Origin of the sequence: Rhodococcus maanshanensis NBRC 100610 (assembly GCF_001894865.1) — a bacterium.
Classification (GTDB): Bacteria; Actinomycetota; Actinomycetes; order Mycobacteriales; family Mycobacteriaceae; genus Rhodococcus_G; species Rhodococcus_G maanshanensis.
Genome location: NZ_BCXA01000039.1, coordinates 1 through 57,671, shown reverse-complemented (window position 1 = coordinate 57,671; position 57,671 = coordinate 1). Strand labels below are relative to the sequence as shown.

Below are 57,671 nucleotides of genomic sequence, written 5' to 3'. Positions count from 1 at the left end.
GATCACCGTGAACCGCAGGCGATAGGCCATCCGTCCCCACGTGGCGAACACCGTCTCCGCTCCCCCCTGGTGGTGCAGGCACCAAGCCCACCAAATGCCAAGCCCGATAGGCCCTGCGCATGACGAGGCAACTGTCCCCACCCGCCCTCGGCATGCTCAGTACTGCGAAGCTCACGGTACGCAAGGTCGCTGGTTATGGGGGCGGACAAGTGCTGATCGAGCGAGGTCGGCGAACTCACCTGTCGGCGGAAGTCATAGGGCGAAGGGTGAATTCCCTGGTGGTCGGGTGTCCACATGCGAGTCTCGCGTCCTCTAAGAAGGTTATGAGAATCTCGGGGCAGAGGCCCAGATCATCCGGCTGCGCTTGTCCCCACGGATATCACGACGTTGCCGCGCTTGTGCCCGGTGTCGACATACCGGTGTGCTTCGACAATCTGGTCAAGGGGATAACGGCGGTCGATGACGATCCGCAGTTGATTCGCCTCGATCAGCTTCGTGATCTCCGCCAGCGCGTCGTGCTTGCGGACGGACATCCCCGTGACGACCTTCCTGCCGCCCCGGAGCGACGTCCAGAGTGAGAGCACGATGTTGTTCAGCCCGGATGTGGTCACATAGCAGCCGTTCTCGGTGAGCGAGCCCTTGCACCGAGCGAACGAGCTCCTGCCCACAGTGTCGAAGACGATGTCGTACGCCCCGACGGCGTCGGTGAAGTCCTCCCCGGAGTAGTCGATCACCTCGTCGGCGCCAAGGGATCGCACCATCTCCAGGTTGTGCGGACCGCACACGCCGGTGACCTCTGCGCCCATGGACTTGGCCAGCTGCACCGCGTACGTGCCGATGCTGCCGGAGGCGCCGTTGACGAGGACCCTCTGCCCAGGGCGCACCTTCGCCTTGTCCCGGAGGAAGAACAGTGCGGTGGTGGCACCGTCGACGGCGGCAGCGGCCTGCTCGTAGGTCGTGTTCACCGGCTTGGGCGCGAGCGAGGCGGTTTCGGGCAGGCACTTGTACTCGGCGTAGGCGCCGATGTCGAAGCCGGTGAACCCGAACACCCGGTCACCCGGCCGGAACCGCTGCACGTCCCTGCCGACCGCCTCGATCTCTCCGGCGAGCTCCGTGCCCAGAGTCCGCAGTTTCCTTCGCGGCCTTCGCAACCCGAGAATGACCCGGCCCCAGAGCGGCTCGCCCCGGCGCATCTTGCACTCGGCCGTCGTCACCGTCGTCGCGTGGACCCTCACCAGGACTTCCCTGTCCCCGGGCGTCGGCTTTCGGACCTGCTCGAGCCTGAGCACTTCGGGCCCGCCGAACCGGGTGTGGACGATCGCCTTCATCGCGGCCTCCCTTTACGACGATCCCGGTGTCCACGGTAAGCCCACGCCGCCGAAACTCGAACTGCCGTGCGCCGTATCTCAGATCAGGCGCGAGGCGCGTTCGGCCATCATCACGCAGCCCAGGTAGGTGTTGCCCGCAGGAAGCACCGGCATGGCGGACGCATCCACGACCCGCAGGCCCGCCACCCCTCGCACGCGGCACTGGGCATCCAGGACGGCGTTCGGTTCGCCGTCCGGGCCCATCGCGCACGTGCCGCCCAGGTGTGCGTAGCTGATCACGCCGCCATCGACCAGGCCGGCTGCGGCGCCCTCGGCGGCCAGGTCGGCCGCCGGTTGGACGCGCGAGGCGCCGAGTTCGGCGAACGGCCCGGTCGACTCCAGCGCGGCGATGCGACCCAGCACCCAGTCGAGGCGCTCGAGGTCGTGCGCGGACAGCGCAGGCATCACCACATCCGGTTCGGCCTCGGGATCGGCGGAGGCGATCCGTACCGTTCCTCGGCCGGTGGCATCGAGCAGGTACGGGACGACCGAGAAGTACGCGCCGGCGGCGGTCGGTTCGCCGATCGGCAGGTTCAGCACGTGGAAATCGATCGTGTCCGACTGCGGGGTGCGGCCCACCCACACCGGCTGGACCGGGCCGCCGCGCAGCGGATCCCCGCCCGGGTGGTGGTAGACGAGGGGAAAGCCGAGGTGGTCCTGCAGGTTTGCCCCGACCCCGGGGAGGTCCGCGACGACGGGGATGTCAAGGCCGTCGAGCAGATCCCTCGGGCCGATGCCCGACCGCTGCAGCAGTGCGGGTGAACCGGTGGCGCCGCAACTGACGATGATCTCGCCCGCGGACAGTTCCCGGCCGCCGGCGGTGATGACACGTGTCGCCCGCCCGCCCTCGACGACGACCCTGTCCACCGTGACACCGGTCTCGACGGTCAGGTTCGGTCGCGACCGGACTTCCGCGGTCAGATAGGCCCGGCTCACGGTCAGCCGCTCGCCGCCGTCCTCGGACACCGTGAGCGGGAAGATCCCGACCCCGGGGAGCTGCCGAGGGTCGTTGACGTCGTCGACCCAGGGCACGTCGATCTCCCGCAGTCCGGCGAGGAACGCGCGGTGGGATTCGGTCTGTTGGTCGGGCGTGGACCGGCGGACGACGAGCGGGCCCTCGGTGCCGTGCAGCTCCGATGCGCCGCAGTCCAGGTCGTTCTCCATGGCCCGGAACGTCGCGAGGATGTCCGGCCAGCTCCACCCGTCGAGCCCCCGTGCGGCCCACCCGTCGTAGTCGGTCGGCTGGCCGCGCATCGTGGCGAGGTAGTTGACGGCGGAGGTACCGCCCAGGACGCGCCCGCGCATCATCTGGACCGTGCCGTCTCCCGCGCCCCGCATCGAGAACGCCTGTGCGAACGGGGTTCCGGCCCACACGTCCCCCGCGGAGGCGGGCCGCAGGACGGTGTCGTCGTATGCCGCATCGTCGGGCCCCTGCTCGAGCAGCAGCACGCGCCGCCCAGGGTCCTCAGACAGCCGTGCGGCCAGTACCGCACCGCTGGTACCGCCGCCCACGACGATCACATCCGCGTCCATCGTCACCCCTGTCCCGACCGCTCGCTCGGAGCTCCACATTGCTCGACCCGGTCACACTACGAGCAGGCCTGTGTCGGGGTCGCCGAACCCGCGGATCCGCCACGCTGCGCCGACACGGTTCGCGCCGGGCGTGACGCCCGAGTTGTGGCCTGCGGCAGCCGACGTCATGGGTGACGGGGCGCAGGTGGTGCGTAGGTGAGGGGTGGTTATCGCCACCCCTCGGGGGACTATCCGCAGGCCGGGCACTCGACGGACGCTGGATCTCGGAAAAACCGACCACTCGTTGTGAGAGGCACCTCGATCGAAAGGAACCCGTCGCCATGCCCCGCATCCTCGGAACCACCGTCCCCGACGTGCACGAACACGGGCCGCCGGGCGCTGCCCTGCCCGCCGTCGAATCCGTCCGGCAGGCGGTCCGTCACCACTGGGCCATCGTCCGGATAGGCATGTATCTGCTGCTCGCGTCCCTGCCGCTGCTTGCGATCTCCGCGCAGGTGTTCGGCCTCGTGCCGATGAGTGCCACCGGGGCGCTGGTGATCATTCCGCTCGCCGCCACGCTCGTCGTGCTGTGCGTGTTCGCGCCGCATCCGATCGACCGCATCGTCCTCCATGGCCTCGGCTGGGGAATGTTCGCGTGTCTTGTCTACGACGTCTTCCGCCTCGACACCGTGTACATGCTCGGCCTCTGGGGCGACTTCATCCCGAAGATGGGTACGTGGCTGCACTCGGGAACCGACACCCGGACCGGCGCGATCGTCGGTTACCTGTGGCGCTACCTCGGCGACGGCGGCGGAATCGGAATCGCCTTCTTCCTCATCGCCCTCGCCGTCGGGCTCCAACATCGGTCACGCCGCACCGTCCTCCTCGCGTTCGTCGCCTTTGCGGTGTTCCCGGTGTGGTCGGGGCTCATGGGAACGGTTGCCCTGTCGCCGAACGGTCAGCACGACATGTTTCCGCTCACGCCGACGACGATCACGCTGTCGCTGATCGGGCACCTGATCTTCGGGCTCGTGCTCGGCCTCGGCTTCCTGCGCGCGCGGGGCCGCCTCGGCCAGCACTGGCCGTGGCCGCCGCTGTTCCCGGTGCGGTCGCAGGCTGGTGCGGAGCAGCCGCGAATCGAGGCGCTGTCGCCCGCGTGTGGTGAATGCGGCGCGACTGCTGATCAGACCGTGCGGTAGCGCCCCTCCTCCGGTGGCGGCAAGGCGTGCCCGCGCACGCCTTGCCGCTCACCTGTGTCCGGCCCTTCACGAGGGCGCTGAGCGCGGACCGACAGAAATCGACCATGGATCGTCGTGGTTGGCCGACACTGATGGCGTACCGGCCCGCGCCCGGACCCCTGGCCCGCCGGCAGGTGGAGTCGATGAGAGGGTGGTTCCGTGAGCTTTGAGCGACTTCGGATGTCCGAACTGGGGTCGGATTCGGTCTCGGTGCTGCGGATCATCTCGTACTTCGACGAGCTGGGTGAGTCGGCGGCGAATGCAGACACGGTGGTCCGGTCTGCGGCGTTGCTCGCCGAGTGTCCCGTCGGAGCCAGGTGGGAGTCGGGAACCGTCATCAGGTACGGCGCACTGGGGGATCCGCTCGATGACGATCGCCCCGAGACGCCGGCTCGGCAGGATCTCGAGGTGTGGCTCGAACGCGCGGGCGGGGAGCATCCGCTGGACTCGGTCCTGATGGACCGATTGCGGCACACGCTGCGGGTGGCCGCGGTGCGGCCGGGCGCGGCGGCCGGGCCGCGGATGGGGGATCCGGCACTGCTCGAGGTGGTGCTCTCCGGGAAGGAGCGGCGGGAGGACCGCATTCGCGCGGTGGGGCTGCTGGGATTGGACCCCGCTCAGTACGTTCGCGTGCTCGCGGTGTCCGCGACCGCCAACAGTGCTGCGGCGGAACTGATCTCACGGTCGTGTCCCGGACGGATCGTGAGGTCGGTCGCGGTCGGGAACCTGACCGCGATGCTGGTACAGGAGGATCTCGACAGCAGGCGGCTCGCGGACGGCCTGCACGAGGCGATCGTCGCCGCGTACCCGTCCGTGCCTGGGACAGGCCGCGACCGCGGTCCGTGGGTGGGGATCGGTGAGCGCACGAGCATCTACGCGGCACCGGCGTCGTGGGACCAGGCGCGGCGTGCGTTGCGCTTCGCCTCCTCGACCGTGTTCGGTCGGCGGGCGGTGGCATTCGGGTTGCTCGGCTCGCTCGAACTCCTGGCCGAGATCCCGCTCGAGCGCCTGCTCAACGACCGGGACGTGGCGCGGCTCAACGCCTTTGCGGCCTCCGAGGCCGGTTCGCAGGACGTGACGACGCTGGAGGCGTTCTGCGTGTTCGGCTCGCTCCGGCGGACCGCGACGGAACTGCACGTCCACCACAGCACGGTTGCCTCCAGACTGGCGCACATCGAGAAGGAGATGGGCTGGGACCTCGAGCGCTCGACGGACCGGTTCATGGCGACCCTGGCGCTGATGCTCCGCAGAATGTCGTTGTCCTCGGCGGAACTGGCGGCGTCCGAGGTGTTTCTGCACCCCTGACGGCCTATCCGACGGGAGTCGGGTCCGGTCTCCCGATCTGCCGACGGGCGTCGGATGACACCCGGGTGTGGCGTGGATCACGATGTGTGACGAAGCGTGATCCACGACCGAGAGGAACATCCGATGGCCGTCATCGATTCGAACCGCACCTGGGAGCTGCTCGAGGAGCGTCTCGCCGTCACCACCAACGAGCGGCACCGCGTGGTCCTGAGCGTCGTTCTCGAGCACATGTATGCCGAGGCGGTGCCGGACCTCGACCGGCTGATGGCGACGCTGTGCCCCACCCCGGACTACCACTTCTGGAACAACGGCCAGGACGTCGGCCCGAAAACCACCGAGGGGGTGCGGGCCTACTACGCCGCCTTCGTCGAATCCCGCAGCAACATCCTCGAGTACGCGCTCGACCGGTTGATCGTCGACGATCACTGCCTGGTCACCGAGGGCTACCTGAAGCAGATCTACCCCGGCTCGTACGCCGCGCAGCTCGGATTCCCGGTCGACGACGAGTCCGCGGACTACCTCATCGTGTTCCGGCAGCTGCTCCTGTGGCCGGTGGACGAGAACGGCAAGATCGAGGGTGAGGACTCGTACGCGTCCGGACCGGTGAGCATCACCAAGCTGTCCTTCGACGAGCTTCCCCAGGAGTACATCGATCTGGTCCACGCGCCCGCGTCCTAGCGCCCGCCGGGTGGCCGAGTGCATGTCCGTGTATGGGGAAGTGAGGGTGCAGTGAGCGGGATCGCAACGAGCAGTCCGGAGCCCAGCTACTCGTCGGGGGTGTGGGACGCCCCGATGCTGGGTGACACCATCGGCGACAACCTGGATCGGACGGTGGCCGCGCACCCGGACCGGGAGGCGCTGGTGGACTGCCCGTCGGGCCGTCGCTGGACCTATCGGGAGTTCGCTGCGGCGGTGGACGGTCTCGCGGCCGGGCTGCTGGCGCGGGGGATCGGCAAGGGCGATCGGGTGGGTATCTGGGCGCCGAACTGTCCGGAGTGGACGATGATCCAGTACGCCACCGCCAAGGTCGGGGCGATCCTGGTGAACATCAACCCGGCCTATCGTTCGCACGAGTTGCAGTACGTGCTCGAGCAGGCCGGGATCCGGATATTGGTGTCGGCGGCGAGCTTCAAGACCTCCGACTACGCCGGGATGATCGAGACGGCGCGGCGGCGATGTCGGGATCTGGAGTCGGTGATCCTGCTCGGTGGCGAGGACTGGGAGCGGTTGGTCGACGATGGTGCGGACGCGTTGGCGGCGGATCCGGCCGCGCTCGCCACCGTTCAGGCGGCGCTGTCGGCCGACGATCCGATCAACATCCAGTACACCTCGGGGACAACGGGATTCCCGAAGGGGGCGACGCTCAGTCACCACAACATCCTCAACAACGGGTACTTCGTCGGGGAGTTGTGTCACTACACGGAGGCGGACCGGGTGTGTATTCCGGTGCCGTTCTATCACTGCTTCGGGATGGTGATGGGCAACCTGGCGTGCACCACCCACGGCGCGACGATGGTGATCCCGGGTCCGGCGTTCGATCCGAAGGCCACCCTTGAGGCCGTGCAGGCGGAGCGGTGCACGTCGTTGTACGGGGTGCCGACGATGTTCATCGCCGAGCTGGCGGATCCGGATTTCGACAGTTTCGATCTGTCGAGTCTGCGGACGGGGATCATGGCCGGTTCGCCGTGCCCGGTGGAGGTGATGAAGCAGGTCATCGAGCGGATGGGGATGGCGGAGGTGTCGATCTGTTACGGGATGACCGAGACGTCGCCGGTGTCGTTGCAGACCCGCTCGGACGACAGCATCGAGCAGCGGGTGTCCACGGTGGGGCGGGTGGGGCCGCATCTGGAGGTGAAGATCGTCGATCCGGCGACGGGGCTGACGTTGCCGCGCGGGGAGGCGGGTGAGCTGTGCACGCGTGGGTATTCGGTGATGCTCGGCTATTGGGAGAACACCCCGGAGAAGCCTGCCGGAGCGGAGCCCGCGGAGCGACCGTACAAACTGGGGCCGATCGATGCGGCGCGGTGGATGCACACCGGTGACATCGGGGTGATGGACACCGACGGGTATGTGGCGATCACGGGCCGGATCAAGGACATGGTGATCCGGGGCGGCGAGAACATCTACCCGCGGGAGATCGAGGAGTTCCTCTACACCCATCCCGACATTCTCGATGCCCAGGTGATCGGTGTCCCCGACGAGAAGTATGGGGAGGAGCTGATGGTGTGGATCCGGTTGCGGGAGGGGGCTCTCGAACTCGATGCCGAGTCGTTGCGCGCGTTCTGTACTGGGAAGTTGGCGCACTACAAGATCCCGAAGTACGTCCACGTGGTGGACGAGTTCCCGATGACGGTGACCGGCAAGATCCGCAAGATCGAGATGCGTGAGCAGTCCCTCGACCTGATCGGCCGGGGCTGACGCCGGCGTCGACGTAGCCCCGCCCGAAGCCCAGGGGCCAGCGCCCCGATGGATGACGAAAGAAGATGACGTGCCCGCTGAATCTGTTGCCGGACCTGAGGTTCCCCGGCTCACCCCCGCCGAGGTCGCCGAGCGGCGTCTGACCTTCGCCGACCTGTTGCTCACGCGCTCGGAGGACGACCATCCCGGACTGTTGTTCGAGGACTCCCGCTGGACCTGGCGGGAGGTGGTGCGTGAATGCGCCGCCCGTGCCTCGATGCTGTCCGCGCTGCGGCGGCCCGGCCGGCCCTTCCACGTCGGTGTGTTGCTGGAGAACGTGCCCGAGTACATCTTCCTGATCGGGGCTTCCGCGCTGTCGGGCGCCACCCTGATCGGGATCAACCCGACCCGCCGTGGTGCCGAACTCGCAGCGGACATCCGTGGGGTCGATTGCGACCTCATCCTCACCGATCAGGCCGGGCTCGCCCTGCTCGAGGGCCTGTACACGGCGGTCGACGCCGACCGGGTACTTCTCGTGGACGGCAGTGCCTGGCTGGACAGGGTCGAATCCGCTGCGGTGCAACCGCTCACGGTCGCCCCAGAAGCAGGCGACCCCTCGACTCGTTTGCTTCTGACCTTCACCTCCGGCTCCACCGGCGCCCCGAAGGCGGTGATCTGCACGACGGGCCGCCTCGCGGCGCTGGGTGCGATCAACTACTGCTCGCTGACCCGCGCGGACGTGACGTACAACGCGATGCCGCTCTTCCACGGCAACGCGATCATGGCGTGCTGGGCACCGTCGGTGTTCAGCGGCGCCACCTTCACGATGCGGCGCAAGTTCTCGGTCTCGGGATTCCTGCCCGACGTCCGGCGCTACGGGGTGACCTTCTTCAACTACGTCGGCCGGTCCCTGGCCTATCTCCTCACCGCGCCCGAGTCGCCCCTCGAGCGGGACACGAACCTGCGGGTGGTCTTCGGCACCGAGGCGGCGCCGCGCGACCGGGACGAGTTCGAACGGCGCTTCGGGGTCCGTCCGATCGAGAGCTACGGCTCGAGCGAGGGTGCGGTGGTGATCGGCCTGACCCCGGACTCGCCGCCGCACTCGCTGGGCAGAGCCCCGGAGGGGATGGGTGTCGAGATCCACGACGAGAACGGAAGGCAGTGCCCCCGTGCCGTGTTCGACGACCAGGGTGCACTGCTCAACGCGGGCGAGGCGATCGGCGAGATCGTGAACACGGCGGGCGCCGCCATGTTCGAGGGGTACTACCGCAACGATTCGGCGACCGCAGAGCGGATAGACGGCGGCACCTACCGATCGGGCGACCTCGGGTACCGCGACGCGGAGGGCTTCTTCTACTTCGCCGGCCGGTCCGGCGACCGCATCCGCGTCGACAGCGAGAACTTCTCCGCGGCGCCGGTCGAGCGGATCCTGGCCCGCTTCCCCGGTGTCCGGTTGGTGGCGGTCTATCCGGTGCCGGACCCGCGCACCGGTGACCGGGTGATGGCCACGATCCAGATGGATGACGACGCGGGCTTCGATCCGGAGGCGTTCGGGCGTTTCGTGGCGGCGCAGCCCGATCTCGGGACCAAGTGGGCCCCGCGGATCGTCCGGATCGCCACGTCCATCCCGGTGACGGCCACGCGGAAGATCAACAAGCCGGTGCTGCGCACCGAGTCGTGGCTCGTCGAGGACCCGCTCTACCTCGGCGACGGCGCGTGCCACTACGTGCTCGCGTCTCCGGACGCGCTCGCCGACCTGAGGTCGGAGTACGAGCTGTACGGCCGCGCACCGAGCTGAGCGCCCCGTTGGCCGTGGCCGGTTCCGGCGCCCCGGGGCCGGGCCCGGGGCGCCGGCGGTCAGGCCCGTTGCAGGTCGGCGAACCGTTCGTCCACCTCGGACTCGGTGAGCCCGAAGTCGGCCAGGGCGTACTTGTGCGCGGGGCGTCGATCACCGGAAAGGCTCTGGCGGTGCATGTCCTGCATCGCCAGCCGCGCCTCATCGGAGAACGGGAGGGAGAAGCGGGAGTAGATGCTCTCCGCGGTGCCAAGAGGATCGGCGACGAAGTCGTGGTAGTCGATGTCGATGAACTGCTCGGGGTTGTATCGCGCCCGGGACTCCTCGAAACGCTCCAGCCCACGGGCCCAGAGGTCCAGCTGTGTGCGGCCGATGGTCTTGTTGTCGAAGGCCTCGGACCAGCCGCGGCTGGCGTGCTCGTTGACGCTGCAGATCGAGGCCATCACGGTGCGCGGTGAGCGGTGCGTCTGAATGATCAGTGCATCCGGGTACACGTTCATGATCTCGTCCACCGCGACGATGTGGCTGGGATTCTTGAGCACCCATCGTCTGCCCGCGTCGCCCAGCCCGATGAGTTGCAGGTTCTGCTTGTGCCGGGCATACGCGGCGGTCCAGTCCTGGTCGGCGAGCCACCTCGAGTACGAGGGCACGTGGAAGATGCATTCGAATGACACGGAGAGCATCGACTGCTGCAGCAGACGCCAGCATTCCTCGACGACGAGGGCGTCCATGTAGTGCAGGCCCGCCATGTCGGGGTTCGCCTCGTGCTGGGCGGCGTACACGGCCTGGACTTGTCGGAAGTCCGGGTTGTCCGGCCAGGTCTCGCGCGGCGGGCGGGGCTGCGGTCGTTCGGCGAGCCACATCTCGAGACCCTGATGGGCCGGGTCGGCGGTCAACAGGCGATGCAGGGCGGTGGTCCCGGTGCGGGGGAGACCGGTGACGAAGATCGGGCGTTCGATCGCGACGCCGGCGTGCTCGGGGTGCCGGGCGAATCCGGCCTCGCTCAGTGCCCGGGCCGCCAGCGCGCCGCGCACGGTCTCGCGGGCGACCACCTGCCCGAGCGGGGTCAGGTGCGCCTCGCGGGCAAACGAGTCGAGCAGCACGCGCAGTCCCTCGAGATGGTCGTCGTTGCCGAAGTCGCGCAGGCCGGTGGACTCGGTCGCGAGGGCGTGCAGCTCCTCGACCGTCCCTATGCCAAGGTGGTTCTCACTCATTCGTCTCTCCGATCTCAGTGGTGGTATTCGCCGCAGTTGACGTCGAGGCACTGGCCGGTGATGGCGGCGGCCATGTCCGAGGCAAGGAAGGCGACGGCGTCGGCGATCTGGTCGGGCTCGGGCAGGCGGCGCAGGTCCATGTTGGCGGCGGTCTGCTCGTACACCTGCTCCACGGTGCATCCCTGCTCGGCGGCCACGCCCTCGAAGTACTCCTTCACCGCCTCGGCCCAGATATATCCCGGTGCAATGGAATTGACGCGGATTCCGCGAGGGCCGAGCTCGCTCGCCAGGCTCTGCGACATCGAGAGCAACGCGGCCTTGCTCAGCTTGTAGCTGCCGTAGATCGGGTCGGAGTGCCTGAGCACCATCGAGTTGATCATCACGATCGACCCCTTGGATTCCGCCAGGGCGGGCGTGAACAGCTGGCTCATCCGCAGCGAGCCGATCACCGAGAGCTCGACGCTCTCGCGGATGTGCTCGTGGTCGGTGTGCGCGAGGTCGACCATGGACGGGAGCTTGTAGGCGTTGTTGACGAGCACGTCGACGCGGCCGTAGGCCTCCATCGACCGCCGAACGAGGTTCTCGGCAGAGGCCTGATCGGTGATGTCGGTCGGAACCGTGATCGCACGCCGACCATTGGCGATGACCTCCTTCGCCACGTCTTCGAGGGTGGATTCGGTGCGGGCCGCCAGCACGAGGTCCGCGCCCGCCGCCGCGCTGCGCAGGGCGATCGACCGGCCGAGTCCCGCTCCGACGCCGGAGATCACGACCACCTTGTCCGTCAGGATTCCGTTCATCGTGCTCACCCCAGCATCCGGTTGGTGACGGCGCGCTGGCGTGCCGCGATGCGGGCGGCGAATTCCTCGGCCGTGATCGTGTTCAGTTCGTAGTAAGGGAGTTTCGCGGCGACGTCACCGAGCTTCACGATCTCGACGGTCGGCCCGTCGGCAGCGGTCAACTCGCGGGAGAGGCGCTGCCACCGGAACTGGAGGTAGCCGCGCGCGTGTCCCACCGTCTCGATCCAGTTGGTGACCTGCGGGTTCCCCTCGCTGACGACGAGGCGGATCTTGCCGTCCGGGTCGATCTGCGACTGGGCCGAATTCAGGGAGGTCTGCCGGTTGATGTAGTCCAGGGACAGGTACCACATGCTGCCGAGCTGGAAGCCCTGGTACGGAGCCTCGGAGGCAGGGACGGTGATGATCATCGCCTCGTCCTCACCGAGCTCGTAATGACCGACGGAGGAGTACTGGGTTGCCAAACCGCCAGGCGTGAGACGTGGTTCGGTCAAGGTGTTGACCGGAAGGTTGAGGTAGAACCACTCGGGGAACTGCAGCCAGGTGCGGATCCGGGTCACCAACGCCTTCCCGGCGTCGGCGAAGTGCCGCTCGGCCGCCTCCCTCGTCAGCGGGGCGATCGGATGGCCCGCGGTGTCCACGCGCTCGATGGTGATCGTGCCGCGCTCCGCACCCCAGTCGCTGTACACCTCCCGGACGAGCAGCTGCGAGGAACCGGGGGCCAGGGTTACGTAGTTCCGCCTGCCGCCTGCGGGCTCGGGGCCGAAGCGGACCTCGAAGGAGCCGTCCGGTTCGATGTGCAGCTCGCGGTCGTCGAAGGCCGCCACACTGTCGGGCACGTTCGTGTCGGTGTACTCGCCCGCGAGTACCTGGAAGCTGAGATCGGCTGTGGTGCCTCGCTTTCCGGTCACGACAAACTCGGCGTCGTCGCTGATCTGCGCGCCGAAGTACAGCGTGTCCGGATTGTCGAGGCCCTGCTTGGTGAACGGCCCTGCGCCCGAGATGAACATCGGTTGTGCCAGTTCGGGGGCCCAGGCGTGGTGGACCGTGGCGAGGACGCTGGCGGCGAGGTACTGGTAGCCCTCGAGCAGGTCCTGCTCGGTCCGCACGTGAGGCGCCGTCTCGATCAGTTTCTCGGCCTCGGCCAGGTCTACCGCGAGTGAATCGGTCAGCATGTGTGGTCCTTCCGAAGGATCGGACGCGTTCGAAATATGGAACGTGCCGGTAGGATTGTGATCTGGACGACACTAGATCACGGTTGGGTGTGTCGGTCAATGGTCTGTGCGCGATCGGCGGGAGTTGCCGCGGCTGTTCGAAGATGTTGTGGCCAAAAGACATTGGCGCCACGGGTCGGCGAGGCCTCCGCGGCCGGCCGGCGGCGCCACGGAGGGGCCGTGGGCGTGCGCACGGGGCCGCGGTGGCCGTGTGGACCCTCGGTCCGGCGGGCCGAACGCGTTCGAAATATGGAATGCGGTGGTAGATTGCTTCCTCCATGACGCTAGGTCACGGCGAGAGGATTGGTCAATGGGTGATTCACAGTCGGCGGGCGCGCGCGACGGGCTGGAGCGCACGTCTCCTCCGACCGCGCGGGTCATGCGGTTGCTCGACTTCCTGGTGGCCCATCCGGAGGAGCGTTTCGGGCTGGCTGAGCTGTCCCGGCGATGTGAGGTCAGCAAGCCCACCTGCCTCGGGATCGTCACCGAGCTGGTGGCCGGCGGCTACCTGACCCGTGAGCCCAAGGGCAAGACCTATGGCCTCGGGCCGACGTTGATCCCGGCCGGCCGTGCTGCGCAGCGCGCGCTCTCGGCGGGTCCGATGGTGCGTGCGCACCTCGAGGAGCTCAGTGGGCGGTTCCATGCCATCTGCACGGCATCGGCGGTGGTCGGCGACAAGATCGTGGTGATCGAGATCGTGGCCCCTCCGGGGATGCGCGCACCGGCGAAGGTGGGGCAGGTCTACCCGTTCGCCCCTCCGGTGGGCCTGATGTACCTGCTGTGGGAGCCGGATGAGGAACTCGATCGCTGGCTCGCGAGGGAGCCGGTGCTGCCCGTCGATCTCGATCGCGACCATCTGCGTCGGGTGGCTGCAGACTGCCGGGCCAGTGGCTACCTCGTCGAGGGCATGAGCCCGGAAATGATGCGGCTGCACACGATGATGGCAGGCGCCGTCGCCCGCGATCTGCCCGCCGACGTGCGCTACCTCCTCGGAGAAATGGTGTCCAGCCTGGGTGAACGCATGTACTACGGCGAGACGCTTCGCGACTCCGCGGAGTCGCACCGGGTCAGCCTCATCGCGGCGCCCGCGTTCGATGCGGACGCTCGTCAATCGCTCGTGCTCAACATGTACGTCGACCGTGAGGTCACCAATGCCGAGATCGCGACCCTCGGTTCCGCGCTCAGCGGGGTTGCGGAACGGATCACCGCGGAAGCCGGCGGGCGCGACCCGTTTGTCTCACTGAGAGGGAAATGAGCGTTGACCCGATGGTGACGTAGCTCATACGGTCCCCTCCATTCCCCAAATTGAAACGAGCTGTTCCATATCTGGAACGCGCTTGATTGGGTTGAAGAGGAGGAGACCTCAGTGAAATCCCAAACCCTTCCGGCCTACGAGTTGTCGCATCTGCGCGCGCTCGAGGCCGAAGCCGTGCACATATTCCGGGAAGTGGCAGCGACTTTCGAGCGTCCCGTCCTGTTGTTCTCGGGCGGCAAGGACTCGGTGGTGATGCTGCACCTGGCGATGAAGGCGTTCTGGCCTGCCCCACTGCCGCTGCCGGTGATGCACGTCGACACCGGTCACAACTTCGACGAGGTGATCGAGTTCCGGGACCGGATGGTCGCCGAGTACGGGCTGCGCCTGGTGGTGGCCAGCGTGCAGGACGAGATCGACGCAGGCCGTGTCGTCGAGGAGACGGGACCGCGGGCCAGCCGCAACCGGCTGCAGACCGCAGCGCTGTTGCGGGGCATCGGGCAGGGCGGGTTCGACGCGGCGTTCGGTGGCGCCCGCCGGGACGAGGAGAAGGCGCGGGCGAAGGAGCGGATCTTCAGCTTCCGCGACGAGTTCGGCCAGTGGGATCCGAAGAACCAGCGGCCCGAGCTGTGGAATCTGTACAACGGCCGCCACCGGCGGGGTGAACACATCCGTGTGTTCCCGCTGTCGAACTGGACCGAGCTCGACATCTGGCAGTACATCGCCGAGGAGCGAATCGAGCTGCCGGAGATCTACTACGCGCACCGCAGGCCGGTGGTGCCGCGGGACGGAATGCTGCTGGCGCACACCAGATTCCTGACTCTTCTCCCGGGGGAGGAGCCGTTTGAGGAGTTGGTGCGATTCCGGACCGTCGGGGATGCGACGTGCACCGGGTGTGTGGAGTCCGCCGCGACAACGGTGGACGAGGTGATCGCCGAGGTGGCGGCCACCCGGGTCACCGAGCGCGGCGCGACGCGCGCCGACGACCGAATCTCCGAGGCAGGCATGGAAGATCGCAAGAAGGAAGGGTATTTCTGATGTCCCAGCTACTTCGGCTCGCCACCGCGGGCAGCGTGGACGATGGCAAGTCGACCCTCATCGGTCGGTTGCTCTACGACTCGAAGGCGATCTTCGAGGACCAGCTCGAGGCGGTCGAACGCACCAGCGCGGACCGCGGCGACGAGCACGCCAACCTCGCCCTGCTCACCGACGGGCTGCGCGCCGAGCGCGAGCAGGGCATCACCATCGACGTGGCGCACCGCTACTTCGCGACCCCCAAGCGCAAGTTCATCATCGCCGACACCCCCGGCCACGCCCAGTACACCCGCAACATGGTGACCGGGTCATCGACGGCGGACCTGGCGCTCATCCTGGTCGACGCCCGCAAGGGCATGCTCGAGCAGACCCGCAGGCACGCGTTCATCGCCAGCCTGCTCGGCATCCCGCACCTGGTGGTCTGCGTGAACAAGATGGACCTGGTCGGCTGGTCCAAGCAGCGCTTCGACGAGATCCGTGAGGAGTTCCGTCAGTTCGCCATGAAGCTGAACGTCGGGGACCTGACCTTCATCCCGGTCTCGGCGCTGCTCGGCGACAACATCGTCGAACGCACCACCAACATGCCGTGGTACGAGGGCACCTCGCTGCTGCACCACCTCGAGCAGGTCCATGTGGCCTCCGACCAGAATCTCATCGACGCCCGGCTGCCCGTGCAGTACGTGATCCGGCCGCAGCGTCAGCGCGACGACGCGTTCCACGATCACCGCAGCTACGCCGGCACGGTCGCCAGCGGGGTGTTCAAGCCTGGCGACGACGTGGTGGTCCTGCCGTCGGGGTTCACCAGCACGGTCAAGGCGCTCTGGGGTCCGGGCGGCCGAACGGTCGACGAGGCATTCGCCTCGTGCGCCGTGTCGGTCGAGCTCGCCGACGACATCGACATCAGCCGCGGAGACCTGTTGTGCCGTCCCAACAATCGCCCGCATGTCGGGCACGAGCTGGATGCGATGGTGTGCTGGTTCACGGACCAGTCCACCCTCGCCGAGGGCTCGCGCTACGTCATCCGGCAGGCCACCCGGGAGTCGAAGGTGGTGGTCGGGTCGCTGGACTACCGGCTCGATGTCAACACCCTGCACCGCGACGACGTGGCGGACTCGCTCGGGCTGAACGAGATCGGGCGGGTGCAACTGCGCACGCAGCAACCGCTGCTGTTCGATCCGTACCGGCTGAACCGGACCACCGGCAGCTTCATCCTCGTCGACGAGGTCACCAACAACACGGTGGCCGCAGGCATGATCACCGGCCCGACCCAGAAGGCGCCGAACGTCATCTGGCACGAGGCGACGGTACGGCGCCAGGACCGCGGCGCCGACGGGCAGACCGTCTGGCTGACCGGACTGTCGGGATCCGGAAAATCCACGGTCGCTGTCGAACTCGAGCGCCGCCTGGTCGCGTCGGGGGTGCCGGCCTATCTGCTCGACGGGGACAACCTGCGTCATGGGCTCAACGCCGACCTCGGGTTCAGCGCGGAGGACCGAGCCGAGAACGTGCGCCGCGTCGGCGAGGTCGCCCGGCTGCTGGCCGACGCCGGCATCGTCGCGGTGGTGTCACTGATCAGCCCCTACCAGACCGAACGCGAGCAGGTCAGGGAACTGCACCGGATGGCTGGGCTGCCGTTCACCGAGGTCTTTGTCGACACCCCCCTCGAGGTGTGCGAGTCCCGCGACCCGAAACAGCTGTACGCCAAGGCCAGGGCAGGCGAGATCACCGGATTCACCGGAATCGACGACCCCTACGAGCGGCCCACCCATCCGGACCTGGTGTTGCGGCCAGAGGACGGAGAGCCGGCATCGCTGGCCCAGACAATCCTCGACCACCTGCAGGGTGAGCGATGAACTCGGATGCACAGCTGGCAGCAGAGCTCGCCGAGACTGCTGGGGCCCTACTGCTCGGACTACGCGCCCGCGCGGCTGGATCGTGCGAGCCGAAGGAATTGGGCCGCCGCGGAGACGCTGATTCGAACGACTACCTGCTCGCACGCCTCGCCACCGAGCGCCCGGCCGATGCCGTGCTGTCCGAGGAATCGGCGGACAGCACGGCCCGGCTGGGCGCGCAGCGGGTCTGGATCATCGACCCACTCGACGGAACAAGGGAATTCGGACTTGCGGGGAGAACCGACTGGGCCGTGCACGTGGCGCTATGGGAGGCGGGCCGCGGTATCTCTGCGGCCGCGGTGGCCCAACCAGCGCTCGGGGCCGTCTACATGAGCGGTGGCACCACCGCCGGTCCCGGGCCGGAGCGTGATCGCCGTCGAATCTTGGTCAGCGACTCGCGGCCGCCGGCCTTCGCAACCGCACTCGCGGAGTCGGTCGGCGCGGACCTGGTGCCGATGGGCTCGGCGGGGGCAAAGGCGATGGCCGTGGTGCGCGGCGACGCCGACGCGTACGTCCACGCCGGCGGTCAGTGGGAATGGGACTCCGCCGCGCCCGTCGGTGTCGCACTCGCGGCAGGCCTGCACGCCACCCGGATCGACGGGTCACCACTGACCTACAACGCACCCCATCCGTACCTGCCCGACCTGCTGATCTGTCGCCCCGAACTCGCAGATCTGCTGCTAGCCGAGATCAACGGGGCGACCACCCCAACACACTGAGGAGTACACAGGTGAACGACACCGACAGCACACGAGTCGCGGCCGCGCGGGCCTACCTCGAGTCCCTGATCACTCACGACGTCAGCGACGTTCGGCTCGTGCCGGATGCGGTGCGGTTCGAGAACGGAGAGGCCTGCGGCTCCTCGGGTGCCGAGATCCTCCGCGAGCTGGCCACCGGGGAGCAGTACAAGCCGCTCCAGAAGATCCGGGATCTGGAATTCCGAGAGTGGGACTCGAATGTCCTCGCGCGATACCTGCTCGATCTGGAAACTGCGGAGGCAGCCACCGCGACCGTTCGGATCACCGAGCACTTCGTGATCGAGAACGACCAGATCGGGGCCATCACCGCCATCTTCGAACCGGCGGACTAGGTCGGATAGGTCAGCTCGCCCCGACCCACGTGGCCCGAGAACACCTCGGGCCACGTGGCCGGATCGAAAACAAACTCACTCATGGAGGTAGGGATATGACATCCAGCCGTCGATTCGAGGGCAAAGTCGCATTCATCACGGGCGCGGCACGGGGTCAGGGTCGGGCCGAGGCCGTCCGATTCGCGGAAGAGGGCGCGAACATCATCGCGATCGACGCCTGCACCCAATTCACGAGCACGCCGTACCCGGGGGCGACCGATGACGATCTGACCGAGACCGTCCGCCTGGTGGAGTCGACGGGTCAGAAGATCGTGGCCCGCAAGGTCGACGTGCGCGACTTCGAGGGTCTGTCAGCGGCCCTCGGCGACGGCATCGCCCAGTTGGGCCGGCTCGATGTGGTGGTCGCCAACGCCGGGATCTGTTCGGCGGCACTGTCGTGGGAGGTCACCCATGAGCAGTGGCAGGAGACCGTCGACGTGAATCTGACCGGCACCTTCCACACCGCGAAGGCGTCGATCCCGCACCTGATCGAGCAGGGCACGGGTGGCGCAATGGTGTTCACCAGCTCGATGTCGGGCCTCAAGGGCACCCCGTTCACCAGTCACTACGTCGCCACCAAACACGGCATCACCGGGCTCGCCAAGGCTATGGCAAATGAGCTCGGCGAGTACGACATCCGCGTCAACACGGTTCATCCCGCAGGCGTGGACACCGGCATGGACATGAGTTCGATGCTGCCGATGCTGGAGAAGTATGCGACGACGCTGGCCCCGATCTACATGAACACCCTCCCGCACCCGATCACGCAGCCTGAGGACATTGCGTCGGCCGTGGCCTGGGTGTGCTCGGACGAGGCCAGGTACATCACGGGCGCCCAGATTCCGGTGGATCTGGGCAATCTCAACCGGTGAGGGTGTGAACCGGACGCCCGTGTCTGTGAGCGAGGCGGCTTGGGGTCAGTGGGCGGTTGGCGCGCCCGCGACCCGTCGTTCACCGCCGTTGGCGTCCTGCCAGAGGCGGTAGACGTCGACTGCCTCCTCGAGGGGTTCGTGGCGCATGGGGAGGCGCCGCTGGTCCCAGGGCTTGGCGAACTCGGCATAGAAGGTGCCCAGTTCGAAGTACTTGCGGTCGTCGACGTAGTGCGGTTCGTAGGCGTCGCGGGTGGTGAGGAAGACGACCTCGTCGGGTGAGCAGTAGTAGAGCGCGCCAAGGCACATCGGGCAGGGCAGGGCGAGGATGTAGATGGTGGCGCCGGTCAGGTGTTCGGTTCCGAGCTTCGTGCAGGCCTCGCGGATGGCGAGGATCTCCGCGTGCGCGGTCGGGTCGTTGGTCTGGGCGACCTTGTTCGGGCTCTCGGCCAGGATCTGGCCGTCCTTGACGATGACGGTCGCGAAGGGACGCCCGCCCTCGGCGACGTTGCGGCGTGCGATGTCGATGGTGTGCCGTGCGAAATCCATTGGTCTTCCTATGTGTTCGTGCCACCGGTTCTCGGTGGTAGGTGTTTGGTGTTCTCAGAACGGCTTTGTGGGCAGGTACTTGCCGTCCAGGGTGATGACGGCGCGCTCGCCGCCCTCGGGGTCGGCGACCTTCTTCACGTCGAGCTTGAAGTTGATCGCGCTGATGATGCCGTCGCCGAACTGCTCGTGGACCAGGGCCTTGAGGGTGGTGCCATAGACCTGCAGCATCTCGTAGAAGCGGTAGATCGTCGGATCGGTCGGGACCCCGCCGGGGATCGATCCGCGGGTCGGGATGGTCTGCAGCAGCATCGCCGCGTCGTCGTCAAGTCCGAGCAGGTCGGCGACCGCCGCGGCGCTCTGCTCAGGAAGGGCGTGCTGGCCGAGGACTGCGGCGGTGACGAATGCCACCGACAGGCCTGCGGCGTCCGCGATCTGCTGCCAGGAGAGGTCCTTCCTGGTCTTGGCGTCCACCGCTGCGATGGCCAGTGCCTGGCGGGCGGTGGGGTCGAACTGTGCGTGCACCATGAGGTGTGGTTCCTTTCGGGTCTGACGCCGTCCCGACAGGGGGTGGGAGGTACGGCGCCGGGGTGGTGGGGTCCCGGACGGCTGTACGGGGACCGAGATCGGACGATCAGGCTGCGAGTACGCGTTCCGACCCGGAGGCGTCGATCGAGGTGATCGCGCCGGTACCGATGTCGAACACCCAGCCCTCGACGGTTGCGGTGCCTGCGGCGAGGGCGCGGGCAACCGAGGGGTGGCTGGCCAGGTTCGCCAGCTGCGCAACGACATTCGCTCGTACGAGCGTCGGGACGGCGTCGTCCTCTCCGGTGGCGGCGACCCGGGCGGCGGAGGCGTCCGCGTGTCGCAGCCACTCGGCGAGCATCGGTGTTCCGCTCAGGTCGTGGCGTTCGGCTAGGGCGGTCATCGCGCCGCAGCCGGAATGGCCGCACACCACGATGCGGGAGACGCCCAGGGCGGCGACGGCGAACTCGATGCTGGCCGCCACGCCGTCGGCTCCTGGCGTGTAGGCGGGCACGAGATTGCCCGCGGTGCGGATCACGAAGAGCTCGCCCGGCTCGCTGTTGGTGATCAGCTCCGGGACCACGCGGGCGTCGGAGCAGCTGATGAACAGCGTCTCGGGACGGTGGGTCGTCGTGAGGTGGGCGAACAGATCTGCCTTGGTGGGGAAGACATCGCGTTGGAATTGTGTGACGCCGGCGGCTAGGTCGTGCATGGATCGCTCCCTTCGGTGGGTGCTTGACCGGCTGGTCCTGACGAAATCCACCCTGCATCACCTGTGGCTATAGCGTCCAATACGCAGATGCCATGATTGCCATTGCTCAGACCAATAGCTGGATCGGGCCGGCCTCCAGCGCGGGGTCTGGAGCAGGGTCTCGGTGGATGTGTCCGCGCAATCAGGTTGGGTAGCTTGCCAATTCAGGTCATGCGGCGGGCGTGCTCGGCTTCACGGTCAGCTCGACCGCGCGAGGGTCTGGGCGATCGTGGCGAAGGCGCGGGAGGCGGCCGAGTGGTAGGCGGTGCCGCGACGCAGGATCTCCACCGTCCGGGTGGGCAACGCGGGGGTCAGCGCGATGGGCAGCAGCTCGGGATGGTCACGCGTGATGGCGTCGGGAAGGACAGTGGCGAGCCGGCCCCGTCGAACGAACTCCACCAGCGCGCCGATGGAGTTGGCTTCGACCCCGATGCTCGGCGCGATCGCGCATGCGTCGAAGTACCCGTCGATGTGGGTCCTGGTGGCAAAGTCGCGACTGAGCAACGCCAGCGGATGGGCGGCGAGCTCCCGGGCAGGCAGCGGCTCCGATCGTCCGGCGAGAGGGTGGGCCGATCCGACCACCAGGCTGAGGTTCTCGGAGAACAGCTCGGCGTTGTCGATGCCGGCGGCGTGGGTACCGGTGAAGGCGATGCCGAGGTCGATCCGGTCGGCGAGCAGGTCTGCCTCGATCCGGTCCTGGGTGGTCTCCACGACGGTCAGGGTCACCCCCGGGTGTGCGGCGTGGAACTGGTGCACGAGCGGACCGATGAGGTAGGCGGTGATCGTCGGTGTCATCGCCACCCGCAGGTGCCCTCTGGAGAGGTCCTGCACGTCATGGACCGCGCGCTCACCGGCGTCGAGGTCGCGCAGTGCGAGTCGCGCATGATGCGCGTATGCCTCGCCGGCTTCGGTGAGACGTACGGTACGGCCGGACCGGTCGAGCAGCTGCACGCCCAGTGCGCGCTCGAGTTGCCTGACCTGCTGCGACAAGGTGGGCTGCGAGACGTGCAAGGACTCGGCCGCACGAGTGAAGTTGCCATGATCGGCCACCGCCAACAGATACCGGATATGGCGCAGCTCCATGACCAAGACTATAGATGCGCACTATTGCGCTGATGGAAAGTAAGTCTTGGACTCTATGGGGTTCGGTCGGCATCGTGGAGCTCGCACCGCGTGAGCGAAAGGAACGACCATGATCAAGGGTGAGGAAACCCATCTGCGGCGGGCGATCTCGCTCGCCGAGCACGCCGGTCGCGATGGCAACCGCCCGTTCGGCGCCGTCATCGTCGACGCCGGCGGCGCCACGATCGCAGAGGGCCGCAACGAGGTCACCAGTACCGGCGTCGTCACCGCCCATGCCGAGCTCGTCGCGATCACGGCCGCGATCGACGTCGGCAACGGCGCAGAGCTGACCGGCGCCGCGATCTACGCCAGCGGTGAACCGTGTCCCATGTGCAGCGCCGCCATCGTCTGGGCCGGGATCACCCGCGTCGTCTTCGGCGCCGCCGAGCCGGATTTCACCGCCATCATCGGCGGTCACCCGCGATTCACCCTGCGCTGCACCGAGGTCCTGCGGTCCAGCGACGCGTCGATCACCGTCTCCGGCCCCAACCTCGACGACGAGGCACTCGCGCCGTTCCGGCGGCACGCCGTTCAGATACGCCGCAGCTGATTCTCAGACCGCCTGTTCCGCGTTCCTTGCGACGACCCACGCCGCGATCTGAGCGCGGGTGGTGAAACCCAGCTTCGCGCGGACCTTCTCCACGTGCCCCTCGGCCGTGCGCTGAGAGATCACCAATTGCTGCGCGATCGCCTTGTTGCTCAGGCCCTGCGCCACCAGCGTGGCGACCTCTCGTTCTCTGCGGGTGAGGCGTGAATCCGGTCCGCTCGCTTTCGGCTCGGCGCGCGAGGTGACGCGGAGGGCATAGGCGATCGCCTCCTCGACGTCGAGCTCTCGCCCGCGTCCGAAGGCGGCCTCGAACGCTTGCTTGCCCAGCATCCGGGTGGACTGCCGAACAAGCCGATCATGGTGGCCGAAGAGGTCGCGGACCACGATCGTGGGGCTCCCCGCGGCCTCGCCCACCGACACCGAGGCGCCCATCAACACCGCGGCCCGCTCCGCGTCGTTCGCCTCGGCCGCGAGCCACCCCAGGATCTCCAGGCACATGGCGGAGCCGAGCGGATCGTCCACGAGACGGGTCAGCCGCATCGACTCCTCGATCAGCCGGGTCGCGCGCCCGGCGTCGCCCTGTTCCCAGACCGCCAACGCGAGCATGCTCAACGAGTAGGACCGGTACATCGATTCGCCGTGCGACTCGGTGAGTGCGACCACCTCCTCGTGGCAGGCGACCGCCCGGAGCGTGTCCCCGCCCAAACCGCACACCATGGCGAGCCCGACCAGGGCGCCGACGCGGGGCAGCAGTTCGCCGCCGGTCCCGAGCATGCCCAGGCATGTCTCGAAGCATCCGACTGCGCGCGGGAAGTCGCCGGAGAAGGTGGCGAGATACCCGGTCGCGGAGGCCGCCAGTGCGGACGCCGTGTCGTCGCCCGTTGCCTCGGCGAGGTCGCGCGCGGCATCAGTGAGTTCCTTGGCCGCCGGGAGGTCGCCCCGCATTGCGGCCAGCACACCGCCGGCACACATCGCGGCCACCCTGGCTGCGGACGGCGGCCCGTCGTCGGCGGCCAGCGCACGGTCGACCCAGTATCTTCCCTCGCTGAACAGCGCTCGTGACACCCAGTAGGGGTAGATCGCGGCGACCATGCGCAGCGCGGCGCCGGCCTCACCCGGCTCCGTGGTGCTGAACTCCAGCGCGGCGCGCAAATCCGCCCGCGCGCGGTCGAGGCGGGCGATCCATTCCAACTGCCCTGACCCGATCCATTCCGCCCCTGCGCGCACCGCCAGCCGCTCGTGGAAGTCTCGGTGCCGCCGCAGGAACGTCGCCGACTCGTCGGCCTCCGCCAGCTTCTCCAACCCGTACTCGCGCAGTGTCTCGAGCATCCGGTACCGGACGACCTGACCCTCCTCCATGGTCAGGATCGACTTGTCGACAAGGGAGGTGACGACCTCGAAGACCTGTTCCTGCTCCATGTCTGCAGCACAGACCCCGGCCACCGCATCCAGTTCGACGTTGCCGGCGAACACCGCGAGCCGACGCCACAATTGTTGTTCCTGGGGCGTGCACAGTTCGTAGCTCCAGTCGACGCACCACCGCAAGGTCTGGTGCCGCGCTGGTACCCCGCGGCGCCCGACCGTCAGCAACCTGAACCGGTTGGTCAGCCGCTCCAGGACCTGCTCCGGGGACAGCGCGCGCAACCTGGCCGCGGCGAGCTCGATCGGCAACGGCAGACCCTCGAGTTGCCTGCAGATCTGCGTGACCGCGAGCTGGTTGTCCTCGGTGAGCCTGAACTCGGGGAGGTAGGCGCGGGCACGTTCGGTGAACAGGGTGATCGCTTCGGACCGGGGCTGGGCGCTCGTCGACGCCTGGCTGTCCGAATCGGGGACCGTCAGCGGCGGCAGACGGAAGGTGGCTTCGCCGATGACCCCCAACGGCTCTCTGCTGGTCGCCAGGATTCGCACCTCGGGGCATGCGCGCAGCAGCGACGTCGCGAACTCGGCGACCGTGTCCACCAGGTGTTCGCAGTTGTCCAGCACGAGCAGCGCTCGCCGGTCGGCCAGGAAGTCGGTGAGCAGGACCATGGGTGGGTGAGCCAACCGTTCCCGCAGCCCGAGCGTCGCTGCGACCGTCTCCGCCAACAGGTGGGGTTCGCGCAGCTCGCCGAGCTCGACCAGCCACACCCCGTGCGGGTACGACCGCTGCGCGCCCTCGCCCACCCGCAGCGCCAGCCTGGTCTTACCGACGCCCCCGATACCGGCCACCGTGACCAGGCGTGCGTTACCCAGCAGTCGTCGGACCTCCGCGACCTCGCGGCGACGGCCGACGAAACTGGTGAGCGCGTGGGGGAGGTTCCCAACCCGTTCGGGTGTCGCGGGCGCCATCGGCGACGTCCCTTCGTAGTCGCGGCTTCCCTGCCGCTATGCGGCACAAGACGACGTAAGGGTATCGCTCGCCACGTTCCAGGGGCGCGAATCGCGCCGTCGGTGGGGTATACCGCGGCCGGGACGTGGGACCTCGGCCGACTCGATGTGACGGGTCGGACTACACGGCGTTGTCGTTGCGCGGACGCCCTATACCCGTGCCCGGCACGCGGTCTCGCTCGCCTCGGCGATCGCGAGCGCCTCCTCGCGGCAGGAGGTGGACCGCCGCTCGTCACCGAGCAGACCGTGGACCAATGCCGACCCGACAAGGGTGGAGATCGGGGGCGCGGTCCCGCAGGCACGGAATGCGGTAAGTGAGTCCTCGAAGCAATACACGGCGCTGGGCAGGTCACCGTCGAATACGGCCAGGTAGCCGGAGGCCTCGGCCACCGCCGCGAGCAGGGTTCGGTCATCGAGTATCGCCGCCGCGTGTCCGGCCTCGTCCACCAGCGCCTCCGCGGCTGCGACGTCCCCTTCGTATCCGGCCAGCACACTGTCGATGCACAGCGCGGTCACCCGGTCGGCGATCGGCCGGTGGTCGAGGGCGCCGTGCAGCCCCGCACCCGGCGGCAGCCCCCGCACCATCCTGGACAGGAACAGCGCGCTCGTCATCCTCAGGGACGCCGCTTCATGCCCCGGTTCCGTCGAGCAGCAGTCCAACGTCGCGCGAAGGGTCGGCTCCCGCGGTACCAGCCGCTCTTCCCATTCCAGTTGGTTGGACCATCCGGTCTCGGCTGGGTTCACCACTGCCATGTGGTCGACGCGGCGGAGGTCGGTCACGGTTTCACGCATCAGTAACCTCGGTGTCGGGGGTTTCGGACAGCTATCAGCGTCCATGTGGGGTGCGGCGCCGGGCCAGAGGAGAAATACCTGTTTTCGGGGTCCGGAACCCACCCGGGCGTGGTCCCGGCGACCCGGACCGAGGGTCTTGACACACCGTCGGTCACGGCGTTTGACTGGTGCGCAACCTTGTGTGACCTCGCCCGATGGTGTTCTGGGAGGTTGACGTATGCGCGGCACAGCGTTACTCGGTCCGGGGCACCGACGCGGAGCGACCCACCACCGCAGGACCATCTCGGTACTGGCACTGGCCGGAGCGTGCATATTCTCCCTGGCCGTTACCCAGACAGCCGGCGGCAAAGCAGCGGCAGACACCGTCGACACCGGGTTCGCGATCCCCTTCGCGGGGGCACCCGGCTACGAGCACCTGGCACCGACGCAGATGACCAGTCCGGATCAGCTCAACCAGCCACTCGGTCAGCAAGCGGCGGACGAGATCGCCGGCGAGGTGGGGCTCAACAGGAATGACGCACTGTCCGAGGAGCAGTATCGCGACCTCATCACCGGCGGCGGAGTCGGGGGCAGCCGCGAGGCCGCCGAGGTGATCGACGAATGCGCCCGGATCCTCACCAATACGAACGGCCGTCCCCTCTACTCCGACGTCGACGGACGGCCCACCCCGTCTGTCCTGGCCAGCTACGGGCTCTACGTGAATCCCGGCGGACTGCTGGAGAGTCCGGCCAACGCGGACGCGCCGACGAGGCAGGTGAACTCCCTGATCGCTCCCGGCGGCTTCGTGGGCACATGGTTGAGGAACAACGGTGCGACGCAAACCCTGATAGCGCTCTATCGGTCGGCATACACCGTGCAGGCGGTCTATGGCTTCGCAGCGCAACAGATTTCGGGCGCAGCTCAACTGGTGACCAACACCAAGGCGGGAGTGAATTCGGAGGTGGGCATGTCGATGGCGCCGCCGCTCTGGATAGTGAACTTCGCGCTGCTCTACATACTGAAGCCCGCCCTGGCGGCCGCCATGCCTGCCCACTGGGCTCCCATTCCTCCTGCGGTTGCCGATGCCATAAAGTCGAGCCCCACCGGACAGGTTCCGTTCAGCGCCTATGCGTCCTACTTCCGGTGAACACCGCACTCAACTAATTCCGTTGCTGCCCATCGCGCCGTTCCGTACGCTCCGTCGCATGCATTGCCTCTGCTTCATCCGCATCCGCCATGGCCGGGCTCTGGCCCGCTAGCGGACCCAAGGTCGCGCCGGCGCGCCCAGGGCCCTTCGAGACCTTCTTCCATCTCGAAGACCCGAAAGGGCACCAGTGGCAAAGTCATTCGCACACGGAAACTACTCACACACGCAGACGAAGGCTCGAGTCAAGGGCGGGCACACGCCGAGAGACCGAGCCAGACGGGAGCTCTCGCAGAACTTCCTGACCGACGGGAACGCCGTCGACCAGGTGGTCGAGGCGGCCAGACCGGCCGGCCTCGTCCTGGAACCCGGATCCGGCAAGGGCGCGCTCACCGTCGCCCTGGCCAGAACCGGCGCCGAGGTCGTCGGCTACGAGATAGACCCGCTGCTGGCCGTCAAGCTCAAGGCCAGAACGGGGCTCAAGATCATCAAGGGCGACTTCACGGCCGCGCGGCCGCCGCGTGAGCCGTTCGCGGTGGTCGGCAACATCCCCTTCTCGATCACGTCGAAGATCGTCGACTGGTGCCTGAGCGCCCCGACGCTGACATCGGCGACACTGGTCACGCAATGGGAGTATGCGCGTAAACGGTCCGGCGACTTCGGTCGCTGGAGCCTGGTCACGGTGGAGAGCTGGCCGTGGTTCACCTGGGAACTGCTCGGATGGATCGGCCGGGAGAGCTTCAGACCGGTGCCATCGGTGGACTCGGCGATCCTGCGGATCGAGCGGCGGCTCGAACCGCTGGTGGCCAGAGGACCGGACTACCAGGACATGGTGGAGCTGGGTTTCTCGGGCGTCGGCGGGTCGTTGCACGCGTCGCTGTCCACGCGGTACGGCGGGGTGGACGACGCCTGCGCGGAAGCGGGGATCGCCCGCGACACCGTGGTGGCGTTCGTCCATCCGGATCAGTGGATCACGTTGGCCGGACGGTTGCTTCGCTGAGTGCGCTTGTCCTGTGGTTCCGACCTGTAGGAATGCGAGCCGGGGGAGGGGCAGGTATGAATGTGGCGTCACGCAGTCGTGCAACGTATTTCGCTGCACCCTGGTGCGACAACCCACCCCTCGACTAAGGAGTACATCCATGGGTTCTTCGGACGAACAGCTCGGCCAGATCGGCACCATCGCAGGGACCGGCGCAGTCGGTCTCCTCGCGATCTGGGCCGGTGCCGGCCTCGTCTCGATGTCGTAGCGCTCGAGCGAGTCCGCTGACACGAGGTCCAGCCCGTCCCAGATCGGAGGCGGGCTGGACCGCCCGCAATCCTCATGCCGGCGCCGGGATCTCGTGCGAATATTGCCGCCATGCCCAGTTTTGTCACACCCCGGCGGAGCGCCCCGGCCGCCACCACCCCGGCTCCGAACGCCCCGACCCTGCCCCGCGTGTGCGTGATCGGTGCGGGATCGTCGGGCATCGCCGCGGCCAAGGCGCTTCACGTCGCCGGGATCCCGTTCGACTGCTTCGAGCAGGGAAGCGTGATCGGCGGCAACTGGGTCTACGACAACCCGAACGGGGTGTCCGCCTGCTACGAAACATTGGAGATCAACACCTCCTGCCCGCGGATGGCGTTCTCGGACTTCCCGATGCCCGCCGACTATACGCCCTACGCGCGGCACGACCAGGTCCGAGCCTACTTCGAGTCCTACGTAGAGCATTTCGGGTTCCGGCACACCATCACCTTCGGCACCACCGTGGAGCAGGTCGAGGAAGCCCCGGACGGTAAGTGGTCGGTACGCACGACCGGCCCCGTAGGCGAGCGCGTGGAGAGCTACGACGCCGTGCTGGTTGCAAATGGGCACCACTGGGACGCCCGCTGGCCGGACCCGGTTCCCGGGAGCTTCACCGGCGAGCAGATCCACTCCCACGACTACCGCAGCGCCGACCAGCTCGCCGGCCGCGACGTGGTGGTCGTCGGCATGGGGAACTCGGGTCTGGACATCGCGGTCGAGGCGTCCAAGGTCGCGCGCAGCGCCACGCTGTCGGTGCGGCGCAGCCACTGGGTGATGCGCAAGATGCTGCTCGGCAAGCCTGCCGACCGGTTCGTGATGCCGGGCTGGCTGCCTGGCTGGGTGATCTCTGCCGGGCTCCGCGTCAGCGCCCTCACGGCCGGAGACCTGACCCGCTACGGGCTCCCGCGGCCGACACATCGGCCCGGTCAGGCACACCCGGTGCAGTCCGAGCAGATCCGCACGCAACTGCGGGCCGGCGCGATCAGCCCACGCCCGCAGATCGACCGGTTCGAGGGCGACACAGTCGTTTTCGTGGACGGGACCCGGTCCCGGGCCGATCTGATCGTGTGGGCCACCGGCTACCGGGTGAGCTTTCCGTTCTTCGACCCGGAGCTCGTCGCCGCCCCCGAGAACGACCTGCCGCTGTGGAAGCGAACTGTGCACCCCGACCTTCCCGGCCTGTACTTCGTCGGGCTCCTGCAGCCGCTCGGCGCGGTGATGCCGCTCGCCGAGGCCCAGAGCGCGTGGATCGCGGAGACCCTCTCGGGCCGGTACCTGCCTCCGCCCGACGCCGAGATCCGGTCGCAGATGACCGCCGAGCACGATCGCGCCAAGCGGCGGTTCTACAACTCGCCACGGCACACCATGGAGGTCGACTTCGAGCACTACCTCTGGAGTCTCGGGCGGGAGCGCGGGCGCGGTGCCCGCCGCGCCCGCGCCGCGCGCTGACCGCGTTCCGCGCGACACCTACCCAACGGCGCCCGGGTGCGGGCGAGAAGGCCGTTGTATGGCTCAGATCTGTGCGGATTCGGACAGGTCCTCGACGCGTGCCGGTTCACTGCCGGCGAAGGCGACGGCAACGCCATACGGTTCGCAGATCGGCAGCAGGCCCTGTGCGAAACGCATCAGCCATTCGGTGTCGGCCTCGGCGTAGAAGTTGAGTTGCGGCATGTCGACCGGAAATGCCGTCGGGTCGAATGGCTGGAGTTTCGCCGCGTCGGTCGGGTCGAGTCCGAAGGTCTCCGGGTCGGCCGTCAGCGCGCTGTGCAGAAAATGCAGGCCGGTCAACAGAAAGCTGTCCACATCGCCGAGCACCTCGGCGATCAGGTCCAGATCGGCGGACTGCCCGTCCGCGAGCAGCACGTTCACCTCGACTGGCGCCGCGAAAAGGGCACTGAACACCGACTTCTGCGGAGACCAGGCCGACTGGCCGTCGGGGCCGGGCTCGGCTGTGAACAATCCAACGCCGGTTACGAACACGCTCGTGATGTTAGGACACCGAGGCAGGGAACCGTCGATTCACCAACCCTTGACCGCAGTACCGTCCCACCGTGGATCGGCGAGCAGTTCCGGTGCCGGACCGACGAAGGCGCGCGCGGCATCGGTGTCGCCGTTGAGGGTGAAGCGCAGCCACGCCGTGAGGTACCCGCGGAATCCGCCTCCGTCGGTCGGCCAGTTGTGTCCCACTCCCAGCAGGCGGCCGCGGGCCGCGGGGCCCGGGCTCTGGGCGTGATACGCGGCCTGCGGAAGGGCCGTCGAGACCGGATCCTCGGACCCGGTCAGGAAGAACACCGGACCTGTCAGTCGAGCCACGTCGATCACGTCGACGGGCCGACTGGCCCACCAGGGGTCGGGCAGGTCGAGCACCGCGGTCGAGGTGATGAGTCCGTCGGAGTCGGTGCTGGCATTGATCGATCCCCCGGCGCCCTGCGAATGCCCGACGGCGGCGACGTGGGCGACGTCGATGCGATCGTGAAAGACGCTCTCCTGGTTGTCGTTCTGCGCCAGGATGTAGCGCGCTGCCGCCAGGATCTCGGTTCCGTCGCCGGTGACGCTGCTGTCGGCGACCACCACGACGAAGCCCCAGGAGGCCAGATGGCGGAGCAACGCCTCGTACTGCTCGTAGGTCGCGTAGCTTCCGTTACCGAAGGTGACCACCGGATGGCGGTCGCGGCTGGTGGCGATGTCGGCGGGGTGGAACACCTGGTATCCGGGCACCGCAAGCGAGGTGACGGCGTGGCTGCCGGTGGCCGCGTAACGCTCGCTGACGGATTGCCGTTCCTGAGCAGCGGGGGCCGCCGGCGCCGTCGGAGCTGCGGCGGGAACCGACGCGAGGGCCGGTGCGGTGAATCCGGACGCCATCGGCATCGCGATGATCGCGGCGAGGAGCAGCGTCCGGGTGTGTCGGGTGGCGGGCAGCAGAGGGCGTCGTAACGGCACGAGCCCCACCCTACCCAGCGTCACGTCGCCTGCGGCACTGCCTGGATCTCCGTCCCGCCTGGGCCAGCCCGTCGATCGGCGGAACGTCGGCGCTGTCTGGTTCGATATCGCCAGAATCGGACACAGTGAGGGTGGGGACAGCATGGGGACTTGGGGCAGCGGCAATTTCGATGACGACACCGCAGCTGATCATCTCTCGGACCTGACCGGCCGGCTCGTCGACGAGGTCGCCAAGGCGATGTCCGGCGACCCGGTCGAGATCGAGCCGGACGAGTACTGGGGCGTCGCGGTGCCCTGCAACCTGGAGTTGCTCCATCTGATCGCGCAGCAGCCCTACGTCGGGGTCCACCTGCCCGACCCGGGGATCATCGCCGCCTGGAAGGACCGGTTCCTGGCCGTCTGGGACGGGGCGATCGACGGGCTGGAGCCCAAGGCGGACCACAAGGAGCGGCGACGAGAGGTCCTCGTGCGAACCTTCGACCAACTGGCTGAGGCGGCGGCGAGGAACGAGGGATGACCGATCATCTCGATGCCGGTTTGAGGGATGCCGATGGGCAGCTGGCTCCCCGGTCCCTCGTGATCGCGCATGACGACGCCCCGTGGGACGACGGAGACTATGACACCTAGCCCGGTGGGCATGATGCCGGAGGAGCACGCTGCCCGCATCCGCTCGCCACCTATCTCGACTTCGCGACCGCCGTCCGCAGGGTGCTCAGTGACCTTTGGGAACTGGATGTGGACGACGACGACCGCAACGCCGTCGCCGAGCTACTGCTGCCGACCGAGCAGGTCGAGGCAGCCCTCGAACCGTTCGAGCGCTGATACGACGCGACTGGATTGACCAGGCCCAATCGCGCTACGGCTCGATCGGGGCGTACCAGTCGGCGTTCTTGAGCAGCACCCGCGTGCCCAGGTCGCGGTTCCACTCCGGCTCGATGCCGTGCCGCCGGAAGACGGGAAACATCACGTCGTCGAGCAGGCGCGTCACGTCAGCCGCGTAGAGGCTCTCTTTCGCGTCGTCGCCGAGCGCGTCGTAGGCGGCCTCATCGAAGTCCTCGGACGGGAAAGCGCCGTAGCCGATGTAGGTTTCGCCGTCCTCGACGATTCGGTCGGTGTCCTGCTGGTGGAAGTACGCGTAGCCCTTCCAATGGCGGCTGTCGTCACGCTCGTCCCAGATCTCACCGGACGCGCAGGTGCCGCAGCAGGAGAAGTCAACGCGGGCGACCACGCCGTTGGCATTGAGCTCCTCGAACGCGGCGATCGTGCGGGAGGTGTACGCGCCGATCTCCGTCTGCTGGCGTAGCCGGGCGGTGCGGAGCGCGGCGAACGCCGCCCCGAGCTGCTCCTCGGTGAGGTCGTAGTCCTCGCCGTAGATGTCGATGAAATCGTCGACATCGTCTCGGCCGGTGATCAGCTGATCCCAGATCTGCCGGGTCAGCTCAGCGCTGTCGTCCTCGTCGATGGGCAGGTCGGGCAGGGCGGCGTAGGGCGGGATCGTGTTCGGGTTCGGGTTCGACAACGCGCTCACAGCGCGACCTCCGGATATCGAGCGGAACCGGGCAAATCGTCCGGCAGCGACGATGGTAACTTCCGTCGATCCACTAATCGGTACGCAGGCCAAGACACGAAATGCGGTGCTGTGGCCGCTCAGGCGCGTCGTTCCGGTCGGAGCGCCCGGTGTGCCATCTGGACGATGAGCGACTTCGGGGGCCGCCAGACGTCGCGGTCCTCGAATGGCCAGGCGTAGGTCAGGGCTCCGTCGCGGATACAGTCCAGCAGACCCGGCGCTGCGAGCTCGTGAGATGACCACTCATACAGTTGCTGCACCCTTGGGATGATCACCCCGTAATCCAGCAGTCGGCCGAATCCGAGCTCGGCATCGAGGTAGGACCGCACCCCCTCGCCGAGCGGGTACTCGTCCGGCAGCACGCGGGACAGCTGCAGGAAGATCCCGGTCATGCCCAGTCTCGGGTCGCCGAGGAACGGGGCGAGAGGGCGCAGCCATCCGAGCGAGATTCGGGGGGCCGCGACGAGGGCGTGGCTGTACAGCACACGGCAGAGCACGACGTTCATGAAGAAGCGCTCGGCCTCGTTCTCGGCGGCTGCCTGGTCGCGGTGCTCGAGGTAGGCGGCGACCACGCTCCCGTTGTGCGCCCGATACCAGGCCCGAGCGGTCGGGTAGTCGGCGAAGGACATCCAGAAGTCGACCGTCCGCGAGGAGGTCGGCCCGGTGAAGCCCCCGCTCAGGGCCACCGCCTCACACCCGTCACGAAGGATGCACTCGTTCACCGCACGCCACCATGGACTACCGGGATGGTCGCTGGACAGTGGCTGCAGCAAACCTCGCCGGAGTTGCCATCGCATGAACGACATCGCCGCCCGTCGGAACGGCAGATGCCGCGGGGCCTTGCCGTACGGGCCGTAATAGCAGCGCTGCATGAGCGCGATCCGGCCTGCCGGATCGTCGCGCACAGAAGCGATCTGCTGCTCGGCCCAGGCCGCGGCAGTAGCCCCAGCACTCACATCAACATGATCGCACGCGCACACTCGTCGGGGACCATTCCAGGGCCGCTACTCGGAGATCCTCGTGGACGAAAAGGACACCATCTGTGCAGGTTTCCGGCCCGCACGATCGACTACTGCGATGATCGCGTGATGCGTTTCTCCCGATTGTTGCCCGTACTCGCCGCCGCAACCGTCCTCCTGGCGGGGTGCGCGGACGACCCATCCCCATCGCCGGTGATGGTGTCCTTCGACGACGGGTGGGGCCAGGTCTTCGTAGCGAACGTCGACGGCAGCGGTCTGCGACAGGTCACCCCGACCGTGGCTGACGACATGTCCGATGGGCGATACGGCAACTACCCCGCGCTGTCACCGGACGGCGCGCTGTTGGCGTACACCCGCGGGGGTAGGTTCATCGAGGTCGTGGATCTCGAATCGGGTGAAGTGCGGACCGTTCACGAGGGCGGTTATCACCCCGTCTTCTCGCCGGACGGGTCGTCCATAGCGTTCACGGGTGGCGGCGGCATCAGCATCATGAACACCGACGGTTCCGATGTGCGCGTCATCGCTCGCGAGGAGTCCGCGGCCGGGGCGACGTTCTCGCCGGACGGGTCGCGGGTGGCCTTCAACGTCGGCGGGTACATCGTCGAGGCGCCGACGACGGGTGGAGAATCGAAGGTGCTTCTGCGGGACCAGTTCTGGAATGCGGATCCCGAGTACTCGCCGGACGGCGCCACTCTGGTCTTCTCGAGCAACCGTGGCGGCAACAACGGCTCGGAGATCTACTCGATGCCCGCCGGTGGCGGAGAGATCACCCGGCTGACCGAAACGTTCGCGGTTGGTCCGGCGTTCACCCCCGACGGCTCACGCATCTTTTACACCAGGGCGACGACGCAGTCGGGGGAGCCGGTGACCGACACTTCGGCCTCGACCCGACCGGAGCTCGCCTCGATGAATCCCGACGGCTCCGACCAGAAGCGGTTCACGCCCCGTTCGATCACCGCCCAGGGTCCGAGCATCGGCGGGGGACAGTGACATTGCCTGTCGACGGATCATGCTGGGTTACATGCGGATTGGCTGGGCTGCGCCGTCATGTCGGGGGCGTGAACACGGGATCCAGATAGGTCTGCAGGTAGCTCATCAGCGCAGCACGGTCGTCCACGTCGACGGCCGTACCGGGGGTACCCACCAGGGAGACGAGCATCCGGATCAGCCACTCCGCCGCTTCGGCCAGGTCCAGGTCCTCGCGGACGAGTCCCCGCTCCCGGGCGTCGCGCATCCGGTCCATCCAGAAGTCGGACAGTTGCGCGACCACGTCCTGGGCGTAGGTCCCCATGATCTCGGCGTACTCGTGTGGTTCCCGGGTGGACAGGTCAACCGCCAGGGGGCCGAGCGGTTCCTGTCGGGACAGCACGACGGCCTCGGTCAGCATGGCGGCCACGCTGTCCTGACGTTCGACCCGATGGGCGGCGTCCGCCCAGAAGTCCGCGCCCCGGCGGATCAGCGCCGCCGACAGCAGTGCCGGCTTGTCGGGGAAGAACCGGTACAGGTAGGCGCGGCTGACGCCCGCCTCCTGAGCCACGGCGCGCACGGTGGTGCGGCGGATTCCGTCGCGTGCCAGGCACGCCTCGGCGGCGTCGAGGATGCGGTCGCGCACGGTGTTGGAGTGGGGGGTCATCTCCGCCCGATCGTAGGACACGTCCGAGAACGGAATCGCAGCTTAGTCCGGCGGGGCCGGGTGGTCAGGGCGATGAAAATGTTCTTGTAGGCACTTGTGGAGAAGTGTCTACAAAGCCTATCTTCGGCGGTCAGGACCGGCCACCCATAGGCCCGGTCGCCAACCGGACCGGCATGCGCCGTTCGGTCAATGGTTCGGAGGACGCATGGGATTCCTGCAACCGGTGGAACCGGACGTCGACGCTGACGAGTTGCGCCGCGGCGACCGGCCCGTCCAGATGCGCATCCTGTCCGAGAATTTCCTCTCCCAGGGCTTCGGGACGCCCGACGTGGTGTACGTGGGCTATCTCGTCAAGATCGCCCTGTTCGTCCTCGGCGGCGCGCTGTTCGCGATGAGCACGCCAGGAGTGGACGGACTCCTCGACGTGGGGCAGTGGTGGGCGCTGCCGGTGGTCTGGCAGAAGGTCGTGCTGTGGTGCATCCTCTTCGAGGTCACCGGGCTGGGTTGCGGTTTCGGCCCGTTGAACCTGCGGTTCCTGCCGCCCCTGGGCTCCTTCCTCTACTGGTTGCGACCCGGAACCATCCGGTTGCCTCCGTGGTCGGGGCGGGTTCCGTTCACCTCCGGTAGCAGGCGCGGCATCGTCGACGTCGTGCTGTACGTCGCCCTGCTCGTCTCGTTGGTGGTGGCTCTGCTCTCGCCGACCGCGCCCGGCACCGGACAGCTGCCTTGGCAGAAGATCGCGGCCGTGCTGGTGGTGCTCGGTCTCGTCGGGCTGCGCGACCAGACGATCTTCCTGGCCGCCCGCGCGGAGGTCTACGGGGCGATCGCCGTGACCTTCCTGCTCCCGTTCCCCGACTCCATGGTCGTCGCCAAGTTCGTGCTGCTGTGCATCTGGTGGGGAGCGGCGATCTCGAAGGTCAACGTGCACTTCCCGTCGGTCGTGCAGGCCATGGAGGCGAACAGCCCGTTGTGGCGCACCAAGCGCGTCAAGCACCTGTTCACCCGTTCGTATCCCGAGGACCTGCGTCCGTCCGCGCTCTCGAAGGTGCTCGCCCACGGCGGCACCGTGATCGAGTTCTTCGTACCCCTGGTGCTGATCTGCTCGGGCGGCGGCACCGTCACGACCGTCGCCGCCATCGTGATGATCCTGTTCCACCTGCACATCATCGTGACGATCCCGATGGGGACGCCGCTGGAGTGGAATGTATTCATGATCTTCGCGGTCCTGGTGCTGTTCGTGAACCATGCCGACCTGGGTGTGAGCGACCTTGCTCATCCCGTCGTCCTGCTGATCCCCGCCGTCAGCTTCCTTTTCGTGATCCTGGGCAATCTCTTCCCGCGGCGGATCTCCTTCCTGTTCGGCATGCGCTACTACGCAGGCAACTGGGACACGTCCGTGTGGTGCCTCTCGCCCACCGGCGAGCAGAAGTTGACCGACAACACGATCCGCGCGGCGATGCTGCCGCACCGTCAGTTGGAGAAGATCTACGGCGGCGAGGACCAGGCCCGGGTCACCCGGCTCACCGGCTTCGCGTTCCGCGCGATCCACACCCACGGTCGGGCACACGCTGCCCTGCTGCCCCGACTCATCGGGGATCGGCCCGGGGTGAACTATGTGGAACTCGACGGGGAGACAGCGGCCGGAGTCCTGCTCGGTTGGAACTTCGGCGACGGCCACCTGCATTCCGAGCAACTGGTCGCGGCGCTGCAGGACCGATGCAACTTCGAACCGGATGACCTGCGAGTGCTCGTCCTGGATGCCCAGCCGATCCACCGGCAGTCCCAGGCGTACCGCCTGTTGGACGCCGCCACAGGGGAATTCGAGCGGGGCACCGTGCGGGTCGCGGACATGGTCAACCGCCAACCCTGGGCCGCAGACATGCCGGTGCAGGTCGCCTGCGGCGGTCGGGATCGCTGACATGACGCGCGCGAGGACTGCCGTCGTGGTCGGATCCGGACCCAATGGGTTGGCGGCTGCCGTCCGACTGGCCGGGCACGGACTGAAGGTGCGGGTGCTGGAGGCCGCCGACACGCCGGGCGGTGGGGCCCGCACGAGTGAGCTGACGGTGCCGGGCCTGCTGCACGACGTCTGTTCGGCGGTGCACCCCTTCGGCGTCGCCTCGCCGTATCTGGCGTCCCTTCCGCTCGTGGAGCACGGATTGCGGTGGCGGTGGCCCGAGGTGGACCTCGTGCATCCCCTCGACGACGGTTCGGCCGGCGTGCTGGTGGGCGACGTGGACCGCACCGCAGCCGGGATGGGGGTCGACCGGAACGCCTGGCGACGGGTGTTCGGACCGATTGTGACGCGTTTCGACGACCTCGCCCCCGACGTGCTCGGTCCGCTGTTGCGGGTGCCCTCGCACCCGTTGGCGCTGGCGAGGTTCGGCCTGCGGGCGGGGCTCCCCGCGACCGTGCTCGCGAAGGCGTTCCGCACGCCCCAGGCGCGGGCGCTGCTCATGGGGTGCGCGGCGCACCTGTTCCAGCCGCTGAACCGGCCGCTGTCGGCCTCCGTGGGCGTGATGCTGGTGGCCGCGGGTCATCGGCACGGGTGGCCGGTGGCCGAGGGCGGGTCGCAGGCGATCACGTCGGCGCTCGCATCGGTGCTGGCCGAGCGTGGCGGGACGATCGAGTGCAACGCACCCGTCACCTCGCTCGCGGATCTGCCCGGGGCCGACGTGACGCTGTTCGACACGACCCCGCAAGCGGTCGCCGAGATCCTCGGCGACCGGCTCGGCGGGCGACGCGCGCGCCGGTACCGCTCGTTCGCGTTCGGTCCGGCCGCCTTCAAGGTGGATATTGCCGTGCGCCAGGGGATCCCGTGGACCAACGAGTCCGCGCGCAGGGCAGGCACCGTGCACCTGGGCGGCGGCGCCGGCGAGGTCGCGGCCGCTGAGGCCGCCGTGGTGGCCGGCCGGATGCCGCAGCGGCCGTTCGTGCTGGTCGGACAGCAGTACCTGGCCGATCCGACCAGATCGGTCGACGGAGTGCATCCGATCTGGGCCTACGCGCACGTTCCCGCCGGGTACGAGGGGGACGCCACCGCGGTCGTGCTCGACCGGATCGAGTCCTACGCACCCGGCTTCCGCAGCCGGATCGTCGCCGCGCACTCCACGAGTGCGACCGGGTACGAGAGCTACAACCCCAACTATGTCGGCGGCGACATCGGGGGAGGTGCCAACACGCCGCTGCAGATGATCGGTCGCCCCCTGTTCGCCGCCGACCCGTACGCGACCGGCGTGGACGGGATGTACCTGTGCTCGGCCTCCACCCCACCGGGCGCCGGCGTGCACGGCATGTGCGGGGCCGGCGCCGCGGCGAGCGCGCTACGCGGCCTGGGCATTTCGGTGACCTCGCTCGGGGGGCAGGGTCAGGCCGCGCGGACGCGGCGGATGTGGCGGGCGTAGCGGGGGCGACCGATGACGTGCCAGACGGCGCGTACCGGTGCGGGGAGGGCGCCGAGGAGCGTGACGCGCTCGGCAGGGTTCGCGTCCTCCAGGACGAGGCCGAAGAGCGTGAGCAAGGTGAGCTTGGGCGTGTTCGCCACCAGATGCTCACCCAGGGAAGCCCATTCCTTCTCGGTGATGTGCTCGGCCGCGAGCGGAAGAAGGGTGGCCTCCTCGTCTTCGAGGTGTTCGAGCAGGACCGCCCGGTGATCGGCCAGGGCCGCCACCAGGGTGTCGCGCTCGTCGGCTCCTGCGGCGGCCTCCCACGCCGGGACCGCGGCGTCCAGCCTCGCCAGCGTGGCTTCGACGCGCTCGTGCTGGGCCTGCATGCGCAGGACGATGTCCGCCTCCAGATCGACCCGGGACAGCAGCGGCGGCCACAGCAGCTCGTCTTCGCCCTCGTGGTGGTTTTTCAGTCCCAGCCGGTAATCGCGGAAGTGGTCGGCGATCACCGTGGCGCGGGCGGTGTCACCGGGGGCGACCGCCGCGACGAGCTCCTTCAGCAACCGCGACTCGCGGCGGAAGGCGCGGTGGACGATCTCCATGTCCTGGGTGTTGACGCTCATCTGTTCCTGCCCTTCAACGGTTTTGTTCGATGTGCTCGAGACTGCTCCCGGGGGTTTGGAAGGCACTAGGAGTCGACTTGGAACGCTTGACGACGCCGCGCCGTACGATGTGCCACGTCATGGTCTTGATCCGGGTATTGGGCTCATTCGCGGCTGAGGCCGGCGGCGAACCCGTTCCGCTCGGCGGACCGCGACAGCGCGGCGTGCTGGCCCTGCTGGTGGCCGCTCGCGGCCAGGTCGTGCCGGTCGACCGGATGGTCGAGGACCTGTGGCGCGGCGAAGCGCCGTCGCGCGCTCTGGCGTCGTTGCAGGCGTACGTGTCCAACCTGCGCCGCCTGCTGGAACCCGCCCGCCCGCCGCGGACCCCGGCCCGCCTGCTGGTGAGCGCGTCGCCCGGCTACGCGTTGCGGCTGCCGCAGGAGGCGGTGGACGCATGGCGCTTCGAGCAGCTGCTCGACGAGGCCCGCACGCTCGCCGATCCCCGTGACGCTCGCGTCCGGCTGGACGAGGCGCTGGCGCTGTGGCGGGGACCTGCGTTCGCCGAGGTCGCCGACGAGCCGTGGGCCGTCGCCGAGACCGCCCGGCTGGGCGAGCTGCGCCTGGTCGCCCGCGAACTCCACATCGCGGCGGGACTGCGGCTCGGCCACCCCGCGACGGTGGTCCCCGAGTCGGAGCGCCTCACTCGCGACGATCCCCTGCGCGAGGAGGGCTGGCGCTTGCACGCCCTCGCGCTGTGGGGCAGCGGCCGCCAGGCCTACGCCCTGACCGCGCTCCGCCGCGCCCGCGCCACCTTCGCCGACGAGCTGGGCCTCGACCCCGGCCCGGATCTGGTGGCGCTGGAAGAGGCGATACTCACCCAGCGCACGGACGTCCTCCGTGCGGCCGTCCCGTCGCCCCCGGCAGATCCGCCCCGGCGCCGGGCCACGGTCTCGTCGCCTTCGGCGGATCCGGCCTTGGCCAGGGACGCCGTGCTGCCGTTGCCGGAAAACCAGACCGGTGCAACAACATTCGTGGGACGGGCGGGCGAGCTTTCGGAGCTGCTGGCGGCCGCAGGGCAGGCCGTCGCGCAGGGGGCACGCGTCGCGCTCGTCACCGGGGAGGCGGGGCTCGGCAAGTCGACGCTGTTGGAGCAGCTCGGTGCCCGGCTCCGGCAGGAGGGGTGGCTCGTGGCCGCCGGGCGCTGTCCCGACATGGACAGCGCGCCGCCCGCGTGGGCGTGGGTCGAGGCCCTGCGGCAGGTGGCCGGGACCGTTCCGCCAGGGGAGTTCGCCGCCGACCTGGCACCGTTGCTCTCCGACTCGGCGGCGGTGAACGGCGACGCGGCGGCCGGGCGGTTCCGGCTGCGGCGGGCCGTGTGGGCTTGGCTCTCGGCGGCCGCCGCCGACCGTCCGGTCGCGGTCGTCCTGGACGACCTGCACTGGGCGGACGCCGCCACACTGGAGTTGCTCGGCGGCGTCGACGTGCGCGCCCCGATCCTGGTCGTCGCGGCGTACCGCGCGGACGAGAGTGAGCGCCTCACCGAATCGCTGGGGTCCCTCGCCCGCACCGCGCCTCTGCGGCTGGATCTGCCCGGATTGAATGGCACGGCCGTCGCCGAGCTCGTCCGCGCCGAGTGTGAGGCCGACGACGCGACCGTGGCCAGGATCGCCGAGCGGACCGGCGGCAATCCCTTCTATGTACGGGAGAGCGCGCGGCTGCTGAACGGCGAGGGCGCGCTGATCGCGCTCTCCGAGGTCCCCGAAGGCGTACGGGATGTGCTGCGGCGCAGGTTCGCCCGGCTGCCCGAGAGCGGCGTGTCCGTCTTGCGGCTGGCGGCCGTGGCCGGCCGGGAGAGCTCGGTGGACGTGCTCGTGCGGGCGGCCGACACAGACGAGGACGGCGTGCTGGACGCGCTGGACGCGGGCGTCATCGCCGGGTTGCTCGACGAGCCCGGGCCCGGGCGCGTCCGGTTCGTGCACGCGCTGGTCCGGGACACGCTGATCACCGATGTCAGCCGGGTGCGAATCACCAGGATGCACTCGCGGATCGCCGCGGCCTTGGAGGGCACCGGCGACCTCGCGGCCCTCGCCCATCACCATGCGCGGGCGGGATCACCGAAGGCCGTCGACTATTGCGTGCGGGCCGCCGAGCTGGCAGAGGCACGCTACGCCAACGACGTGGCGGCCGCGCTCCTCACCGACGCCGTCACCAACTCCAGTGACCCGGACGAGCGCGTCGGTCTGCTCGGCAGGTTGCTGCGCGCACAGGTCAGGGCCGGGTCCTTCGCCGCGGCCAGGGCTACGCGCGAGCAGGCCGTGGCGTACGCCGAGTCGCTCGGGCGCGACGACCTGATGATCGCCGCGTTCACCGCCTGGACCGAGCCCACCCCCTGGCAGGCCCGCACCTACGGCACGGTCGACCGTCCCATCGTCGATCGCCTCAACCGCCTGCTCGAGCGGACCGACCTCGCCCCCGACGTGCGGTCCCACCTCCTCATCGCCTACGCCCACGAGCTGGTGGGCGAGGACGATCCGACGGTCATGGTGGCGGGGCGGGAAGCGCTCCACCTCGCCACCGATCACCGCCTCCGGGCGGCGGCGCTGCTGGTCCTGGCCCGTGGTACCGGGCGGGAAGAGTACTCCCGCGAGCTGGTGCAAACCGGCGTCGAGCACGATCTGCCCGTCTATCGCGTGACCGGATTGCTCAGCCAGGCCGCGAACGCGGCCGCGGCCAATGACCCGGCGACCATGCGCAGCGTGACGGGGGAGGCACTCGATCTCGCCCGCGCCTACCGAATGCCGGAGGCGATCGGGGCCGCCGAGATCGCGTTGGCGACACTGGTTCTCATCGAGGGTCGGTACGCCGACGCCGAGCCCCGCTACGCCGAGGCCACCGAACGCATGGAACGCGCCGGATCGGCGCACGCCGCGGGCTTCCTCCGCCTCGCGCAGGCGGCGATCTGGATCAATGACGGCACGCTCGGCGACCACTTGGACGACGTGCGATCTCATCATGAGGCGCTCGGCCCGATGGTCGCCGACCTGCTCACGCTCGCCCTCCACGCCGCCGGGCGCGGCGACGAGGCGCATCGGGCCCGCACGTCACCGACCCCGATCCGGCCCGACTTCTTCTTCACCTTCCTGACCAGCCTGCGCGCGATGGCGATCATCGCCTCGGACGACCGCGACGCTGCCGAGCAGATCTACGCAGACCTGCTTCCCCACCGAGACGGTCCCCCGGCGGGCGCAGAGAGCCTGTCGCTGGCGCTGCGCCCGGTCGCCCACACGCTCGGTGAACTCGCCCTCCTCCTCGGCCGCGACGACGAGGCCGCCGCACACTTCGCCGAGGCCGCCATCATCGCCGACCGGTGGAACGCCCCCCACTGGTCCGCCGATGCCCGAGCGCACGCCGATCGTGCTCTCGGCGTTCATGTTTCGCCTCCACAGACCCGCTGAAAGCGCGATCGACGGCGGAGCGCCTCGGCCCGCCGCTTCGAGCGTTCCAAGTCGGCTCCAAGTGCCTTCCAAAACCCGGGAGCAGTCTCGACCTCATCAGAACAGAACTGAATGAGGAGCGAAACATGAGCACACCCACCTTCCGGGCCGCCGTCGTCCGCACGCCGAGCGGACCCGACTCGATCGAGATCATCGATGTCCCCCTCGCCGAGCCCGGCCCCGGCGAGGTCCGGGTCGCGGTGGCGGCCGCGCCGGTCAACCCCACCGACCTCGGGGTCGTGGGCGGTTTCTTCCACGAGCTGGGCATGATCGATCAGCCCGACCACACCGGCCTGGGCTGGGACTTCGCCGGCACCGTCCTCGCCGCCGGTCCGGGCGTGGACCTGGCTGTCGGGACTCGAGTTGCCGGTGTCGTCCTCGGTTTCGACCGCGATTTCGGCACCTATGCCGAACAGCTCGTGGTGCCCACCGCCGATCTCGCCGTGGTGCCCGACGGGCTCGACCTGCGCGCGGCATCGACGGTGCCGCTCAACGGCTTGGGTGCGGCGCAGATCGTCGACCTGCTCGGCGACGCGCCCACCGACGGCAATCGGTTGCTGGTGACCGGTGCGGCCGGCGCGATCGGGGCCAACGTGGCCTCGATCGCGCCCGACCGGGGCTGGCAGGTGACCGGTCTGGCCCGAGCCGCGGACGAGCAGTTCGTACGGGGTCTCGGCGCCGACTTCGTCACGGACGCCGGGCCGGGCTGGGACGCGGTCGTCGACACCACGTCCCAGCAGGTGTGGGGCCTGACCCCGGTTCGCGACGGCGGAGCCTTCGTCGGCGTCCGGCCCAACCTGGTGCCCGCGGCCGAGCGGGGGATCACCGTGAACGTACTGGTGACGCAGTCGGACGGCCCTCGGTTGGGGCAGCTGCTGGCACGCGTCGCGTCCGGCCGGTTGCCGACCAGAGTTCATGCGGTCCTGCCGTTGGCCCAGGCCGCCGACGCCCACCGGGCCATGGCCAAGGGCGGGACGCGCGGTCGCTACGTGCTCGAGCCCTGACCTACCCGGCCACCGTGAACCCGCCGTCGTTCCGGACGGCAGGACCTGGTCGAGGCTGCGGCGGTGCCGCTCAACGCCACCGCCGCAGCCCAGCTCGTCGACCTCCTCGGTGAGGCCTGCACGAGATCCGCGACAACCACTTCGTCACAAAGACTCCCTCAAGGGACAGGACCGCTGATGCTCACCACCATTGCCACTGTTCTCGCCGGCCTGCTCGGCGCGGCCCTCATCTTCATGGGAGGGAATGCCTTCATGAGGCCGCAGGCCGCCGTCGGTTTCGGTATTCCCGATACACCGGCCGACGACCCCGCCTTCCAACACTGGCTGCGCGTGAAAGGTTTGCGCGAGATCGCGTTCGGGGTCTCGATCTTCGTTCTGATGCTCGTCGCGACGACGTCGGTGCTGGGTTGGTACGTGATGGTGCTCGCCGCGATACCCGCAGGGGATGCGGTGGTCGTGCTGCGCAGCGGTGGGCCGAAGGCCACCGCGTACGGCGTCCACGTCGCAACGGCGGTGGTCATGCTGGCGACCGGCATCGGCCTCCTGGTCTGAGTGGGGGACGCCCGGGACCGATGAGTTACGGCCGCGGAACTGGTCTCTTCTTGCGAGAGATGCAACCGCAGAGGAGTCGACATGCCGGTTCATGTTGAACGATCGCCCGAGCACCTGGTCACCGTCGGTGACGTCGACCTGTGTGTGACCACATTCGGGGACCGGCGGCAGCCGCCGGTGCTGCTGCCGTGCACGTCGAGACTGTTCTGGGAAGACCGGTTCTGCGACCGGCTTGCCGTCGCCGGCCGGTTCGTCCTGCGGTATGACATCCGCGATACCGGCCGGTCGACCGCCTATGCGACGGGCTCTCCCGGCTACAGCCTCCGTGACTTGGTCTCGGACATCATCGGACTCATGGATGTCTTCGAACTTCCGCGAGCTCAGCTGGTGGGTTTCTCCGTGGCCGGATGGATCTGTCAGCTTGCCGCGCTCGACCACCCCGATCGTGTGTCGGCACTGACACTGATCAACACCCGTCCGACGTCCCCGGGCCCGGCGGACTCGGATCTGCCCGAACACTCGGAACGGGTCATGGAGTTCTTTGCCGAGGCACGCGACCCGGACTGGTCCGACCGGGCGGCGGTGATCGACTACGGCGTCGAACTGGCCCGGATACGAGCGGGTGCACACGGATTCGACGAACAGGAGTCGCGGCAGCAGACGACCCGCATGGTCGACCGCACCACCAACATGGCCTCCAGCATGCGCAACCTGGCGTCTGTCGATGCGGGCGACCGCTGGCGGGAGCGTCTGGGCGACATCGCCGTGCCGACCCTCGTCGTCCACGGCACCGATGACCCGTTCTTTCCGTACGGCAACGGACAGGCCATGGCTCGAGAGATCCCCGGCGCCGACCTGCTTTCCCTGAACGGCATCGGCCACGAGCTTCCGGCCACCGCCTGGGAGCAACTGCTCCCCGCCATGCTGGTGCTCCAGCCGGAATCCATGATCGACGAAGGTATTGGACGGCAGGCCGGAGGTGGCGCGGCCACCGCGTGATCATGTTGTGTTTGTGTGTGGCACAAATGAATTGGCGGTGGCCGCGGGTCGCGGCTCAGCAAGAACACGCGGTAGGTCGTCAGCCTCACGACCCACCCATGGGGTCACAAATCGTTTGGAATACAGGCTAGTAGCGGCTCGCCGGTGAGCAGCCTGCACAGCAGGTCAAACGGAGCCAGGGCCACACTGTTCGCGAGGTCGGTGGATCCGGAGTTCTGGCCGTCGTGCGGGTAGAAGAAGTCGCTGCTGCCGGAACTGCTGCCGGCCCAGGGGGCAGGGAGGCCCGGATCTTCGACGGGCGCGGCCGATGCCGAAGCCACGGTGCCGAGGGTGATGGTTGCGCTGGCCAACGCAACGATGATTGAACGCTTCACGATGATCCCCCTGTGCTAGTGCTGTTTCGACGCCGAGCGACGCCGTGGAGAACCATATAGATCGCTCGTCCAGTCGGTGGCTGATTCGGCCACGTCGGCTGCATCGGGAAACCCGTTGCGCGACGCCCCTCGAACGTGGTGGGCCCGTGTCGAACCGGCGCTGATCCGGCCGAGATCACGTGGTGACGAAACCCGATTCGTAGGCCAGGATGACGGCTGGGGTCCGGTCGCGTACTTCGAGCTTGGTCAGTACCGCGCTGACGTGTGATTTGACGGATTCGGCGCCGACGAACATCTGCGCGGCGATCTGGGCATTCGACAGGCCGCGATTTGCTGATCGGGCCCGATCTAGGCTTTTTGCCAGGCGGTGTGCCAGTAGGTCGGGGATGAGGCCATCGCGTTCGGTTGCGGTTGGGCAGAGCCACATCACTGACGGGATGCCCGTAGTTCTGCTCGTCTCGAACATTGGGAGAGGGTTTGGCTGACGATATTGGTTACGGCGACGGTCCGGACGTCGACTGGTTCTGGGACGTCGTCGAGGCGTCCTCGACGAGCCGCGATCGCCTTCGCGAAATCCTTGGACGACTGCCGAAGGACGCGGTCTACAAGTTCCAAGATCTGTTCTTGGACTTCGCCGCCGAGCTGCAGGACGAGCCGTATCGTTCCCATCTCGGGCCCGACGAGTCTGAGGATGGCCTGGAAGATGCAGCGCAGTGGGTCGTCAGCCAGGGCCGCGTGAGATACGAAGCGGTTCTCTCAGAGCCAGGCCGGATGCCATCACACATCGACGGCGGTGATCCAGCCAACCTTGGCGGGCTCGCTTACGAGGTCTACTACGACCGGTTCGGGGAGCCCCTGGAGCTGATCTAGGCAGGTCTGACAAATGTCGGGTCGGTGGACAAAGCTTGGTAGCGCTCCTCGAAGCTCAGACGTCAACCAGACACGGGGGCAGTCCCGTTCGGCCGACGAGCTGCTGAGCGCCGCCGGGTACTACGAGCTGTTGGTGCGCACCGGCAATGAGGATTGCCGGTGCGCACCCATTGTGCGAGTGGTGTTGCGGTCAGCCTAGTTTCGCGAGCAGGTCAGCGCGCTGACGCGCACCGAGGCCGGATACTCGCCGTGTCTCCGCGATCCCGACCGACTCGGTGATGTCGCGAGCCTTGATCTTGCCGATGTTCGGCAGCGACTCGAGGAGGTAGAGCACCTTCGTCTTGCCGACGAGCTCGTCGGACTCTGCTCTGTCCAGGATGTCGGTGAAGGTGAGCTTCCCCGACTTGAGACCCTCGCGAAGCTCCGAACGGGCTTTGCGGGACGCGGCCGCCTTCTCCAGGGCGGCGGCGCGCTGTTCGGGGGTCAAGGTGGGCAGTGCCATGTTGGGCATCCTCTCGCTTGGTTACCGACCGAATCTTCAGGCTAGAACGGTGTAGTCGCCTGGCAGTTCATTCTCGGCCTCGCGTGTCGACACCACGAGATGGCCGGAGCTCGCAGAGGTCGGGCCAGGGGATCAGCGCGCTGAGGGCGACGACCGGACCCGGCCGACCGTGAGGTACGTCGCGATCATCAGCAGTCCGACGTAGACGTCGTTCTCGAACCAGCCGAACACTGTCTGCTTTTCCACCGTGAAGGTGGTCGGGTAGTAGAAGACGCTGATCGCCAGCAGGACGACGAGGTAGGCGAGCACGCCGATCTGGGCCCAGCGCTCCTGTCGGCGCGCGAGCCAGACCGAGCCGATTCCGACGGCGTAGAAGAGCCAGGCGGCAGGTGTCGTCACGGTGAAGGTCGGGTCTGCGATGCCCGCGACCGCTGCGTACCCGGTGTGGACGGCGGACAGCACGAACGCGGCTGCGAGCACCCGCGGGACGGCGCTGGTGGTTGCGGTGGCGGTGGCGGGGGGTGTGTTTGTGGCGGTGGTGGTCGGCATGGACGGCTCCTTGCATCGGGCAACCCTCGCGGTCGCTGTACGGCCCGATCGTCGGTCGGACGCCCGGCGGGCGACAGCCACAGCGGCGAACTGTGGGGGCAGCGTGGGGGTCGCGTGGCTGGGCGCCGGGCGCTGCGCCGCACAGGCTGGATGCGTACCGAACACACCCACCCTGGAGGTCCGCATGAAGGTCGTCAGCCCGACCACCCAGTCCCGCCCCGACGTCAACGAGATGGTCGTCATCCACCGCGCCTTCAGGCGCGAGTTCACCGCGCTGCCGAAGCTGATCCGGGCTGTCGCCGGGGGTGACGCCGCGCGGGCCAGGCTGGTCGCGGAGCACCTCACGCTGATTCTCGACGGGCTGCACATGCATCACACCGGCGAGGACGCGGTGCTGTGGCCGCTGCTGCAGGTGCGTGCCGCCCCGTCGACGGCACTCGTCGAGACGATGCAGCACCAGCACGAGCTCGTCGACGGCCGCACCGAGGAGGTCCGGACGCAGAGTGCGGTCTGGGCGCAGGCCCCGACGCCGATCTACGGCGAGCAGCTCGCGCAGCTGGTCGAAGACCTGGCGAACGCGCTCTTCGAGCACCTCGACCTCGAGGAGCGGGAGATCCTGCCGCTGGTGTCGCGTCACATCACCGTCGAGGAGTGGCAGAGCCTCGGAGACCACGGTCGCGATGCGATGTCCACCCGGCAGCTCCCGCTGATGTTCGGTGCCATCCTCGAAGAGGCCGACGCCGACGAGCGGGGCCGGATGCTGGCGCAGTTGCCTGCCCCGGTGCGTCTGCTCCTGCGCACCATAGGCGCTCGTCAGTACCGGCGTTACATCACCCGCGTGCGCGCCGCGTGAGCTCGGCCACCAGGCTCGCGAGCTCGGGCGCTGCCGCGGCGCGGCCGGCGTTCCACGCCGCCTGGAATGTGTCGTCCCCGAGGAGGTCACGCGTGGTGGCGAGGTCCCGCGCCGCGAGCTCGCGGGACACCGGGAAGCGGGGGTCGACGGCATCGGTCACCGACAGGGATGCCGAGGCAGCGAGGAGGCTGGCAGCGGCCCGCGGCTCGCCCAGCCGCACGGCGACCCCGGCCAGGGCAGGCAACGCGTAGCTGAGGGGCCAGCTCATCCGGGCGTCGAGCGACAGGGTGATGGACTCGCCGAGCAGGGCTGCCGTGCCGGCGGTGTCATCCCGAAGAGCCGTGACCGTGGCCCTGCGCGTCAGGCAGGTGGCGAGGGTGAAGTCGTTACCGAGGCTCCGCGCGATCTCGAGCGCACGGCCGAGCACACGGTCTGCCTCGTCCAGGTCGCCGCGGACCAGCGCGAGCTGACCGAGCGCGACCAGCGTATGCGCCTCGACCCACGTCAGGCCGGCTTCCGAGGCGCCCGCCAGCGCCTCGTCGAGCAGGTCGCGGGCCTCGTCGAGCGCTCCCACGAAGACCGCGGCGTGCCCTGCCAGCGTCGCCGCCTCGGCTGCGAGGCCGGCCTCGTCGACGCGACGGGCGACCGGGACCACGGCGTCGGCCACCTCCCGCATCCGGGTGATGTCACCGGTGGCGAACAGCAGACCCATCCGTCCGATCAGTGCCCTGGCCCGGACAGCGTCGGAGGCAGGCGGTTTCGCCCGGTCCAGCCACTCGAGCCCCTCGCGGGCATGTCCTCGCAGAGCGAGGTAGAGCCACAGGGTGGCCGCTAGCTCTGCAGCATCGTCGTCACGGTCGAGTTCGAGCAGACGCAGGTACGACGAGCGCACGTTGGCGTGATCGGCCTCCAGCCGGTCGAGCTCGACCCGCAGAGCCGGACCGCGCAGCCGCGGGCCGGCGGCGAGGGCGCAGGAGTGATACCACCGGGCGTGGCGATCGGCCGCGGCCGCTGCACCTCCGGCGGCAACGAGTCGCTGTCCGGCGTACTGTCGCACCGGCTCGAGCAGTCGGAAGCGCGGTTGGTCATCGGTCGGCGCGCTGCGGGCGACCAGCGAGTGGTCGACGAGCGCGGTGAGCGGGGCGAGCACGTCGGCGATCCCCGTCACCGCCGCGGCCGCGTCGATGGTGAAGCCGCCGGAGAAGGCCGCGAGCTGCTCGAACACCGCGGCGTCGGTGGGGGTGACGAGGTCGAGGCTCCAGCCGAGCGCGGCCGTCATCGTGCGCTGGCGCTCCGCGAGGTCACGAGGCCCCGGGGGCGCCCCGTGGACCTCGAGGCGAGCGAGCAGCGCCGCCGGGGTCAGCAGGCGCGCGCCCGCCGCGGCGAGCTCGAGCGCCAGTGGCAGCCCGTCGAGGCGGCGACAGATGGCCGCCAGGACCGGAGCATTGTGTGCGTCGAGCGCCAGATCGGCTCCCGCCGCGGTGGCGCGGTCCAGGAGGAGCTGGACCGCCGCGGCAGCTCGCACGTCGTCGTACAGGTCGCTCTGGGGGAGAGGCAGCGGGCCGAGACCGACCTCGTGCTCGGACCGGACGCGCAACGCAGCACGACTCGTCACCAGCAGCACGAGCCCGGGGCACCGGGTCAGCAGGTCAGCCACCTCGGGTGCCGCGTCGAGGAGATGCTCGAAGTTGTCCAAGAAGACCAACGCACGGCGACCCGCGAGCGAGGCGACCAGTCGGCCGGTGACGCCGCCTGCGCCGCGCTCGGGCAGGTCGACGGCGGCAGCGAGCTGCGACAGGACCTGTGCCGGATCGCGGACGAGGGCCAGGTCCACGGCGACGGGGACGTCGTAGGAAGGAGCCAGCTGCTCCAGCACCGCGAACGCCACCCGGGTCTTGCCGACGCCGCCCGGTCCGGTGACCGTGATCAGGCGCCTGCCGGACGAGACCAGCGCCGCGATGCGCTCGATGTCGCCGTCCCTGCCGATCAGGTCGGTGGCCGGCGCGGTCACCGACCAGGTGCCTGCGCTGCGAGCAGCGGGACGCGCGGGCGCGGCAACCGCAGCACCGAGGAGGTCGCGGTGGGCTTCGTCGAGGTGGAGCGCATCGGCCAGCGCCCGCACCGTGTGCGGGTAGGGCCGCTTCCGCTCCCCACGCTCGAGCGCGCTCACGGCCTTGACCGAGAGACCGGCTCGCTCGGCGAGCTCCTCCTGGGTCAGGCTGCGGGACGTGCGCAGGCGCCGCAGGATGGCACCGAAGCTGTTCTCGTTCGCCTGCGCCACGGCAGGGACGCTAGTCCACGACCGGGTGTGAGGTCGGCGTGCAACACCGCAGCGGGCATCATGCCAGGTCGTGCCGATGCCCGGGGCACCGAGTTCCACTGGGCGGACACGGCGGTAGGCGTGGCGGCCTCACGCTCCTAGCGTTCAGCGCACAACCTGGTGGAGTAGGAGTTCTTGATGGGCAAGCGCGAAGTACCAGCGGTCACACCCGCACGCGATATAACGGTCGATCTGCTCGTGGTCGGCGCCGGCACCGGCATGGCGGCCGCTCTGACCGCCAACGAAAAGGGCCTGTCGACCCTGATCGTCGAGAAGACGAAGTACGTGGGCGGTTCGACGGCCCGCTCCGGTGGCGCGTTCTGGATCCCGGACAACCCGATCTTGCGGGAAGCCGGCGCCGGCGACAGCGCCGAGAAGGCGAAGACCTACGTGCAGGCGGTGGTCGGCGACTCTGCGCCCGCCGCACGCGGCGAGGCCTTCCTCGACCACGGCGCCGCCACGGTCGACATGCTCAGCCGCACCACCCCGATGAAGTTCTTCTGGGCCGAGGGCTACTCCGACTACCACCCCGAGCTGCCCGGCGGATCCGCGGCGGGGCGCACCTGCGAGTGCCGTCCGTTCAACGCCTCGGTGCTCAAGGGCGAGCGGGGCCGGCTGCGGCCCGGCGTCATGGAGGCCCCGGTCCCCATGCCGACCACCGGCGCCGACTACAAGTGGATGAACCTGATGGCCAAGGTCCCGACCAAGGGCATCCCGCGCATCCTCAAGCGCGTCGCCCAGGGCATCGGCGGGCTCCTGGTGGGCCGCGAGTACATGGCAGGCGGCCAGGCGCTCGCCGCAGGCATGTTCGCCGGCGTGCTGCGCGCCGGCATCCCGGTGTGGACCGAGACGTCTCTCGTGCGCCTGGTCACCGAGGGCGACAAGGTCACCGGTGCCGTGGTGGAGCAGGGTGGCCGCGAGTTCACCGTGACCGCTACGCGCGGCGTCGTGCTGGCCGCGGGCGGCTTCGACCACGACATGGACATGCGCCACAAGTTCCAGTCGGAGAACCTCGTCGACCACGAGAGCCTCGGCGCAGAGGGCAACACCGGCGACGCGATCAAGATCGCCCAGCAGGGCGTCGACGCCGGGATCACGCTGATGGACCAGACCTGGTGGTTCCCGGCGATCGCGGCGCTGCCCGGCGGCACCCCGTCGGTCATGCTCGCCGAGCGGGCACTGCCCGGATCGTTCATCGTCGATCAGACCGGCAAGCGCTTCGTCAACGAGGCGAAGGACTACATGTCCTTCGGGCAGCTCGTCCTCGACCGCGAGCGGGCCGGTGACCCGATCGAGTCCATGTGGATCGTCTTCGACCAGACGTACCGAAACAGCTACATCATGGCCGGCAGCCTGTTCCCGCGGCAGCCGCTGCCCCAGGCCTGGTACGACGCCGGGATCGCGCACCGCGCCGACGATCCGGCCGAGCTCGCGCGCGCGATCGGCCTGCCGGAGGAGGCGTTCGTCGACACGTTCCGCCAGTTCAACGCGAACGCGGCCGCCGGCACCGACCCCGACTTCCAGCGGGGCGCAAGCGCCTACGACCGCTACTACGGCGATCCGACCGTGTCCCCGAACCCGAACCTGCGGCCCCTCGAGAACGGCCCGTACTTCGCGGTGAAGATGACGCTGAGCGACCTCGGGACCTGCGGCGGTGTCCAGGCCGACGAGCGTGGTCGGGTGCTGCGCGAGGACGGCAGCGCGGTGGCCGGGCTCTACGCCATCGGCAACACGGCGGGCAACGCCTTCGGCAAGGTCTACCCCGGAGCGGGCGCCACCATCGGCCAGGGACTCGTGTACGGCTACATCGCGGCACTCGACGCCGCGCAGCAGGCGGGCTGACCACGCGCCACCCGCGCACCCCGATGATCGGCCGCGCCGTAGTAACAGCGGCGCGGCCGGCCGTCGATGCGAAGGGTGTTCACCAACTCCGGTTCATTTGGGCTGCACGCTGATTGGATAGGTTGATCGGTTGGCAATCACACATTACGAGGGCTCCTGATCAGACAAATCTGGATCAGTTCCAAGTTGTTCGCAATCAGGCTTGCGGTCAGGTGGGTCGTGGCGAACCCAACACGTTGATGCCCTAAACGCGCCGATGCTTGATCACTTGATACGCGGGTTGACCGGTAGCGCTACCCGCCCTCAGCCTGAACCGATTTCCCACCAACAGAATCCGCCTTAGCATAGTCGAATGCTGTTGATCCCCAGCCACGTTCAGGCAAGGGTGCAGAGCCTCTAGTGCCTCGCTGAGCACGACTTACGCTTGGATAACCTCGATCCGCGTCAGCGCGTTCAGTGAGTCGCAACTGGCCCAAGACTGGTTCTGCCCATACTGCACTGGGCCGTACTTCCAGTAGACGAACGGGACTGGCCACGCAACGCAAGTGAGCTTCACCTGGTGCCAGGTTGGCAGCTCGCAATTGGCCATCCCGCCGGTGTTGAAGATGGGGTAGAGGTGACAGTTGGCCTGTCCCACCGGCACGTCAGCCTGAGCCACGCCACCACCAACGAGTGCAGTGGCCGCAGTTGCGGTGGCTATGACGGCGCTGGCAGCGAGTCGCTTCGCAGATCGCATTCCGAACCTCCTGAATAGGGTGTTGTTCGGAACATCGCGCATTAGATCGCATCAGTTACAACTGAACCGTGAACCGCCCGGGGTTTCTTGCCGCTTCGATGCTGGCGACATCTCCGGCGGGAGAGCGGCATCAAACCCGGGACGGTTGAGGTTGCCCGGTCGGCACCGATCCAAGACACGATCAGGCTACCGGTTTCAGCTGTGGGGCGTTGATTTGTCGAGCGACGACCGGTGCGCCCAACCTGGTCCTCGACCAATCCGTCGCAGCGGACAGGATGGCTGGTCAATTCACAGATCCGGAGCAACAAACACGGATCAGACGCATCTTCCGCAAGACCATGGAGAACCTCGACCGGCTTCGTGGTGAAGAACGGCTCGAAGATGCGGTCACGGACGTCGTCGGGGTGCCTCGTCGCCGGACTGCGCTCGGATGATCCTGTACTTTTTCGCCGTAGTTGCGGCGTAGGTCCTGACGATGGCGCGGGACACGCTCGGATCGTCATCGAGAATGAGAATTGCCGGCTGTGCCGTCCCCATCCCATCTGCGGACGCTCTTCGGTCTCCGTGTTGAGTATGCGTCGCCGCCAACGTGGTGTGCTGTGTTCGCCATTGGTGCAACTGTCGTGCGCCGGGCGTGGCAGGACAGTGCTGCCACTGGTTCGCCGGGGGAATAGTGCGGGGCGCGATGCGTTTACCCCTGTACTGGATCTTGCGGGTGCCGATGGCACAGTCCACGGGCACCGACATTTGACCGAGAGATCCGAGGGAGGGCGACGGTTCTCCCTCGCGAGTCACTCGTATGAGAAGCCTGCCGGAGGGCTGGGCGACAATCAACGACGTGGTCTGTCGATGACCGCTGCGTGCCGCGACCGGTCTTCCGTATCGGAAGGGAAGCACGATCATGAACAGGACTGCATGGCTTGTCGGGTTCCTCGTGGCGGGGACTGTCGCTCTCGCTACACCGGTCGCGAACTCGTCGCCGATCCCAGAAATCGCCGCCACACCCGTGGCAGCGGCCAGCATCAGGGGTTCGTTCGGAGATCGTTCGGACGATGCACGGGATCGGGATCGGCACCGCGACGCGCGGGAGCGTCGCGACGAACAATTGCGGCAGCAACTGGAACGCAGGCAGGAGCGACGCGAGGGGTCCACGGTGCCGCAGCCGCCGAGGTGGGTGACCCCACCGGCCGTCGGCTGACCCCACCGCCCGTCGGCTCACTCAGCTGACTGTCGGCACTATGGCGTTCGTCTGGCTGAATGGGGGGGGACCGCTGATTAGGGAACCCGATCCGCTGCATGCGGCTTCGCTGCAGCGAGGTTGTCGCCGAGAGGCGTCACGTCGGGCGAGGGCCGAGGGGAACGGCCTCCCACCAACCTGGAATCTTGCGTCGCGGCGGACCCGTCGACGGGTCCTTGACCCATACCGACACATCCGGCGCGAGTACTCGGATATGAGCGGACGATCGACGCCAATCCGGTCCTGATCCGGGCTCGTGGCTGTAGTCCGGCAACAGCCGCTGACGCCGTCCCACCAACCCGGGCCGGTGTTCCTTACCGACCGCACGGCCCGCTACGTTCCCGCCGTGCACACGGCCGCACTGGCCGCGGCAGCGATCCGAGCGGCCCTGGACGCCAATGACACGTTGCCCGGGGAGCCGCCGCACCCAGAGCCGATACTGCGGGAATTCGCTTAGGTCGCAACAACGCTGGCGGATGGCGCACGATCAGTCCGATAAGCCGCCGGGCGCCGAGCGGCAGCGACCCATTCAGTTGGTGCCGCGCCGCCGCCGTCGACCCAAGCCACGACGATCACCTCGGTGTTGCGCTCCAGCGTCGTCTTGATCCAGGCGGGCGCAAGCGCCTACGCGCCGCCTTTTCGGATCCGGCCGGACGTCGCGGTCCAGGAGTACCAGGCCATCCAGCAGAAGGCGACAAGCATGACGATGTCGGCGACGAACGCAACCGGGGTCGAACGCGTGACGCGGGCGACTGGGAACGCAATCGCCGCAACGCACAGGAGGGCGACACACAATCGAGGCGACATCCGCGTGTGCCACTGCATTGCACTGAGAATGATCAGCGCGAGGGGGAACGTCGGGCCCGCGAGCAAGAAGATGACCGTCCCTGCTGCCGGGTAAACGTCGAACGCCAAGAGGGCAGACTTGTCGTTCACGCCGAACACGCCCTCGAAGAAGCCCTGCAGCCCGAACGCGACGGTGCCGAACATTCCGATCAATACCAGTAGGAACCAGAGTCCGGAGACGACGGGAAGGGGAGAGCGAAGCCTCTCGTATTCCCCGAGGAGTCCGAACACCCACGGCACCGTCGACACGGCGATGAGCATGCCGCCGACGACCCCGTGGGGTGTTCACCCATTGAGGCCGGTTGTGTTCACCTATTGGGCCCGCGGCCGAAAATTAGGCCTCGATTTCTGTCACGACTCCGACCAACGGTCGGAGTCGGTGGATTCTCGGCTTCGTTGCCGTGCGATTCCCACCCAGATCGGGCCGAATCATGCGCTCGAGACGCCTACCAACGGTTGTTTCCGCAGTGTGGTCGAGGTTGGACCGCGGAATCCGTGGATTTCGCTGTCGGGGCGGGGTCGCTATCTGCCGGATTCGGTGGTCGCCGAGGACTTCTCGGGATGTCCGGAGGCGATGCGACGCAGTCGTCGCTGTGGCGTGTGCTCCGGTTCCGGCTCGCCGAGGTATCGACCCAGTGGGTCGAGGAGCTCACGCTTGAAGTGCCAGTCGTGCAGGATCAGCAGATTGAGTGCGGCGAGAGTGAAACCGAGGAGCAGTGTGTAGCGGCTGATCCCGAAGCCGCGGAAGTACCCGCGGTGCACGTGCAGCCGATTCTGCTTCAAGTCTGCGAACAGACTCTCGATACCGACCCTGCGGTGATACGACGCCTCCCAGGCAAGGGTCCCGTGCTGGACCGGCATCCGCAGATCAGGGTAGTCCGTGTCCCGGAGCGTGATCGTGCGCCCGCACCCACATTGCTCACCACGGGTGCACGAGGTCGTGGGCAGGCTCAGTGACCCGCGCATAGAGACGGGGTTGTTCGGACACCGCACCCGGGCGGGCTGAACGGCGGGCCCGCGATACCGCCGAGTCCCGTCGGGGTGGCGGGCGTCGTGCGGGACGTAGGCGTAAGCCTGACGTGCCTGATGACGTCGCTCGAGGCGCTCCCGTTCGTCGTCGGACATGTCGGTCTCGATCGGGTCGAGGTCGTACAGACCTTCCGGGAGGCTGTCTGGATACAGGACGCCGTCGATCCAGATGGTGTGCGTACCCTCGGGTCCGGGATGCATCCCGCGCTGATTCGCGTGCAGGTCGTAGATGGTGGTGTACCCGCGTTCCCAGACCGGAATCGCGAAGGTGTCGTTGCGGACGTTGTTGTAGGCACGGTCCGCGATCAACTCATGCGGATCCGGGATCGATTCTCCCAGAGCCTGCACGGCGGCGAGTCCTCCGATGCCCTTGTGCGATCCCGCCGCCGTGAGATTCAACGCTCGCACGATGTGTACCGCAGGGGCGCGGCCTGGGGCGGATGGGACATCGGTGATCACGTGCAGGTCGAAGCCGCAGAAGCAGGGGGTCTCCTCGAATTCGGGACTGCGCCAGCCCATCCGAGCATCCGGATCTACCGTGTATCTGTAGCGCTTGTCTCGCCCGACGGGTGCGTTCGGGAGGTGGTGCCCTCGTCGGCGGGCATGTGGATGTTCGGGGTCTGGTGGCGCGAGCGGGTGATTGGGCGGCGGCACCCCGTCGGGATCGGCATCCACCAGCGGTTTGCGGTAGCGAACCCTGCCCCAGGTCGAGACGTCGGTCGAGTCCAGGGCGATGGCACCGGTCGGCGGCCAACGCCACAGGGACGCGTCCAGCAGCGCCTGCGCAAAAGCGCGTTCGTCCCATTCCGGATATCGGGATGACCGGCACGCCCACGTCAGCCTGCGCAGTGCGTCATTGACGCTCTTGTACTTGATATCCGCATGGGGTGAGATACCCAGTGCTCGCCGCTGCGAGGCGGTCCACCCGCGAACCACTGCGGTCACGTTCGTTTGATGCATCGCGATACCGAGCATCGGAGTGACGATGTAGGCGGCGAGGAAAGCGTCTGCGGTGAACACCCGGTGCGCACCGCGATGGTGCTCGAACACTTCGCGCACGAAATCGTGTGCGGCGCAGAGGTCGATCATCGCCATGACCCGTTTGAATTGCCAGGGCTCGGTGCGGTGCACGGCGGTGCTCACCTCGTGCAGACGCCGCACCCTGCCAGCGTCCGCCCTTCCATCACGTTTGCGGGGGTGAGGTGGGTGCTTCTTCCTGGTCACCACGGCACCGCCTGCGCAAGTGCGTCCAATTCCGCTGCACTCCACCACGGTCGGGTCCGCCGTC

General features: G+C 68.2%; 50 protein-coding genes and 1 pseudogene (1 of these 51 running past the window's edge). 26 read left to right on the top strand and 25 right to left on the bottom strand.

All coding sequences use genetic code 11. From position 1 onward, the window contains the following. The 3 genes from RM1_RS18970 to RM1_RS18960 form a co-directional block, all read right to left on the bottom strand. On the bottom strand, positions 1 to 51 hold the 5' portion of the coding sequence (locus RM1_RS18970; RefSeq protein WP_245816472.1) for an MMPL family transporter. Its footprint begins 2,298 nt before the window's first position; only the first 51 of its 2,349 coding nucleotides appear in the window; it begins with the start codon at positions 49 to 51; its stop codon lies off the left edge, out of view. A gap of 299 nt (positions 52 to 350) precedes the next feature. Beyond that, entirely contained in the window at positions 351 to 1,328 is a 978-nt protein-coding gene (locus RM1_RS18965) for an NAD(P)-dependent alcohol dehydrogenase (protein WP_072753277.1), read from the bottom strand. Between the two features lie 78 nt (positions 1,329 to 1,406). Next, complete coding sequence (locus tag RM1_RS18960) at positions 1,407 to 2,900, bottom strand: GMC family oxidoreductase (protein WP_169922349.1); 1,494 nt, start codon at positions 2,898 to 2,900, stop codon at positions 1,407 to 1,409. Between the two features lie 320 nt (positions 2,901 to 3,220). On the opposite strand from RM1_RS18960, the gene RM1_RS18955 reads away from it, so the two are divergent. The 5 genes from RM1_RS18955 (at position 3,221) to RM1_RS18935 (ending at position 9,617) form a co-directional block, all read left to right on the top strand. After that, on the top strand, positions 3,221 to 4,078 hold the full coding sequence (locus RM1_RS18955; protein ID WP_072753275.1) for a hypothetical protein: 858 nt from the start codon (positions 3,221 to 3,223) through the stop codon (positions 4,076 to 4,078). A 219-nt stretch (positions 4,079 to 4,297) separates the two neighbouring features. Next, on the top strand, positions 4,298 to 5,422 hold the full coding sequence (locus tag RM1_RS18950) for a PucR family transcriptional regulator (RefSeq protein ID WP_174562973.1): 1,125 nt from the start codon (positions 4,298 to 4,300) through the stop codon (positions 5,420 to 5,422). 123 nt (positions 5,423 to 5,545) lie between these two features. Further along, positions 5,546 to 6,100: a hypothetical protein gene (locus tag RM1_RS18945; RefSeq protein WP_072753290.1), complete on the top strand. Its 555-nt coding sequence runs from the start codon at positions 5,546 to 5,548 to the stop codon at positions 6,098 to 6,100. A gap of 114 nt (positions 6,101 to 6,214) precedes the next feature. Beyond that, positions 6,215 to 7,840 carry an AMP-binding protein gene (locus RM1_RS18940; RefSeq protein WP_143187335.1) on the top strand — a complete coding sequence of 542 codons (1,626 nt, stop codon included), beginning with the start codon at positions 6,215 to 6,217 and terminating at the stop codon, positions 7,838 to 7,840. Between the two features lie 70 nt (positions 7,841 to 7,910). After that, on the top strand, positions 7,911 to 9,617 hold the full coding sequence (locus RM1_RS18935; protein WP_245816471.1) for an AMP-binding protein: 1,707 nt from the start codon (positions 7,911 to 7,913) through the stop codon (positions 9,615 to 9,617). Between the two features lie 59 nt (positions 9,618 to 9,676). On the opposite strand, the gene RM1_RS18930 is transcribed toward RM1_RS18935, so the two are convergent. From RM1_RS18930 to RM1_RS18920, 3 genes are read right to left on the bottom strand one after another with little or no spacing between them, the layout of a single operon-like run. After that, positions 9,677 to 10,828, bottom strand: a complete 1,152-nt coding sequence (locus RM1_RS18930; RefSeq protein WP_072753272.1) for a sulfotransferase family protein — start codon at positions 10,826 to 10,828, stop codon at positions 9,677 to 9,679. 14 nt (positions 10,829 to 10,842) lie between these two features. Continuing rightward, positions 10,843 to 11,625: an SDR family oxidoreductase gene (locus RM1_RS18925; RefSeq protein WP_072753288.1), complete on the bottom strand. Its 783-nt coding sequence runs from the start codon at positions 11,623 to 11,625 to the stop codon at positions 10,843 to 10,845. Between the two features lie 5 nt (positions 11,626 to 11,630). Continuing rightward, complete coding sequence (locus RM1_RS18920) at positions 11,631 to 12,797, bottom strand: DUF1214 domain-containing protein (RefSeq protein WP_072753271.1); 1,167 nt, start codon at positions 12,795 to 12,797, stop codon at positions 11,631 to 11,633. Positions 12,798 to 13,146: 349 nt separating this feature from the next. On the opposite strand from RM1_RS18920, the gene RM1_RS18915 reads away from it, so the two are divergent. From RM1_RS18915 to RM1_RS18895, 5 genes and pseudogenes are all read left to right on the top strand, one after another. Further along, complete coding sequence (locus RM1_RS18915) at positions 13,147 to 14,091, top strand: IclR family transcriptional regulator (RefSeq protein WP_072753270.1); 945 nt, start codon at positions 13,147 to 13,149, stop codon at positions 14,089 to 14,091. Between the two features lie 111 nt (positions 14,092 to 14,202). Next, the gene (gene cysD, locus RM1_RS18910) at positions 14,203 to 15,126 is read left to right on the top strand and encodes a sulfate adenylyltransferase subunit CysD (RefSeq protein ID WP_072753269.1); all 924 of its coding nucleotides are present in this window, start codon (positions 14,203 to 14,205) and stop codon (positions 15,124 to 15,126) included. Next, the gene (gene cysC, locus RM1_RS18905) at positions 15,126 to 16,976 is read left to right on the top strand and encodes an adenylyl-sulfate kinase (protein WP_072753268.1); all 1,851 of its coding nucleotides are present in this window, start codon (positions 15,126 to 15,128) and stop codon (positions 16,974 to 16,976) included. Before cysD ends, cysC begins: the two co-directional genes overlap by 1 nt. After that, positions 16,973 to 18,105, top strand: a pseudogene (locus RM1_RS18900) (3'(2'),5'-bisphosphate nucleotidase CysQ). The gene cysC and the pseudogene RM1_RS18900 overlap by 4 nt, the downstream one beginning before the upstream one ends. A 95-nt stretch (positions 18,106 to 18,200) precedes the next feature. Next, positions 18,201 to 19,016, top strand: a complete 816-nt coding sequence (locus RM1_RS18895) for a mycofactocin-coupled SDR family oxidoreductase (protein WP_072753267.1) — start codon at positions 18,201 to 18,203, stop codon at positions 19,014 to 19,016. A 45-nt stretch (positions 19,017 to 19,061) separates the two neighbouring features. Here the strand turns inward: RM1_RS18895 and RM1_RS18890 are convergent, their stop codons facing one another. The 4 genes from RM1_RS18890 to cynR all read right to left on the bottom strand — a co-directional run bounded on the left by RM1_RS18890 (position 19,062) and on the right by cynR (position 21,918). Next, complete coding sequence (locus RM1_RS18890; RefSeq protein ID WP_072753266.1) at positions 19,062 to 19,562, bottom strand: nucleoside deaminase; 501 nt, start codon at positions 19,560 to 19,562, stop codon at positions 19,062 to 19,064. Between the two features lie 54 nt (positions 19,563 to 19,616). Further along, positions 19,617 to 20,087: a cyanase gene (gene cynS / locus RM1_RS18885; RefSeq protein ID WP_072753265.1), complete on the bottom strand. Its 471-nt coding sequence runs from the start codon at positions 20,085 to 20,087 to the stop codon at positions 19,617 to 19,619. 106 nt (positions 20,088 to 20,193) lie between these two features. After that, positions 20,194 to 20,796 (bottom strand): carbonic anhydrase, encoded by a 603-nt coding sequence (locus RM1_RS18880; RefSeq protein WP_072753264.1) that lies wholly within the window; start codon positions 20,794 to 20,796, stop codon positions 20,194 to 20,196. Between the two features lie 237 nt (positions 20,797 to 21,033). Beyond that, the gene (gene cynR, locus RM1_RS18875; RefSeq protein ID WP_072753263.1) at positions 21,034 to 21,918 is read right to left on the bottom strand and encodes a transcriptional regulator CynR; all 885 of its coding nucleotides are present in this window, start codon (positions 21,916 to 21,918) and stop codon (positions 21,034 to 21,036) included. A gap of 109 nt (positions 21,919 to 22,027) precedes the next feature. Here cynR and RM1_RS18870 point away from each other — a divergent pair, with 109 nt between their 5' ends. Next, on the top strand, positions 22,028 to 22,507 hold the full coding sequence (locus RM1_RS18870) for a nucleoside deaminase (protein WP_072753262.1): 480 nt from the start codon (positions 22,028 to 22,030) through the stop codon (positions 22,505 to 22,507). A 3-nt stretch (positions 22,508 to 22,510) separates the two neighbouring features. Here RM1_RS18870 and RM1_RS18865 read toward each other — a convergent pair whose 3' ends face one another. Beyond that, positions 22,511 to 24,832, bottom strand: a complete 2,322-nt coding sequence (locus tag RM1_RS18865; RefSeq protein WP_072753261.1) for an ATP-binding protein — start codon at positions 24,830 to 24,832, stop codon at positions 22,511 to 22,513. Positions 24,833 to 25,021: 189 nt separating this feature from the next. Next, positions 25,022 to 25,663 (bottom strand): hypothetical protein, encoded by a 642-nt coding sequence (locus tag RM1_RS18860; protein WP_072753260.1) that lies wholly within the window; start codon positions 25,661 to 25,663, stop codon positions 25,022 to 25,024. Positions 25,664 to 25,880: 217 nt separating this feature from the next. Between RM1_RS18860 and RM1_RS18855 the strand changes: the two genes are divergently transcribed. The 3 genes from RM1_RS18855 (at position 25,881) to RM1_RS18845 (ending at position 29,517) form a co-directional block, all read left to right on the top strand. Continuing rightward, positions 25,881 to 26,789, top strand: a complete 909-nt coding sequence (locus tag RM1_RS18855; protein WP_072753259.1) for a hypothetical protein — start codon at positions 25,881 to 25,883, stop codon at positions 26,787 to 26,789. A gap of 187 nt (positions 26,790 to 26,976) precedes the next feature. Then, positions 26,977 to 27,786, top strand: a complete 810-nt coding sequence (gene erm / locus RM1_RS18850) for a 23S ribosomal RNA methyltransferase Erm (protein ID WP_072753258.1) — start codon at positions 26,977 to 26,979, stop codon at positions 27,784 to 27,786. Positions 27,787 to 28,143: 357 nt separating this feature from the next. Then, a complete protein-coding gene (locus tag RM1_RS18845) occupies positions 28,144 to 29,517 on the top strand; it encodes a flavin-containing monooxygenase (protein ID WP_072753257.1) in 1,374 nt (457 codons plus the stop codon). 63 nt (positions 29,518 to 29,580) lie between these two features. Here RM1_RS18845 and RM1_RS18840 read toward each other — a convergent pair whose 3' ends face one another. After that, complete coding sequence (locus tag RM1_RS18840; RefSeq protein WP_143069484.1) at positions 29,581 to 29,931, bottom strand: hypothetical protein; 351 nt, start codon at positions 29,929 to 29,931, stop codon at positions 29,581 to 29,583. Positions 29,932 to 30,087: 156 nt separating this feature from the next. Next, entirely contained in the window at positions 30,088 to 31,008 is a 921-nt protein-coding gene (locus RM1_RS18835) for a poly(ethylene terephthalate) hydrolase family protein (RefSeq protein WP_245816470.1), read from the bottom strand. Between the two features lie 142 nt (positions 31,009 to 31,150). Between RM1_RS18835 and RM1_RS18830 the strand changes: the two genes are divergently transcribed. Then, positions 31,151 to 31,525 carry a DUF4259 domain-containing protein gene (locus RM1_RS18830; protein ID WP_072753255.1) on the top strand — a complete coding sequence of 125 codons (375 nt, stop codon included), beginning with the start codon at positions 31,151 to 31,153 and terminating at the stop codon, positions 31,523 to 31,525. 339 nt (positions 31,526 to 31,864) lie between these two features. On the opposite strand, the gene RM1_RS18825 is transcribed toward RM1_RS18830, so the two are convergent. Beyond that, positions 31,865 to 32,536: a DUF6891 domain-containing protein gene (locus tag RM1_RS18825; protein WP_072753254.1), complete on the bottom strand. Its 672-nt coding sequence runs from the start codon at positions 32,534 to 32,536 to the stop codon at positions 31,865 to 31,867. A gap of 119 nt (positions 32,537 to 32,655) precedes the next feature. Continuing rightward, positions 32,656 to 33,531 (bottom strand): hypothetical protein, encoded by an 876-nt coding sequence (locus RM1_RS18820; RefSeq protein WP_072753253.1) that lies wholly within the window; start codon positions 33,529 to 33,531, stop codon positions 32,656 to 32,658. A 132-nt stretch (positions 33,532 to 33,663) separates the two neighbouring features. On the opposite strand from RM1_RS18820, the gene RM1_RS18815 reads away from it, so the two are divergent. Beyond that, positions 33,664 to 34,545 carry a TolB family protein gene (locus tag RM1_RS18815; RefSeq protein ID WP_072753252.1) on the top strand — a complete coding sequence of 294 codons (882 nt, stop codon included), beginning with the start codon at positions 33,664 to 33,666 and terminating at the stop codon, positions 34,543 to 34,545. 55 nt (positions 34,546 to 34,600) lie between these two features. Here the strand turns inward: RM1_RS18815 and RM1_RS18810 are convergent, their stop codons facing one another. Beyond that, positions 34,601 to 35,188, bottom strand: coding sequence for a TetR/AcrR family transcriptional regulator (locus RM1_RS18810; protein ID WP_072753251.1), 588 nt, complete (start codon positions 35,186 to 35,188; stop codon positions 34,601 to 34,603). Positions 35,189 to 35,393: 205 nt separating this feature from the next. Between RM1_RS18810 and RM1_RS18805 the strand changes: the two genes are divergently transcribed. Together RM1_RS18805 and RM1_RS18800 are read left to right on the top strand one after the other, a co-directional pair. Continuing rightward, positions 35,394 to 37,106, top strand: coding sequence for a DUF3556 domain-containing protein (locus RM1_RS18805; RefSeq protein ID WP_072753250.1), 1,713 nt, complete (start codon positions 35,394 to 35,396; stop codon positions 37,104 to 37,106). 1 nt (position 37,107) lies between these two features. Next, positions 37,108 to 38,592, top strand: coding sequence for a phytoene desaturase family protein (locus RM1_RS18800; RefSeq protein WP_072753249.1), 1,485 nt, complete (start codon positions 37,108 to 37,110; stop codon positions 38,590 to 38,592). Here the strand turns inward: RM1_RS18800 and RM1_RS18795 are convergent. Then, complete coding sequence (locus RM1_RS18795) at positions 38,556 to 39,197, bottom strand: hemerythrin domain-containing protein (protein WP_072753248.1); 642 nt, start codon at positions 39,195 to 39,197, stop codon at positions 38,556 to 38,558. The two genes, RM1_RS18800 and RM1_RS18795, sit on opposite strands and share 37 nt — an antisense overlap. Positions 39,198 to 39,316: 119 nt before the next feature. Between RM1_RS18795 and RM1_RS18790 the strand changes: the two genes are divergently transcribed. The 4 genes from RM1_RS18790 (at position 39,317) to RM1_RS18775 (ending at position 45,225) form a co-directional block, all read left to right on the top strand. Then, a complete protein-coding gene (locus RM1_RS18790) occupies positions 39,317 to 42,631 on the top strand; it encodes an ATP-binding protein (protein ID WP_072753247.1) in 3,315 nt (1,104 codons plus the stop codon). Positions 42,632 to 42,756: 125 nt separating this feature from the next. After that, complete coding sequence (locus RM1_RS18785; protein WP_072753246.1) at positions 42,757 to 43,674, top strand: NADP-dependent oxidoreductase; 918 nt, start codon at positions 42,757 to 42,759, stop codon at positions 43,672 to 43,674. 63 nt (positions 43,675 to 43,737) lie between these two features. Further along, a complete protein-coding gene (locus tag RM1_RS18780) occupies positions 43,738 to 44,226 on the top strand; it encodes a DUF4267 domain-containing protein (protein WP_218019724.1) in 489 nt (162 codons plus the stop codon). Positions 44,227 to 44,307: 81 nt separating this feature from the next. After that, positions 44,308 to 45,225, top strand: coding sequence for an alpha/beta fold hydrolase (locus RM1_RS18775; protein ID WP_072753245.1), 918 nt, complete (start codon positions 44,308 to 44,310; stop codon positions 45,223 to 45,225). 104 nt (positions 45,226 to 45,329) lie between these two features. On the opposite strand, the gene RM1_RS18770 is transcribed toward RM1_RS18775, so the two are convergent. Next, entirely contained in the window at positions 45,330 to 45,599 is a 270-nt protein-coding gene (locus tag RM1_RS18770; RefSeq protein ID WP_072753244.1) for a hypothetical protein, read from the bottom strand. A gap of 175 nt (positions 45,600 to 45,774) precedes the next feature. Further along, positions 45,775 to 46,065, bottom strand: a complete 291-nt coding sequence (locus tag RM1_RS25945; protein WP_083576833.1) for a response regulator transcription factor — start codon at positions 46,063 to 46,065, stop codon at positions 45,775 to 45,777. A gap of 11 nt (positions 46,066 to 46,076) precedes the next feature. On the opposite strand from RM1_RS25945, the gene RM1_RS18760 reads away from it, so the two are divergent. After that, positions 46,077 to 46,469, top strand: coding sequence for a DUF4240 domain-containing protein (locus RM1_RS18760; protein WP_072753243.1), 393 nt, complete (start codon positions 46,077 to 46,079; stop codon positions 46,467 to 46,469). Between the two features lie 190 nt (positions 46,470 to 46,659). Here the strand turns inward: RM1_RS18760 and mihF are convergent, their stop codons facing one another. Next, on the bottom strand, positions 46,660 to 46,971 hold the full coding sequence (gene mihF, locus RM1_RS18755; protein WP_072753242.1) for an integration host factor, actinobacterial type: 312 nt from the start codon (positions 46,969 to 46,971) through the stop codon (positions 46,660 to 46,662). 132 nt (positions 46,972 to 47,103) lie between these two features. Then, positions 47,104 to 47,520 (bottom strand): hypothetical protein, encoded by a 417-nt coding sequence (locus tag RM1_RS18750; protein ID WP_072753241.1) that lies wholly within the window; start codon positions 47,518 to 47,520, stop codon positions 47,104 to 47,106. Positions 47,521 to 47,704: 184 nt separating this feature from the next. Here RM1_RS18750 and RM1_RS18745 point away from each other — a divergent pair, with 184 nt between their 5' ends. Next, complete coding sequence (locus RM1_RS18745) at positions 47,705 to 48,373, top strand: hemerythrin domain-containing protein (RefSeq protein WP_072753240.1); 669 nt, start codon at positions 47,705 to 47,707, stop codon at positions 48,371 to 48,373. Here the strand turns inward: RM1_RS18745 and RM1_RS18740 are convergent. Continuing rightward, positions 48,351 to 50,654: an ATP-binding protein gene (locus tag RM1_RS18740; protein WP_072753239.1), complete on the bottom strand. Its 2,304-nt coding sequence runs from the start codon at positions 50,652 to 50,654 to the stop codon at positions 48,351 to 48,353. The genes RM1_RS18745 and RM1_RS18740 overlap by 23 nt on opposite strands. A 177-nt stretch (positions 50,655 to 50,831) precedes the next feature. Between RM1_RS18740 and RM1_RS18735 the strand changes: the two genes are divergently transcribed. After that, positions 50,832 to 52,535, top strand: coding sequence for a 3-ketosteroid-delta-1-dehydrogenase (locus tag RM1_RS18735; protein WP_072753238.1), 1,704 nt, complete (start codon positions 50,832 to 50,834; stop codon positions 52,533 to 52,535). Positions 52,536 to 55,132: 2,597 nt separating this feature from the next. Here the strand turns inward: RM1_RS18735 and RM1_RS18725 are convergent. Further along, positions 55,133 to 55,603, bottom strand: coding sequence for a hypothetical protein (locus RM1_RS18725; protein ID WP_174562972.1), 471 nt, complete (start codon positions 55,601 to 55,603; stop codon positions 55,133 to 55,135). A gap of 273 nt (positions 55,604 to 55,876) precedes the next feature. After that, positions 55,877 to 57,328, bottom strand: a complete 1,452-nt coding sequence (locus RM1_RS18720) for a hypothetical protein (protein ID WP_245816469.1) — start codon at positions 57,326 to 57,328, stop codon at positions 55,877 to 55,879. A 9-nt stretch (positions 57,329 to 57,337) separates the two neighbouring features. Between RM1_RS18720 and RM1_RS26895 the strand changes: the two genes are divergently transcribed. Then, positions 57,338 to 57,671, top strand: a 334-nt coding sequence (locus RM1_RS26895) for a hypothetical protein (protein WP_245816468.1), incomplete at its 3' end; no start/stop codon positions are given.

Bases quoted from the DNA above. Each gene is read 5' to 3' on its own strand.
- RM1_RS18965 (WP_072753277.1), bottom strand. From the start codon at position 1,328: ATGAAGGCGATCGTCCACACCCGGTTCGGCGGGCCCGAAGTGCTCAGG.
- RM1_RS18960 (WP_169922349.1), bottom strand. From the start codon at position 2,900: ATGGACGCGGATGTGATCGTCGTGGGCGGCGGTACCAGCGGTGCGGTA.
- RM1_RS18955 (WP_072753275.1), top strand. From the start codon at position 3,221: ATGCCCCGCATCCTCGGAACCACCGTCCCCGACGTGCACGAACACGGG.
- RM1_RS18950 (WP_174562973.1), top strand. From the start codon at position 4,298: ATGTCCGAACTGGGGTCGGATTCGGTCTCGGTGCTGCGGATCATCTCG.
- RM1_RS18945 (WP_072753290.1), top strand. From the start codon at position 5,546: ATGGCCGTCATCGATTCGAACCGCACCTGGGAGCTGCTCGAGGAGCGT.
- RM1_RS18940 (WP_143187335.1), top strand. From the start codon at position 6,215: ATGCTGGGTGACACCATCGGCGACAACCTGGATCGGACGGTGGCCGCG.
- RM1_RS18930 (WP_072753272.1), bottom strand. From the start codon at position 10,828: ATGAGTGAGAACCACCTTGGCATAGGGACGGTCGAGGAGCTGCACGCC.
- RM1_RS18925 (WP_072753288.1), bottom strand. From the start codon at position 11,625: ATGAACGGAATCCTGACGGACAAGGTGGTCGTGATCTCCGGCGTCGGA.
- RM1_RS18920 (WP_072753271.1), bottom strand. From the start codon at position 12,797: ATGCTGACCGATTCACTCGCGGTAGACCTGGCCGAGGCCGAGAAACTG.
- RM1_RS18915 (WP_072753270.1), top strand. From the start codon at position 13,147: ATGGGTGATTCACAGTCGGCGGGCGCGCGCGACGGGCTGGAGCGCACG.
- cysC (WP_072753268.1), top strand. From the start codon at position 15,126: ATGTCCCAGCTACTTCGGCTCGCCACCGCGGGCAGCGTGGACGATGGC.
- RM1_RS18895 (WP_072753267.1), top strand. From the start codon at position 18,201: ATGACATCCAGCCGTCGATTCGAGGGCAAAGTCGCATTCATCACGGGC.
- RM1_RS18890 (WP_072753266.1), bottom strand. From the start codon at position 19,562: ATGGATTTCGCACGGCACACCATCGACATCGCACGCCGCAACGTCGCC.
- cynS (WP_072753265.1), bottom strand. From the start codon at position 20,087: ATGGTGCACGCACAGTTCGACCCCACCGCCCGCCAGGCACTGGCCATC.
- RM1_RS18880 (WP_072753264.1), bottom strand. From the start codon at position 20,796: ATGCACGACCTAGCCGCCGGCGTCACACAATTCCAACGCGATGTCTTC.
- cynR (WP_072753263.1), bottom strand. From the start codon at position 21,918: ATGGAGCTGCGCCATATCCGGTATCTGTTGGCGGTGGCCGATCATGGC.
- RM1_RS18870 (WP_072753262.1), top strand. From the start codon at position 22,028: ATGATCAAGGGTGAGGAAACCCATCTGCGGCGGGCGATCTCGCTCGCC.
- RM1_RS18865 (WP_072753261.1), bottom strand. From the start codon at position 24,832: ATGGCGCCCGCGACACCCGAACGGGTTGGGAACCTCCCCCACGCGCTC.
- RM1_RS18860 (WP_072753260.1), bottom strand. From the start codon at position 25,663: ATGCGTGAAACCGTGACCGACCTCCGCCGCGTCGACCACATGGCAGTG.
- RM1_RS18855 (WP_072753259.1), top strand. From the start codon at position 25,881: ATGCGCGGCACAGCGTTACTCGGTCCGGGGCACCGACGCGGAGCGACC.
- RM1_RS18845 (WP_072753257.1), top strand. From the start codon at position 28,144: ATGCCCAGTTTTGTCACACCCCGGCGGAGCGCCCCGGCCGCCACCACC.
- RM1_RS18830 (WP_072753255.1), top strand. From the start codon at position 31,151: ATGGGGACTTGGGGCAGCGGCAATTTCGATGACGACACCGCAGCTGAT.
- RM1_RS18815 (WP_072753252.1), top strand. From the start codon at position 33,664: ATGCGTTTCTCCCGATTGTTGCCCGTACTCGCCGCCGCAACCGTCCTC.
- RM1_RS18810 (WP_072753251.1), bottom strand. From the start codon at position 35,188: ATGACCCCCCACTCCAACACCGTGCGCGACCGCATCCTCGACGCCGCC.
- RM1_RS18805 (WP_072753250.1), top strand. From the start codon at position 35,394: ATGGGATTCCTGCAACCGGTGGAACCGGACGTCGACGCTGACGAGTTG.
- RM1_RS18800 (WP_072753249.1), top strand. From the start codon at position 37,108: ATGACGCGCGCGAGGACTGCCGTCGTGGTCGGATCCGGACCCAATGGG.
- RM1_RS18795 (WP_072753248.1), bottom strand. From the start codon at position 39,197: ATGAGCGTCAACACCCAGGACATGGAGATCGTCCACCGCGCCTTCCGC.
- RM1_RS18790 (WP_072753247.1), top strand. From the start codon at position 39,317: ATGGTCTTGATCCGGGTATTGGGCTCATTCGCGGCTGAGGCCGGCGGC.
- RM1_RS18785 (WP_072753246.1), top strand. From the start codon at position 42,757: ATGAGCACACCCACCTTCCGGGCCGCCGTCGTCCGCACGCCGAGCGGA.
- RM1_RS18775 (WP_072753245.1), top strand. From the start codon at position 44,308: ATGCCGGTTCATGTTGAACGATCGCCCGAGCACCTGGTCACCGTCGGT.
- RM1_RS25945 (WP_083576833.1), bottom strand. From the start codon at position 46,065: ATGTTCGAGACGAGCAGAACTACGGGCATCCCGTCAGTGATGTGGCTC.
- mihF (WP_072753242.1), bottom strand. From the start codon at position 46,971: ATGGCACTGCCCACCTTGACCCCCGAACAGCGCGCCGCCGCCCTGGAG.
- RM1_RS18750 (WP_072753241.1), bottom strand. From the start codon at position 47,520: ATGCCGACCACCACCGCCACAAACACACCCCCCGCCACCGCCACCGCA.
- RM1_RS18745 (WP_072753240.1), top strand. From the start codon at position 47,705: ATGAAGGTCGTCAGCCCGACCACCCAGTCCCGCCCCGACGTCAACGAG.
- RM1_RS18735 (WP_072753238.1), top strand. From the start codon at position 50,832: ATGGGCAAGCGCGAAGTACCAGCGGTCACACCCGCACGCGATATAACG.